Here is a 57,671-nt window from a genome sequence, read left to right on the forward strand (position 1 = left end):
GATCACCTCGATGCGCTGGATGTCGATGAAGTTCATCAGCGCGCCGCCGGTCTTGCCGGTGTAGACGCCGTCGACATAGATGCCGACCGGCGAATCGGTGGCGATGCCGAAATCGCCCGTCTGCACGCCGCGTATGCCGAAGCCGGGCTGCGTCGGTTCGACCGCGTCCACCACCAGGCCCGGTATGTAGCCGTTCAAGTCGCCCAGGTCCTTGGCGCCGATGGCGTCGATGTCCTTGGCCGTCAATACCTGTATGGTCATCGGCACGTCCTGCACGAACTGCTTGCGGGATTGCGCGGTGACGACCACCGACGGAATCTCGTCCGCCGCCCACGCGGTCGGTGCAAGGAAGGCAGCGGCCAGGCTGGCGGAAATGACGGTGCGGGCTGGGATGCTCATGTCGTACTCCAGTTAGGATACACATCGGGCAGGGATCGTTTAAGTCCGAACGATTATGCCTATATCCATGCCAGATACACAAGAATTAACGGCAATGTTGAGGCTTGTGAAACACAAACAAGTCGGATTTATATTGATAGTTAATCCAGTTGCAGCCGGGGTTTGCGCGCCGCGAACGCGATGGCGCCCGCGACCACGCCCAGCAGGTGCGCCTGCCAGGCGATCACCACGTCGGCCGGCAGCTGGCTCAAGCCGTGGACGGCGCCCGCAGCCTCGGCGCCGATCTTGGCCAGCAGCGTGGCGGCCATCAGCAGCAGGGCCGCGCGCACGGAGCGCGCCGCGCGCGGCCACAACGCGCCGCCCGCCATCACCACCAGCATGGCGGCGATGCCCGAGGCGCCGCGATAGCTCATGCAGCCGGGCGCGATCAGCAGCATCCCCACTGAAATGAACGGAGCGCCCAGGAACAGCGCCAGCGCCAGGCGGCGCATGCCGATGGCCGGCGTGGCGCTCAGCTGCACCACGATCACGGCGGCGGCCAGCACCACCGCGAAATCGATCAGCGCGTGCTGCGGCGTGTAGTGGACCAGGTGTCCCGTCCACAGCCGCCACCACTGGCCGGCCAGCAGCGCGTGGCGGTCGAATTCAAGCAGCTCATTCACGGCGCTTCTGCATCCACGCCAGGCCCGCCAGCAGCACGGCCAACGCCAGCATCAGCCAGCCCATCGCGCCGCCGCCCTTGTAGCCTTCCTTGTTCTCGACCTGGTAGTTGGCGTCGTGCTTGATGCGCTCGCGGAAGTTGTCCAGCTCCGCCTGCAGGTTGGGGACCAGCTGGTCGACGGCGGCGTTATAGCCTTCGGTCTGCGCGGCGCGGGATTTTTCGCTGAAGCCCGCCCAGCTGGCGCTGCCCTTGACCTGGCTGGTGCCCGGCGCGCGGAACAGCAGCTTGCGGCTCTGCACATCGAACACCGAGGCGTCCAGCATGGTCTGCACGTCGTACTGGTCGCCGTGCACCACGTAGGCGCCGATGATGGTCCAGTACAGCACCGACAGCGCGTTGGAGTCGTTGAACTGCACCTGGTCGTAGGAGAGCAGGGCCACCACTTCGACATCGAACATGCGCGCCACCTGTTCGAGATTGGTGAAGCCGCCCCTGGCGCGCATGTACTGCGTCGGGATGATTTCGATCTTGCCGATGTAGGGATGTTTGGAGAAGGAGTCGCGTACGCGCTCCAGTAGTTTCATGCGCGCCGTCTCCGGCAGGCCGTTGCCCCAGCCGGCGCCCGGCACGAAGGCGATGCCGACCCGCACCGGCGGCCGCAGGCGCGTGACGGTGGGCGTCATGGCTGGCGCGGATTTGGCGTCCGGGTAGAGGTAATCGACGATGCTGCCGGTCTGCTTGACGCTACGGCTGTAGCTCATGGAAGCGCAGCTCGACAGCAAAGCCGCCGCCAGCGCAATGATCAGGATATTCAGGACACGCATGTGGACTCTCCGGTAGTAGCGGATTATGCGTGCCTGAATCCCGCGTGTGAAAGTACGGTCGCCCGAGTACTAGCGGATGCTACAGGCGGTATCGTCGCAGTGCACCTCCGGCTGTTCGGCAGCTTCCGCGAGCAGGCGGCCGATCAGCGCGCCGGCCTGCATGTCGTCGGCGCGGCCGAAATGGTTTAGCCGTAGCCGTCCCTGGCGATCGATCAGCAGCAGCGTCGGCGTCCCGCGCAACTGGTACTGTTCCATCGTCAGCGGAATGGCGCCGCGCTGCGCCGGCTGGTCTATCGCCACCGGAAAATCGATGCGGTACTCGTGCAAAAAGGCTGCCAGCGCTTTCTCCGTCATCACGTCGTGATGCTCGAACACGGAATGCAGTCCGAGCACGGCGACGTCCTGTTCGTCGAAAGTGCTGCGTATCGTCCTGGCCTGCGGGATGCCGTGCGAAACGCAGCCGGGGCACAGCATCTGGAAGACGTAGATGGCGATGACTTTGCCGCGCAGCTGCCTTAACGACAGCGGCTGCGTGGCGTTCAGCCAGGCCGCAACCTGGAGTTCGGGGGCGATAGCGTGCATGGCTGCTCCTTATTTGGCGCGCAGTTTCACCGACGGGAAGTCGACCGGCACCTTGAAGGCGACGTTGACGTAGTTGGTGAAGAGGTTGAGCGCGACGTGGGCCATGATCTCGACGATGGCTTCGTCGTCGAAGCCGGCCGCGCGCAGCGCTTCCACTTCCTCGCCGGCGATCTGCGCGCGGTTGTTGACGACGGCGGTGGCGAAGCGCAGCGCGGCGGCGGTTTTTGGATCGGAGGACTGGCCGGCTTGCGCCTCGCTCATCTCCTCGGCGCTGGCGCCGGCCTTGCGGCCCAGCGCCGTGTGCGCGGCCAGGCAGTAGTCGCACTCATTGCGGTCGGCGATGGCGACGGCGATCTGTTCGCCCAGCTTGGCGTCGATGACGCCGCCGCCCAAGGCGCCGAACGCGCCCCACATGCTTTTCAGCGCGGCGGTCGAATTGGCGACGGCCTTGAACATGTTCGGCGTGGCGCCGAACGCGCCGTGGATTTGCGCCAGCAGTTGTTGGCGTTCGCCGGTGGTGTCGGCGGGGGAGACGAGAGCGATGCGGTTCATGGTATTTCCTTTCGTGGGTTAAAAAAGCACTACAAAAGCACTGCGGTAAAAGCAAATAGGAGTCCTAACTAATATGGTCAAAAAAAACTCAAGCAAACACCTTCCAGTTGCGCTGGCGCGTGGCCGGATCGGCCGGCACCTGTTCGGGACAATCGATGCGCAGCAGTGCCACCGACAGCGGCGCGTTCACCAGCCCGCAGTGATGCGGCGCGGGCTTACCGGGATGGCGGTTCGCTTCGAAGTACTGGCACGACAGGCAGGCCCGCATCTCGGGGAAGCGCTCGGTCTTTTGCAACTGGGCGATCAGCTTGAATAAACCGGTCAGCAACTCGGCCTGCTGGGCTGCGGGCAGGGCGGCAGCGGCATCTTCGGCAAAGCCCAACGCGCCGCCGATTCGGGCCGCCATGGCAGCGCCGTCGTCGGTCAGGAACAGCGCGGTGGCGCGGCCGTCGTCCTCCGCCTTGGCCTTGTACAGCAAGCCCTTGGCCGCCAGGGCCGACACCGAATCGCTGGCGCTGGCCGCGCTGATCGACAACTGCGACGCCAGCCAGGACAAGCGCACTCCCTGCTTGCGGCCTTGCAGCAGCTGCAGTATCTCGGCCTGCGCCGGATTGAGGTTTTCGGTGGTGGCGAACTCCCACATACCGGAGCGCATCACACTGGCGATGCGTCCGATAGAGGAGATGATGCGCGCTGAAACATCAGGCGTATCCTGCCACGGCTTGTTGGTTTTGCTGTCCATGCCGCCGATTATACACAGGAATTCCGGTTTATCAAGGACTCCTAACTAAAATCAGAATCCAACCGAAATTCCAGCGTAAAGCGTGCGGCGAGCACCGTACTGCGGAGCGCCCACGCCTACGCCGGAACCGTCGCGCAGCAGATAGGATTTATCGAAGGCGTTGACCAGCGCCACGCGGCCTTCGATATTGCCTACTGCCGTATTCTTCCAGTCGTGTGTCAGCGACAGGTTGACCGTCGTGTAGTGCGGCAGCGTGCCGGAGTTCGGCGCGGCGCCGTCCGGCGTCTTGCGCAAGCCGCTGCCGTACAGGAAATCGCCGCTCAACTTGGTGTCGCCCCAGTGGTAGTGGGCGCCGCCCGATACCGTGTAGGTCTGGTCGTGGTCGACGTAGATGTAGTGGTTGGCGATGTACGCCAGCTCGTCCGGCCCGAACAGCGACTGGCCGGAGATGATGTTCTGGCCCTTGGCCTTCTGCGTGGTCAGGTTCAGGAAGCCGCCCCAGTTGGCGCGGTTGTACACGGCCGACAGCTCCAGCCCCTTGGCGTAACCGCGCTCGTAATTGAACGGCGACAGTATCAGCGCCTGGCCGAACTGGCCTTCGTCCAGCATGTTGCGGATTTTTTTGTAGTAGGCGTCGGCCGTCACGGTCAGCTCTTCGCTGAACTGGTGGCTCAAGCCGATGTCGTAGTAGTTGGTGCGCTCGGCCTTGACGTTGTCCGACACCGGCACCTGCGGCGCGTTGGAGGTGCCGGCATACTTGTCGATGCTCGATTGCGCGGCCAGTTCTTGCGGCGGCGGGGTGAAGTAGCGCGAGTAGCCGGCGTGCAGCGCCGTGCCCTTGGCCAGCTGGTAGGCCAGGTTGACGCGCGGGCTCCATTGCTGCTCGTCGACGTAGGCCGATACCTTGTCGAAGCGCAGGCCGTAGTTCAGCGTTAGCGGCGCGGCGATGTGCCATTCGTCCTGCAGGTAGAAGCTGGACAGCTTGCCGGTCTTGCTGCTGTTGTCGATGATGGTGCGCGGATCGGTGCCGGACTGCGCGCCGCTGCCGTCGGTGTCGAACACGGCGACCGCGTTGTCGCTGTGGGTGGTCTGGTGCGAGTAGGCCAGGCCGGCGCGCACGGTGTGGCTGTCGGTCAGCTTGTAGCTGGCGTCGAACTGCGCGCCGCTGGCCGAGTTGGAGCGCAGCGTGTCGGAGGCCACGCCGTTGTAGATCAAATCGCCCAGCGCATCGGGCGTGTAGTGCAGCTCGGAGTATTGATGGAAGGCTGATACCTGGTAGTTCAAGTCGCCCACGCTCTTTTGCAGCGACAGCACCAGGAAGCGGTTGGTCTCGCGCTGGCGCTCGTCCAGCTGTGCCGACGGCCGCTTGCTGGTGCCGGCGGTGGCGTCGCTCTGGCCGGTCAGCGAGAAGGCCGGCGCCTGGTCCGGGTTGTTCGGAATCTGGAAGCGGCCGTTGTAGGTGCCGAACATCAGGCCCAGGCGGGTCTGGTCGTCCAGGAACCACGACAGCGCGCCGAAGGATTTGCTTTGCTTGGTGCGGTCGTGCAGCGCGCTGCGGGTAGGCAGCGGATTCTCGATGCCCAGCGCGTTCGACAGATAGCTGCCGGACAGGTAGTAGTTAAAGGCGCCCTGCGTGCCGAAGAACTCCGCGCTTGGCGCCACGTAGTCATGGCTGCCCACCAGCACGCCGATGCGGCCGCCGGATTTGACCGTGCCTTCCTTGGTCTGGATGTCGACGATGCCCGACGTGCGCAGGCCGAATTGCGCCGGCAGCGCGCCGGTGATGAAATCGGTCTGCTGGACGAAGCGGGTGTCGATCGACTGGCCGAAGCCGGTGATCGATTCCGGCAGCTGCACGCCGTTGACGCGGTACTGCACGTTGGCGTGGTCGTCGCGCACGTGGATAGAGCCCGATCCTTTCGAATCCTGGCTCACGCCCGGAAGGCGCAGCAGCACTTCGTTGAACGGCGTGTTGTCGCCCTGGCCCAACTGCTCGATCATGTGGCGGTCGATGGAGTAGACGGTGGTGCCGACATTCGGCGACAGGTCGATGCGCGCACTTTTCAAGTGGGCGGCGGTGACTTCCACCTGCTGCATCACTGGGCTGCCATCTTCGGCGGCGCTGGCGTGGTGGGCGTAGAAAGCTGCGGCCAGCAGCAGTGGCATGGTACGGAGTTGTGGCGTGCGTTGCATGGTAAATCCTTGAAATGTTCAGGCGCGCGAGTACGCGCACGGGACGCAAAAATGCGGCCGTGTTAAACGGTGCTAAAAGAAGCGGATCAGAAGGAGATAGCGGCAACGCCGGGCGGCGCGTGCGAGGGCGGGGTGAAGAAGTCGGTTCGGAGGGCCCGAACGGAACGCTGCGGAACGAGGACGAGGAGGGCGGCCAGCATCGCCACCGGAAGCACCGCAATGGCCGGCGGCGGAACACCCGCCGGCATATGCGCGATCACGCACGAGGCGCAATCGTTTTGCGTTTCGGTGTACGAGTGCTTGTGCGAACTCGCCCCGATCAGTTGCAGCGACAGGAACACCAGCACGAAAAACATCAGGACGCGCTGGGTGCGCGTCTTATGATGTGATGTGCCTACGGAGCGTGTATGTGCTTGCATGCGGCGATTCTACAGCGCTTGCGCGGGATACGCCAATGACAATCTCGTAATGATGTCAATGCTGGCTGATGGCGCCGTCGCCCACCAGGCCGCGCCGCGTAGCCAGCACCACGGCGTGGGTGCGTGCCGTTGCGCCAAGCTTGTCGAACAAGCCTTTGACGTGGGTCTTGACGGTGCCGACGCCGATGCCCAGTTCGCGGGCGATGGACTTGTTGCACTGGCCCTGCGCCAGCAGTTGCAGCACGTCCGTCTCGCGGCTGGTCAGGCCGATGCGGGTGAAACTGTCGGCCACGCAGCGGCTCAGGTCCGCGCTCAGGTAGCGTATGCCCCGGCTCAGCGAGCGCACCGCCGCCGGCACCTGGTCCGGCGAACAGTTTTGCAGCAGGTAGCCGTGCACGCCCGCCATCATCGCGGTGCGCACTTCCCATTCGCGCTCCATCTGCGTGACGATCAGCACGCGCGCCTGCGCGCCGCCGTGCTGCGGCGCGTTGGCGCAGCGGCGCATGTATTCCAGCGCGCCCTTGTGATCAAGGACGATCACGTCGGCCTGCACGGGCTGTGGTAGGGCCATGGCCTCGCCCTGCGCCACCAGCATGTCGCCCTCGGCGCCGAGCAGCGCGGCCAGTCCGGCGCTGACGATGGCGTCGCTGTGCGCGATGAACACGCGCACCTTGCTGTCGTAGTTGGCGATGGTGCCGGCAACCGCCGCGCCATTGCCGCCGATTGCGGAGTGTGGCCAGTTTTTGGTATCCAGTCGCATGTCAATTCTCCCAAGTCGTTACATTAAAATCTTGCGCCGCCCGAACAGGCGGGCATCCGCCGCGTAGGCGCCGGGCCCCATCAATACCAGGGCGACGGCGGTGGCTGCGGCGATCAGCGAACCCGCATGGCCGACGTACAGCAGGTGGTAGCAGGCGCACAGCGCGGCCGCCACCGGCGTCAGTAGTCCGGCGGCCAGCATCAGGGACAGCAGCACCGCCAGCGTGGTGTGCCACCAGGCCGCAGCCGCGCCGGCCAGGTGCCACAGCAGCTGCGCTGCGAGCGCGAAGCGCAACAGCAGTAGTCCCGCGCCCGCGCTCCCCCGTGGAAAACTGGATGTGTATCCACGCATATTTGTTCGCCCTTTACGATGTGTCGCTATCCTGGACCGAAGATTAAGCTTTCTGTAACGTTTTGCCACGCCCCGATACGGGGTACGGAGACTACCTAGATGGGGGTATGGCAGAGGTGGAGGATTTGTGTCATGCTGGCGCTTCCCCGCAAGATTTTGAGAACGCCAATGACTACGGCCCAGACAACGCCGATTACTGTACTGAGCGTGGACGACCATCCGATGTTCCGCGAAGGCATAGCCAGCGTCCTCGCCGCCGAGGACGACATGCGCCTGGTGGGCGAGGCCACCACGGGCGAGCAGGCCATCGAGTGCTATCGCCGGCTGCAGCCCGACGTCACGCTGATGGACATCCAGATGCCGGGCATGAGCGGCATCGACGCCACCATCGCCATCCGCAGCGAGTTCCCCAACGCCCGCATCGTGGTGCTGACCACCTACGAGGGCGACGTGCTGGCCCGGCGCGCGATCGCCGCCGGCGCTGCCGGCTATCTGCTCAAGAGCATGCTGCGCAAGGAGCTGCTGGCGACGGTGCGCAGCGTGCACGAAGGCCGGCGCAGCATCCAGGCGGCGGTGGCCAGCGGCATCGCCGAGCATTGGTATGAGAGTGCGCTGAGCAAGCGCGAGATCGAAGTGCTGCAGCTGGTGGCCGGAGGCCAGAGCAACAAGCGCATCGGCATGCACCTGGCGATTTCAGAAGAAACCGTCAAGGTACACATGAAGAACATCCTGGCCAAGCTGAACGCCAGCGACCGCACCCACGCGGTGACGCTGTCGATCGAACGCGGCATCATCGACCTGCATGCCTGCGGCACAGGCGGTTGAGCGCAGCCTATCCCCAAAGGGTGAGCAAACGGCGATCATTCCCGGTGATGGCAAAAAGGGTGGGACTCTCTAGACTGGAGGCATGCAGTTTTATCCCCTATCCGAGGAACCCCCATGTCGAAAATGTATGTCGTGTCGTTGGCCGTTGGCCTGCTGGTTGGATTAATCTATGGCTTCCTGAACGTGCGCTCGCCGGCGCCGCCGGTGGTGGCGCTGGTCGGCCTGCTGGGCATCCTGCTCGGCGAGCAGTTGCCGCCGCTGCTGCGCCAGTTGTGGCAGCCGGAAGCCAGGCAGGTTTCGTGGATCGAGCAGCATGTGAAGCCGCATTGCTTCGGCCAGCTGCCGTCCGCGCAAAAGAATGACGAAACCAAAGGGAACGCATGATGAGCCAAGACCAAACGCCTGACCTGATCCTGCACCGCGGCCTGTTCACCACGCTGGACCGCAGCAATCCGCACGCCGAAGCCGTGGCCATCAAGGACGGCCGCTTCACCCACGTGGGCCGCGCCAACGAGATCATGGCGCTGGCCGGTCCGCGCACCCGCGTCATCGACCTGCAAGGCAAGCGCGTGCTGCCAGGCCTGATCGACAACCACTGCCACATCATCCGCGGCGGCCTGAATTTCAACCTGGAGCTGCGCTGGGACGGTGTGCGCAGCCTGGCCGACGCGATGGGCATGCTGAAGGCGCAAGTGGCGATCACGCCCGCGCCGCAATGGGTGCGCGTGGTGGGCGGCTTCACCGAACATCAATTCGCCGAGAAGCGCCTGCCGACCATCGACGAACTGAACGCGGTGGCGCCTGATACGCCGGTGTTCATCCTGCACCTGTACGATCGCGCGCTGCTGAACGGCGCCGCGCTGCGTGCCGTCGGCTACACCAAGGACACGCCGGAACCGCACGGCGGCCAGATCCTGCGCGACGGCGCCGGCAATCCCACCGGCCTGCTGCTGGCCAAGCCGAATGCGGCCATCCTGTACCAGACGCTGTCGAAAGGCCCCAAGCTGCCGCTGGAATACCAGGTCAATTCGACCCGCCACTTCATGCGCGAACTGAATCGCCTCGGCGTCACCGGCGCCATCGACGCCGGCGGCGGCTTCCAGAATTATCCGGAAGACTACCAGGTGATCCAGCAGCTGTCGGACGCCAAACAGCTGACGATACGCCTGGCCTACAACCTGTTCACGCAAAAGCCCGCGCACGAAAAGGAAGACTTCCTGAACTGGACACAGAGCGTCAAGTACCAGCAGGGCGACGACTACTTCCGCCACAACGGCGCAGGCGAGATGCTGACCTTCTCGGCCGCCGACTTCGAAGACTTCCGCCAACCGCGCCCGGACATGCCGGACAATATGGAAGACGACCTGGAAGGCGTGGTGCGTGTGCTGGCGCAGAACCGCTGGCCGTGGCGCATGCACGCCACCTATGACGAAACCATCAGCCGCGCGCTGGACGTGTTCGAGCGCGTCAACCAGGAGATTCCGTTGACGGGCCTGAACTGGTTCTTCGACCATGCCGAGACCATCTCCGACCAGTCCATCGACCGCATCGCGGCGTTGGGCGGCGGCGTCGCCGTGCAGCACCGCATGGCCTACCAGGGCGAGTACTTCGTCGAACGATATGGACACGGTGCGGCCGAAGCCACGCCGCCGGTGAAGAAAATCCTGGAAGCGGGCGTGAAGGTTTCGGCCGGCACCGACGCCACCCGCGTGGCCTCGTACAACCCGTGGGTATCGCTGTCGTGGCTCATCACCGGCAAGACCGTGGGCGGCATGCAGATGTACCCGCGCGCCAATTGCCTGGACCGCGAAACGGCGCTGCGCATGTGGACCGAGAACACCACCTGGTTCTCCAACGAAGAGGGCAAGAAGGGCCGCATCGAGGCGGGCCAGCTGGCCGACCTGATCGTGCCGGACAAGGACTTCTACGCCTGCGCCGAAAGCGAGATCGCCGACATGAGCTCGCGCCTGACCATCGTCGGCGGCAAGATCGTCTACGCGGCCGGCGAGTTCGCCAGCTACGACGAGGCGCCGCCGCCGGCCATGCCGGATTGGTCGCCGGTGCGCCGTTTCGGCGGTTACGCCGGCTGGGGTGAGCAGATCGGTAACAACCGCGCCGCGCTGAAGGAGCTTGAACAGCGCAAGCGCGAACAGCAGCAACTGCGCCAGCAGCAGGCCGCCTGCGGCTGCGCCAACCAGTGCAACGTCCACGGCCACCAGCACGCGACGGCGTGGACCAGCAAGCTGCCGACGTCCGATCTGAAGAGTTTCTGGGGCGCGCTGGGTTGCGCCTGCTGGGCGGTGTGATGACGGCGCCGATCAAACCGATACTGACGCGGCTGGCCACGCCGTCGCTACGCTGGATTTGCCTGCTGCTGATCTGCGCCGCCTATCTGCAAGGCGGCATCAACAAGCTGATGGACTTCCAGTCCGCCATCGGCGAGATGCAGCATTTCGGCCTGTCGCCGGCCGGCCCGATGGCCGCGCTGGTGATCGCCGGCGAGCTGGGTGCGTCGCTGATGATACTGAGCGGCTTCTATCGCTGGCTGGGCGCGGGCTACCTGGCCGTGTTCACGCTGATGGCGACTTTGCTCGCCAACCGCTATTGGGAAATCGCGGGACCGGAGCGCTTCATGGCGGCCAACGGCTTCTATGAACACCTCGGCCTGGCGGGCGCCTTCCTGCTGGTGGCATGGCACGATCTGCGCAAGGAGGCCTGATGGAGCGCGGCGATACGAAACAAAGCGTGGCCCTCGGCTTCCTGGCCGGCTATGTCGATACCTTGGGCTTCATCGGCCTGTTCGGACTGTTCACGGCCCACGTCACCGGCAACTTCGTGCTGCTGGGCCGGGGCATGGCGCAGCCTGCGCCGGACATCTGGCTCAAGCTGCTGGTGTTCCCGGTGTTTGTGCTGGGAGTGGCGCTGGCGCGCTTGCTGATACTGCATTGGGAGCGCAGCGGCAGCCGCCAGCTGCGTAACAGCCTGCTGCTGCAAACGCTGTTGATGACGGCCAGCGTGGCCTGCGCCTGGCTGGCCACACCGGTCGACAGGCCCGATGCGCCGCTGATCATGTTGACCGGCATGCTGTGCGCGGGCGCGATGGCGGTGCAGAACGCCTACGGCAAGCTGCTGTTGGGGAAGGTGGCCGCCACCACCGTCATGACCGGCAATGTGACGCAGCTGGTGATCGATCTGGTGGACACGCTGCGCGGCGACGCCGACGCGCGGGCACGCCTGAAGAAGCTGGTGTGGCCGGTGCTGGCGTTTGCCGTCGGCTGCATCAGCGGCGCGCTGGCCTTCATGCTGGCCGGTTTCAATGGCCTGCTGCTGCCTTGCGCGCTGCTGCTTTGGCTGGCCTGCGCGGCCAGCGATTAAGAGTTCAGATCGAGATGATCCCGCGCCGCAGGGCGATCGTCACCGCGTGGGTGCGGTCGTTCGCGGCCAGCTTGGCCAGCACGTTCTTCATGTGCGCCTTCACCGTCTCTTCCGAAATCGCCAGCTGCTCGGCGATGCGGCGGTTGGAGTGGCCGGTGGCGGCGTGATTGAGCACTTCCGTTTCGCGCGCGCTCAACGGCCCCTGGCCCATGTGCTGGGCCAGTTCCATCGCGATCTCCGGCGGGATGCGGCGCTGCCCCTGGTGCACGCCGCGTATCGTATCCAGCAAATCCTTGCGCAAGGTACTCTTCAATAAAAAGCCCGCCGCGCCGCCCTGCACTGCGCGCAGAATCTGCACGTCGCCCTTGTAGGTGGTCAGCATGACGATGCGGGCGCTCGGATGCTCGCGGCGTATCTCCTGCAGCGCCGTCACGCCGCACATCTCCGGCATGGCGATGTCCATGATGGTGACGTCGGGGCGCAAGGTGCGGTAAAGCTCGACCGCATCGCGGCCGTTGCAGGCCTCGCCGGCCACGCGCATATCGGCCTGGCTGGCGATGGCTTCGCCCAACCCCGTGCGCAGCAAGGGGTGGTCGTCAACGACAAGGACGCTGATGGGGCGAGGGGTGTTACTTGTTTCCATACGATCCAGTTTAACGCAGTTGGGTGTAGTTTGCAGGCACCCACTGGTAAGCCTGGCCGGCGCTGCGCAGATGGCCCAGGCCGGGGAAGGGCAGGTGGGCCGCGCCGATCAGCGCACCTTCCTTGGCAACCGCCGTGAAGGCTTGCTTGCGCGCGTAGGCGGCGGTCTTCGGATCGGTGTCGAAGCCGATGGTCACTTCAGGGTGCTCGAACTGCACCGCGCCCGCGTGGATCAAGTCGCCCACCACCAGCAGCTTCTTGCCTTTGCTCTCCACCATGTAGCTGATGTGGCCCGGCGTGTGGCCGTAGCTGGCGACAGCGCGGATGCCCGGCGTGATCTCGACGGCGCCGTTAAACGGCTGCAGGTGCTGGTTGGCCACGTACGGCGACAGCGACGCCGTCGCGCCCTGGAAGAAGCCCTTGTTCTCGGCCGGCGCCTTGTCCATATTGGCCTGGCTGAGCCAGAAGTCGGCGTCGTGCTTGTCGGCGCGGACGATGGCGTTGGGGAAGGCCGCCTGGCCGTTGGCTGCGAGGCCGCCGACGTGGTCCGGGTGCATATGGGTGATCAGCACTTCATCGACCTGCTCCGGCTGGTAACCCGAAGCCTTCAGGTTGGCCAGCAGCTTGCCCAGCGTCGGTCCGAACAGATTGCCGGCGCCGGTGTCGATCAGCACCAGCTTGGCGCCGGTGTTGACCAGGTAACCCGTCACCGAAGTTTCCAGCGGGCTGGCCAGATAGGAGCGGGCCAGTTCCTGGTCGGTCTTGGCGGGCGCCTGTTGCAGCAGCTTGTTCATCGGCAGATCGACGGTGCCGTCGCTGATCGCGGTCACTTCAAAATCGCCCAGCATGATGCGGAAGAAGCCGGGCGCATTGGTGCCGGCCAGCGGCGCGGCGGCCATGGCGGGTGCGGCGATGGCAAAAGCGATGGCGGCGGCAAGCGGGGTGAATTTGCTGATGAGTTTCATGGGTTTTCCTTATCAATGAATTTACTAAACACAGTATGCATCTTTGCAAAAAATGGCACAATATCCATTAAGGCAAATGCAATTTGCGATATTTGCAAAATGGAGGGAAAAGATGATAGACAGCTTACAGTGCCTGCTGGCGGTCGTGGAGCACGGTAGCCTGTCCCGTGCGGCGGCGGAGATGAAGGTGGCGGTATCGTCGGTGTCGCGCAAGCTTGACGCGCTGGAGGCCGAACTGGGCGCGCGCCTGCTGCTGCGCAGCCCGCGCCAGGTGATCCTGACCGACGCCGGCGTGCGCTTCCTGCCGCGCGCCCGCAACATCCTGGCCGAACTGGCCGATGGCAAGGCCGCCGTGCAGGAGCTGGACAGCGAACCGCGCGGCCTGCTGACGGTGACGGCGCCGGCCGCGTTCGGGCGCCTGCACGTGGCGCCGGCCATCGCCGGGTTTCTGCAGCACTGGCCCTTGCTGGAAGTAGAGCTGCACGTCAGCGACGACATCGTCGACCTGGCCGCGCGCCGGGTCGACGTGGCAGTGCGCGCCGGCGTGCTGCCCGACAGTGGCCTGGTGGCGACGCGGCTGGCGATCCAGAACCGCGTGGTCAGCGCCAGCCCGGCCTACCTTGCCCGCCACGGCTGGCCGCAAACGCCGCTGGATCTGCTCAACCACAACTGCCTGACCGTTACCGGGCGCTCGGCGCCGCGCGGCTGGTGGCGTTTCGACGGCGTGAACCAGAACCAGCCGCTGGCCATCAAGGGCACGCTGCGCTGCGACGATACCGACTCGCTGCTGCACGCGGCCATCGGCGGCGCGGGCGTGGTGCACCTGGCGAACTGGCTGGTGAGCGACGCCATCGTCGCCGGCCAGCTGGTGCCGGTGTTCCCGATGGCGCCGGTGGTGCGGGCCGCAGTGCTGGGGCGGCGCGAACCGACGGAGTCGGCGATCCATGCCGTGCACATGCCCGGCCGTTCCAACCAGATCAAGGCGCAGCTGCTGATACGTCATTTGAGGGAGTATTTCGGCGATCCGCCGTACTGGGATCTTGCGATGGAAGCTGCCGGGGCGGGCGAGCGCCGCGCCCCGTGATGTGATGGTGATGCCGGAGCTGGATTAATCCCAGTCGCCGCCGCCACCGCCGCCGCTGTCTCCTCCACCGCCGCTGGAATCACCCCAGCCGCCGCTGACACCGAAGTCGTTGCCGCCCATGTCGTCGCGGCGCAGCAGTTCGTCGCGCGATGGATCATCGTAGACGATGTCGTTGCGTGGAGCAGCCTGGGCGCCCGAATCGTGGCTGCCGCCGGTGAACTGGCGCGCAATCGCTTCGCCGGCCACGATACCCGCGCCTACCGCAGCGCCGGTCGCCAGGCCGCCCATGATGCGCGAACCCATGCCGCTACCTTGCTGCGGCTGGCCGTAGCCCTGCTGCGGATAGCCCTGTTGAGGGTAGCCTGCGCCTGGCGCGTAGCCGGGTGCAGCACCGCCGCCGGGGTTGTAGCCGGCCGGATTGTAGGATGCGTCGTTCTGCGCGTTACGGCGCGACATGAAGCGTGTCGCCAGCCAGATAAAGCCCAGCAGGCCGCCACCCAGGATCAGGATGGTGCCCCAGGGGATGCCGCTGCTCTGCGGAGCGCCGTAGTTGCCGTTGTTGTAAGCGGCGTTGCTGCGTGCCGGCTGCTGCTGCGAGTAGTTGGCTTTCGGTTTCTGGCCGTCGGCCAGCAACGTGCGCAGCTTGGCCAAGGCGCTTGGATCCACCTTGGACAGGCCGGGCAGCCGTTCAGCCGTGGCCAGCTCGCCCTGTGCGGCGGCGAACTTGCCTTGCTTGGCCAATAGCTCAGCCTCGACGAAGTGCGCGGTGGCGCTGTTCGGGTGGGCTTTCAGGACTTGGTCCATCAGCTCCTGGGCTTCGGTGTATTTGCCTGCTTCGGCGGCGACATACACATCGTGTACAGTGGGTTCGGCCGCAAACGCCGGCACTGCAAGCGCCAAGGCGCTGGCCAGCAGGGTCATACGTGCGAAAGATTTTGCCGTCATGTCAGATCTCCTTGTAAGACAGGCTGGATATGATGGCAGTTTACGCCATTTTCAAGGCCTGTGCGGTACGCTGGCTAACCGAAGCCGTCGGCGCACCCAAAGCGGCCAGCACCGCGTCGGCGATGATGTCGGCCGTGGCGGCCGATAAAGTCCAGCCCAGGTGGCCGTGGCCCGTGTTGTAGAACACCGATGGCGCCTTGCCCCGGCCCACGCGGGGCATCAGGTCCGGCATCATCGGCCGCAGCCCGGCCCATGGCGTCACGCTGCGGGTGCTCACGCCGGGGAAGCATTGCTGCACCCAATTGACCAGCGGCGCGATGCGGTCGGCGCGGATATCGCGGTTGAATCCATTGAACTCCGCCGTGCCGGCCACGCGGAAGCGGCTCACGCCGAAGCGGCTGGCGACCAGCTTGGCGGCGTCGTCCACCAGGCTGACGTTGGGGGCGGCGGCCTGGCTGGCGGCATCGTCCAGGTTGACGGTGATCGAATAGCCCTTGACCGGATAGACGTTGACGCGGTCGCCCAGCATGGCCGCCATTTCGCGGCTGGCGGTGCCGGCGCAGACCACCACTGCGTCGTAGCGCAGGGTTTCGCTGGTGTCGCTGGCGCCGTCCTGTTCGACGGTGATGCTGACGCCATGGGCATCGGCGCTGGCCTTGGTCACGCGCTGGCCGAAGCGCAGGTCCACGCCCATGCGCTGCGCCGCCTGCGCCAGGCCGGTGGTGAATTTGTGGATGTCGCCGGTGCTGTCGCTTTCGGTGTAGTGGCCGCCATAGTACTGGCCGGCCAGCGTCGGTTCGAGGGCGCGCATCTCCTGCGGCGTGATGGCGCGGCGCGGCAGGCCGCCTTGCGCCAGCAGCTTGGACACCCCGGCCGCGTGCTCGAAGCCGGCGCGGTCGCGGTAGATGTGCAGGATGCCCTGGCGTTTGAGGTCGAAGTCTATGCCTTCCTCCTCGGCCCAGCTGAACAGATGCGCGCGCGCAGCCACGGCCAGCCTGGTGGTGGCGATAGTGTGGTCGCGATAGTGGGGAATGGCGGCGATGAACTCGGCGAACCACGACAGCTTGTGCCAGCTCGGTTTGGGGTTGACCAGCAGCGGTGCATCGTTCTTCAGCATCCACTTCAGGCCTTTGACGATGGTGCTGCTGTGGTTCCATGCCTCGGCGTTGGAGGCGGACAGCTGGCCGCCATTGGCGAACGAGGTCTCCATCGCGGCGTAGCGATGGCGCTCCAGCAGCGTGACGGCGAAGCCGCGCTTGGCGAGAGCGTAAGCGGTAGTGACGCCGGTGATGCCGCCGCCGATGATGGCTATGGTTTTCATGAAGCTAGTCGTCCAGCCCTTTGCCTTTGAGGATATGCGGGATGCATTTGTTCACGCGTGACTCGCGGGTCTTGGCCTGTTTGGCCGACGAGAAGTGTAGCAGGTAGCCACGCTGGCGTCCCGGCGTCAATGCGGCGAAGGCTTCCTGCAACTCGGGCGATTCCTCCAGCCGGTTCAGGAATTCCTCCGGCATCGCGAATTCGGCGGTCTTCTTGAATTCCACCTGTACGCCGGATTGTTCCACCTTGATGGCGTCGCGGATGTAGGCCTTCAGGGACGCTTCCATCTTGGCGATTTGTTCGGCGCTGGTGAAGCGGATCTGGCGTCCCGCTTGGACATTCTCGGTTTGCTGGATCAGGATGCCCTTGGGGTCTTGCATCAACGCGCCTTTGAAAAACAGCAGCGCGCAGTATTCCTTGAAGCCGTGGATCAGGACGACGTTCTGGCCGTCGAGCGTGTAGCAGGGATTGCCCCACTTGTATTCTTCGGTCAGGTCGCAGGCGAGTGCGATGGCGCGCAGCTTTTGGTAGGCGATCTGCCATTGCCCCGGCTTGCTGACGTATTCATCAACCTTGGCGTTCAAAGTCTTCTCTGTCATAGTGCACCTCTTGGTATCAACAGTGGCAAAAAAATAATTATACCCGGCCCGCCGCCGGGCGCATGGAGGATCGCATGGCACAGAATATTTACGACCAACCCGAATTCTTCGCCGGCTACAGCCAGCTGCCGCGTTCCGTGCATGGCCTGGACGGTGCACCCGAATGGCCGGCCATCCGCGCCATGCTGCCCGACCTCGAAGGCAAGCGCGTGGTCGACCTGGGCTGCGGCTTCGGCTGGTTTGCGCGCTGGGCCGGCGGGCAGGGCGCCGCGCAGGTGCTGGCGCTGGATCTGTCCGAACAGATGATCGCGCGCGCCAAGGCCACTACGCAGGCCGCCAATATCGACTACCGGATCGCCGATCTGGAACAGCTGTCGCTGCCCGCCGGCGCGTTCGACTTTGTGTACAGCTCACTGGCCTTCCACTACATCGAGGATTTCGGCAAGCTGGCCGCGACCATCCATCAGGCGCTGGCGCCTGGCGCGCAGTTTGTGTTCACGATCGAGCACCCGGTCTACATGGCGCCCGCGCAGCCGGGTTGGGCGACGGATGCCGATGGCCGCAGGATCTGGCCGCTGGACGGCTATTCCATCGAAGGGCCGCGCCGCACCGACTGGCTGGCCAAGGGCGTGCTGAAATACCACCGCACCATAGGCACCACGCTCAATGCCCTGATCCAGGCGGGCTTCAACGTGCGGCATGTGCAGGAATGGGCGCCGACAGCCGACCAGGTGGCTGCCAATCCCGGCCTGGCCGAAGAGCTGGACCGCCCGATGATGCTGTTGGTCGCCGCCCAGCGCTAAACTTCGGATTTGCCCGGCGCGAAGCGCAGGTGATAGCGCGCCACCATGCCGCGCAGGGAATCGAGCTCCTGGCGCGGCAGGGCCAGCGCCACGTGCATGTCGGGCCGGATCAGGTAGGCGGCGTCGCGCAGCAGGCCGGCGTCGGCGGCGGCATCGGTCCACGGGTAGGCATGCAGCGGCAGCGACAGCTCAAATGCTGCGACGCTCAGGGCGGGCGAGGGCTCGCCGTACACATGCAACTGCCAATCCAATGTTTGCAGCGCGTCGAAGTTGTCGCCGCCATCCGGTTGCGGCACCCACGGCAGCCGGTCGCCGCCGATCACTTCACCCGCCCGGCCGCCGCTCAGATGACTGTCCGGATAGTGGATCTGCACCTGCGACAAAGCCTTGAACAACGCGCGGCGCGCGGCCGTGAAGCCGGTCAGCACCGGGAACACATGGGGCACCAGCCAGCTGCGCAGCAACTGCCCGCCGGCGCCCTGTGAAACGATCATCTGGAAAGCGCGGTCGGTGGTGGCGACCAGCCTGCGCGCGAAAACGATGCGCTCGGCCTGGTAGGTGTCGAGCAGGGCGTGGTCGCCGCGCCCTTGCAGTACCAGGGCCAGTTTCCACGACAGGTTGACGGCGTCGCCGATGCCGGTGTTCATGCCCTGGCCGCCGGCCGGGCTGTGGATGTGGGCGGCGTCACCGGCGACGAAGCAGCGGCCCACGCGGAACTGCGAGGCCACGCGGTGATGCACGCGATAGGTCGAGAACCAGTTCACCTGTTCCACCTGGATGCCCAGCAGCGGTTCCAGCACCGGCCGGATGTCTTCGAAGCCCGGCTCGGGCAGGGCCTCCGCTTGCGGCGGCATGATGCCGATCAGCCGCTGCATGCCGCGCGAACGCACCGGCAGCATCAGCGCGAAGGTGTTGGGACCCAGGTGGCCGACCAGGTCGCGGTTCTCCGGCCCCGAGGTTTTGACGTCGGCCACGTAGTACAAGTGGTCGTAGGTGCCGCCGCTGAAGTCCAGCTTGAGCGATTCGCGCACGCGGCTGCGGGCGCCGTCGCAGCCGCACAGGTAGACGCTGCTGCAGGCGATGCGGTCGCCGCCCCGCACCAGCACTGCGCGCACGCCCCATTCGTCCTGCGTGAACGCTTCCAGCACGGTGTTCCATTCGACTGCGACGCCCAGGGCCTCCAACTGCTCGACCAGGAAGCGCTCGTGGTCGTCCTGCGGGAAGGCCAGCACGAAAGGGTAGGGACTGAGGCCTGCGCCCATGTCCTTGAGCCGCAATTCGGCGATGTCCTCGCCCGCTTCGCGCAGGTGGATGGCTTCGATCTTGATGCCGAGATCGACGACGGCGTCGGCAAAACCGAGCTGCCGGTAGAACTCCAGCGTGCGCGCATGCACCGCCATCGCGCGCGAAGCCTGGCCCGGGCCGCTGTTCTGGTCCACGATGCGGACGGCAATACCATGCCGCGCCAGCCGGATGGCGAGCACCAGGCCGGTGGGACCGGCGCCGACGATGAGGACTTGAGGAGCCATGCGATGAGTCTACGCCCGGCGCAAATTGGGGTGCGTTCAATTGAATACAGGCTTAAGGATCGGCTGGTATGATCCGAAATATTGTTTTAACTATACCTGTGCACCATGACCGCTTTCGCTACCCGCCGTGCCCTGTTGCTGGCGCTGGCCGCCGCCCCCTTCGCCAGCGCCGCCGATTTGCTGGACAATCCGCCAGCCGCCACGCCCCTGTCGGCAGCCGCGCTGCTGGCCAAGCTGGAGGCGGAATCGGGTGGCCGCCTGGGCGTGGCCGCGCTGAACACGGCCGACGGACGCCGCCTGCTGCACCGCGCCGACGAGCGCTTCCCGTTTTGCAGCACCTTCAAGATGATGCTGTCGGCCGCCGTGCTGGCGCGCGAGCCGGCGCTGCTGAAGAAACGCGTGGTGTATCGAAAAACCGACCTGGTCACGTATTCGCCGATCACCGAGAAGCATGTCGGCAAAGGCATGACGGTGGCGGCGCTGTGCGAAGCCACCATCCAGTACAGCGACAACGCAGCGGCCAACCTGCTGATGAAGCAGATCGGCGGTCCGGCCGCCGTGACGGCGTTTGCTCGCTCTATCGGCGATACCGAATTCCGCCTGGACCGCATCGAGACGGAGCTCAACACCGCGCTGCCCGGCGATCCGCGCGACACCACGACGCCTGAGGCGATGGCGGAATCGCTGCAAAAGCTGTTGCTGGGCGACGCCCTGGGCGCAGCGCAGCGCAAGCAGCTGAAGGACTGGATGCTGGGTAACACCACCGGCGACACCCGCATCCGCGCCGGCGTGCCGGCCGGTTCCCTGGTGGCCGACAAGACCGGCACCGGCGACTACGGCACGACCAACGATATCGGCGTGATCTGGCAGCCGAACAAGGCGCCGATTGTGCTGGTGGTCTACCTCACCCAGCCCGGCAAGGACGACAAAGCGCGCAGCGAGATCCTCGCCGAGGCGAGCAAGATTGTCGTGGAAGCGTTCCGGGTCGGTTAAACTACGGCCTTACACATTAAGGCCTGATCATGACGAACCAAAAACAAGCGCCTGCGGGCCGGGTAGCCAATCCATTCCTGAACGCCGATTTCTACTCGCGCATGCGCGACTACACCGAGCGCGATGCGGCGTTTTCCAAGGAAGCCAAGGCCATAGGCGACAGCGGCGCCGGCAAGCAGGGCACCGATGCGCGCTTCGCGCCGTCGCTGGCGGTGCTGCGCTCGGTGAAGAAGAAGGGCCTGACGCTGGAAGAGATGTTGAATCGCATCGTGCAAGGCGTGGAATCGGGCCTGTGGGAGCCTTGGCTGACGGCCTACGGCATCGAACTGCGCGGCGTGAACTACGCCAAGACCGGCGAGCGCAATGCCCGCCTGGCGATCGACATGAGCATGAGCTCCAAGGCGCACACGATCTTCTCCGCCGCCGGCGTGGGCAACTGGCGCAGCCTGGTGGCCGAAGACTGCGCCCAGGTGCAGATCGACAAGCCGACCGAAAAGACCCCGGCCAAACTCACCGCCATCTTCTTCCTCGACGCGCCGAACTAATTCGCGCCGGCCATCGCGAGATGGCCCACCAATCCTTCAGGCAGGCCACGCAAGGCGACGCCGATAGACGCTTCGTCGCCTGCTTGCCACTCGCTCAGCTGCCGGCCATGGCATTTCAGCCAGGCTTCGTGCCGCGTCCAGGCACGTGCGAACTCAGTGGCTTGCTTGCTGGCGGGCGCCGCGAGCAGCGCGGCGCAAACCTGCGGGCCGAGATAGTCGCGCGCCACGTTGTCCCAGTCCTGGATGTCCTGCACCTTCATCACATCGACGCCGACCGCTCCATGCAGGTAGATGGCGGCCAGCGCATAGCCCTCGTCGTGGGTGAATGAACAGCCGATGGCGCGCTTGCCGCCAGCCAGCTTGATGCGCGGCGCTTCGCCGGGCGTGCTGTCGATGTTTATCGCATCGGCGTCGACGCCCAGCACTGCGGCCAGCGCCGCCCGCGTTGCCGAGCGGAGTTGTTCGCGGGCTTGCGCCCGCTGCGTGCTGGTCGCGACGCCGATGACGAACAGGCCATCCCGCAGCACCGGCACAGGGCCGGGCCAGGCATGGACGGCCAGCTCCATCATCTCGCCGGTGCGGCCGGGCAGCCGGCCCAGTAGCCGTTGGCCGGAATCTGCTCGCCCTTCATCACCAGCGTCAGCGCGCCGAGGCGGGCGTTGTCGCCGACGACGGCGCTGTACAGCACTGCGCTGCGCGGTCCCATGTAGACGTTCTTGCCGATAGTGACGCGATCGATCTTCATCACGCGATCCTCGAACAGGTGGGTCTGCGGGCAGGTCAGCGCATTGAGTTCGCTGTGGTCGCCGATATGCACGCAGTCGAATTCCGTGATGTCGGTGGTGTCCAGATACACGCCCTTGCCGATGCGCGACCCCAGCATGTTGAATGCCAGCGGCAGCCACGGCGTGCCGCGCAGGTAGCGCATGAAGTTCGGCACGGCGATACCTTCATACAGATTGGTCACACCTTCGGACAGCCACACGAACGGCGTCCACATCGGCTCCGACTGTTTGCGATAGCGGCCGATCAGCAGCCACTTGAGCGCCACCACGAAGATGTAGTTGCCGATGCCGTAGCCCAGGCCCGCCAGCGTCAAATCCCAGGTCACTTCGGCCCAGCGGCCGGCGCCGGCGGCCGGCATCACCGCCAGCACCAGCGTGTAGCCGACCGCGATCACCAGCGCGTGCGGCGCGACGATGCGGAATGCTTCGATCAGCCCGCGGCCCAGGCGGCGCAAGGGCGACGGGTGGAAGGTCAGGTTCTCAGGATAGCCGCTGGTCTGCTCACGTGCGGGCAGGTTGATCGGCGGGGAACCAAGCCAGGTATCGCCGCTTTTCATTTGTTCGTTGTCCGGCGCGCGCGAATGCACGCCGATCAGCACATGCTCGGGCAGCACCGTGCCGTCCGGGATGTAGGCGCCGTTGCCGACGAAGCTGCGGTGCGAAATCACGGTCGGCTTCATGATCATCCAGCCGCCGTCGATCTCCTCGTCGCCCAGCATCACCGCGTCGGCGATGAAGGTTTCGTCGCCCAGGGTCAGCATGTCCGGCACCACGCCCAGCGCGGTGGAGATCTCAGCATCCTTGCCGACCTTGGCGCCCAGCAGGCGATACCAGTAGGGCGCGAACACCGTCGCGTAAATGCCGTGCAGGACGTTCAGGCTCGATTCCTGGATCTGGCTGACCAGCCACTTGGCGCAGTAGGTGTTGCTGTGGATGGCCGAGCGGCCCGGCTTTAGGCGCGGCAGCACGCTCCAGCGGATGCCGGCCGACAGTATCGCCGTCAGCACGATCAGCACCGTGCTGGCGGGGAAGGCCAGCAGGAAGTAGCGCAGCAGCTGGATGCGCACGTCGTCGCCCTGTATCCACGGCAGCCAGCCCTGTTCGTCGAACCAGTCGATCAGCACGAAGCTCGGGAACACCGGCATGAAGAACAGCGTGACGATCAGCAGGATGCCGAAGATGAAGAACAAGCCTTCGCCCAAACGGCGCGCGGCGCCGACTTGTGGGCGCGGCGGCAGGCGGGTGGTGTCGAAGGCGCCGGTGTCGCGCGCCGGCGAACCGGCCCAGACACGGCCGGCCGGTACGCGGGCGCCGTCGCCCAGTGCGGACTGGCCTTCCAGGTGGCCCAGCGCTTCGACCTGCGTATTGCCTTCCAAGACGGCGAAGGAGCTGATGCAGGCGTCATCGCCCAGCGTGATCTGGCCCAGCAGCAGGCGGCCGCGCTGCACGCGGGCGTTCTCGAAATTGACGGCATTGCCGATGCTGACGTTGTCGCCGATGCTGAGCAGGTCCGGCGAACGCAGCGTCATCGAGCCGATGATGACGTCCTTGCCCACCTTGGCCCCCAGCGCGCGCAGCCACCAGGCGTTGAGCGAGGAGCCGCTCAGCAGATAGGCCGGCGCGGCTTCGACCAGGCGGTCGGCCAGCCACCAGCGGTAGTAGGTGACGCCCCACAGCGGATAATCGCCCGCTTTCAGGCGGCCGGCGATCAGCCATTTGCCGGCGATGGCGATGCCGAATTCGCCGATGGTCGCCAGCAGGAACACGCCGACCGAGGCGGCGATGGCGCGCACCACGGAGTCGCCCGGATCGCCGGTGAAGAAGTGGTAAGTGAAGAACGGCGCCAGCCACTGCGCCATGCGCAGCGCCACCAGCGCCGGCATGGCGGCCGCTTGGGCCAGGCCGCAGGTCCAGCGTTTGAGCGTGGAGGGGGGCGTCCAGTCGGCTTCCACTTCGGCCGCTTTGGGCGCGTCGGCCAGCACTTGCGCGATCTTGCCGATCTGGCGCTGCTGGTAGATGTCGCGCACGGTGATGTGGGCGAAGCGCGGGTCGGCGCGCAGGGCCGAGGCCAGGCGTGCAGCAAAGAAGGAGTGGCCGCCAAGGTCGGTGAAGAAGTCGGCCTGGCGCAGCACCGGCTGGCCGGGGAACAGCGCGGCCAGCGCGGCGAACAGCGCTTCCTCGGCCGGGGTCTCGGGCAGGTCTGAATCTTCGCTGCCGCCGGCCGGCGGAGCGCTCAGCGGCATGGCCTTCAGCGCCTTGCGGTCGATTTTGCCGGAGGTCAGGCGCGGCATGGCTTCCTGCATTTCGTAGCGGCCCGGGACCATGTACGGCGGCAGCTTGGCGGCCAGGCTGGCGCGCAGCGCCTTGCTGTCCAATTCCACGCCCGCTTCCGGCACGATGTAGGCCACCAGCTGGTCGATGCCGTCGTCCTTGCGCAGCAGGACGGCCACGGTGCCCACGCCTTCCTGTTGCGCCAGCACGGCTTCGATCTCGCCCAGCTCCACGCGGAAGCCGCGTATCTTGACCTGGTCGTCGGCGCGGCCCAGGCACAGCACTTCGCCGTCGGCGTCGATGCGGGCCAGGTCGCCGGTGCGGTACAGGCGGCCGTCATGCGCGCCGCTGGACCAGGGATTGACCAGGAATTTTTCTTCCGTCAGGTCGGGGCGGCCAAGATAGCCCGCCGCCAAGCCCGGGCCGGTGATGCACAACTCGCCGATTTCGCCGCGCGGCAGCAGGCGCAAGGCGGGGAGGGCGTTGACGTCGATGACCAGCAGGCCGTAGTTGGGCAGCGGCGTGCCGATCGTGACCGGATGGCCGGGCTGCAAACGCGCCAGGCTGGCCGATACCGTCGCTTCGGTCGGACCGTAGGTGTTGAACATCTGGCGGCCGGCGCGCGACCAGCGCTCCACCAGCGATTCCGGGCACATCTCGCCGCCGAGGTTAATCAGGCGCAGGCTGGGTACTTCCTGATTGAACAGCGCCAGCAGCGTCGGCACGGCGTGCAGCACCGTGACCTGGTTTTCGTCGAGCATGCGCGGCAGCGTCTCCGGGTCGCCGCTGATTTCCTTGGGGCCGATCCACAGCGTGGCGCCGGCCAGGTAGGCGATCCAGATCTCTTCGAACGACATGTCGAAGGCGACCGAGAAGCCCTGGTAGACCTTATCCTGCGCGGTCACGCCCAGCACTTCGTTTTCGCTGCGCAGGAAGTGGCAGATGCTGCGCTGGGTGATCAGGATGCCTTTCGGCTTGCCGGTCGAGCCGGAGGTGTAGATGACGTAGGCCGGGACGTCGGGCGAAACCGCGCCGCGGCGCGACAGCTCGGCGCCGTCGGCCGGCGCGGCCAGCAGCGCTTCGGCGGTCCAGACGGGGCGGCCAATCCCGGCCAGGCGCGGCGCGAAGGCGGCGCAGGTCAGCACGCCGGCGCCGTCGGCGTCGTCCAGGCACACTTGCAGGCGGTCGACCGGCGTGTCTTCATCGACCGGCAGCCAGGCCGCGCCGGCCTTGGCGATGCCGGCTTGCAGCACCAGCAGCTCGATCCCGCGCGGCAGCCACAGGCCGACGATCTGGCCCGGCTGCACGCCCGCATCGATCAGACGCGCGGCCACCAGGTCGGCCTGGGCGTTGAGTTCACCGTAGCTGAGGCGGCGCTCGCCGAAGATCAGCGCGGTCTGGCCGGGGTTGCGGGCGGCGCTCGCTTCGAGCAGATCGGCCAGTATCTCCTCGCGCAGCAGGTCGCCTTGCGGCGCCCCGTACAGAATGTCTGGATGCGATTGCGGAATGTGCGGCGATACTGGGTCGTTCATGCTGTTACTTTATTTTGTGTTGGCGGGTGTCATTGTACGGTACGCCTGTGCGTTCCCCTAGAGGGAGCATGCAAGTTCCGCTTACAGCCTTTACAATAGGAAATATCAGGAACTACCTGCGCCACCAAGGAGCCAAATGTCCATGACCCGTCCGTTTATCGCACCGCTGCAATTTGACGATCCGATTGCCGCTTATGAACAGGTGTTGGCCATTTACGAGGCCAACGTCGCCCACCTGCGCGACGCCATGAAACGCTTTGTCGCCGGCGAGGATGTCGGCGAGCATGTACGCGGCTGCTACCCGTTTGTGCGCGTGCATACCGACACCGTGGCCCGCGCCGATTCGACGCTGGCCTTCGGCTTCGTCGCCGGCCCCGGCACCTACGAAACCACGCTGACGCGGCCCGACCTGTTCGCGCGCTACTACCAGCAGCAGTTCAAGCTGCTGTTGAAGAACCACGGCAGCCACCATCTGCGCATCGAAGTGGGCACCAGTTCGCAGCCCATCCCGATCCACTTTTCGTTCGCCGAGCACGAGCACATTGAAGGCAATATGAGCGCCGAACGGCGCCTGCTGATGCGCGACGTATTTGATCTGCCCAACCTTGCCGCCATGGACGACGGCATCGCCAACGGCACCCACGAGCCGCCGCCGGGCGAGGCGCAGCCGCTGTCGCTGTTCACGGCGCCGCGCGTGGACTACTCGCTGCAACGCCTGCGCCACTACACCGGCACCTCCTGCGAGCACTTCCAAAAGTTTGTGCTGTTCACCAACTACCAGTTCTACATCGACGAATTCGTCAAGCTGGGGCATGAGCTGATGAGCCAGGCGTCCAGCGCGCCGGGCGACGATTACATCGCCTTCATCGAGCCGGGCAATATGGTCACGCGCCGCGTCGGCCAGGCGGTGCAGGCCAGCGACGCGCACGGCTCGCTGCCGCCGCGCCTGCCGCAGATGCCGGGCTACCACCTGATCCGCGCCGACGGCACCGGCATTTCCATGGTCAACATCGGCGTCGGCCCGGCCAACGCCAAGACCATCACCGACCACATCGCCGTGCTGCGGCCGCACGCCTGGCTGATGCTGGGCCACTGCGCCGGCCTGCGCAACACCCAGCAGCTGGGCGACTACGTGCTGGCGCACGGTTATGTGCGCGAGGATCATGTGCTCGACGAAGACTTGCCGCTGTGGGTGCCGATCCCGCCGCTGGCCGAGGTACAGGTGGCGATCGAGGCCGCCGTGGCCGAGGTCACGCAGCTGACCGGCCACGACCTCAAGCGAGTGATGCGCACCGGCACCGTCGCCAGCACCGACAACCGCAACTGGGAACTGCTGCCGCAGCGCACGCCGGAACGCCGTTTCAGCCAGAGCAGGGCGATCGCGCTGGACATGGAAAGCGCCACCATCGCCGCCAACGGCTTCCGTTTCCGCGTGCCGTACGGGACTTTGTTGTGCGTGAGCGACAAGCCCATGCACGGTGAAATCAAGCTGCCCGGCATGGCTAACCAGTTTTATCGCGACCGTGTTGACCAGCATTTACGGATCGGCATCCGCGCGCTGGAGCTGCTGCGCGCTTTGGGCGTGGACAAGCTTCACAGCCGCAAGTTACGCAGCTTTACGGAGGTCGCCTTCCAGTAAAGTCATGCAAAAAATGCATGAGGCCCGCCGCGCGCGGGCTTTTTTATTATTTTTCCTGCCTGTGCTGATACTTTTTTTGGTATCAAAAACCCGAAAAAATTGATTGGTTTGTTTTTTGCTCAGACCCTAAGATGATTTCGAGGTCGCTGCACAAAACTATAAAACAGATAACACAGGAGACGTATGAACCAACTATCAACCGGGACTTTCGAGTCCCAGGCGAAGCATCGCCTCGTCCTGAAAACCGGCGTCGCCGTGCTCGCCGCAGCCGGCCTGCTCAGCAGCGCCTCGGTGTGGGCGCAAGCGGTCGCCGAAAAGAAGGAACCGAATGACACCACGAACGACGCCGCGACCGTGGTCGTCACCGGCGTCAAGGCATCGCTGATCAAGAGCCTGGCGATCAAGCGCACCAACGACCAGGTTGTGGAATCGATCGTTGCCGAAGACATCGGCAAGCTGCCCGACAACAATGTCGTCGAAGCGCTGCAGCGCGTGACGGGGGTACAAGTCACCAACCGCGCCGGCGGCGAAGTCGGCACTTTGTCCATTCGTGGTCTGCCCGACGTGCAAACCACCTGGAACGGCCGCAATATTTTCACAGCATCCGGCACGCAGGTCGCGCTGCAGGATATTCCCTCGACCCTGGTTCGCCAGATCGACGTCTACAAGACGCGCGACGCCAGCCAGTTAGACACGGGAATTGCCGGCCAGGTTGACGTCAAGTCGCTGCGCCCATTCGATTTCAAGGGGCCGAAAGTGTCGCTGTCGGCGCGCGAAACCTATCTCGATCCCGCGAAAAAGGCGAACCCGCAGCTCAGCGCCCTGTTAAGCAATCGCTGGGAAACCGGCATCGGCGAAGTCGGCGCCCTGGTCAACCTGTCGGCCAGCGAGACGAAGTACCGCAATGAAAGCGTGACGCCTGGCGCCATGGTGCCGTTTACCAGCCCGAATGCCGCCGAAGTTCCGCCGGGTTACACGCCCTTGCAGCGCATCTTCGACAACAATATCTGGACGCCTGGTACCCATACCGGCTTGCCGATGGCAGCGGGTTCTACGCTGGATTTCAATGGCAAAGCCTATCCTTATTACCTGGCGCGCGACGCCGTCTTCCAGAGCGACGTCCAGGGCAAGCGGGAGCGTCCCGCCGCCAATCTCGCCTTGCAGTGGAAGCCGAACAGCGATTCGGTCTACACCTTCGAATCGATGTACAACGGTTATCGTGACAAGTCCTTCAACCAGTTGCTGTTCAGCTTTGTTGACTGGTGGGGCGATCTCGGCAGCAACCCTGCGGGGACGATCACGACGTACCCGGGAACCAACGTCATCAAGACCCGTAAAGTCAATAACGTCTATGGCTTCAACAGCGGCGACTACACCACGTCGGCAACCGATTCCTACGTTTATGCCCTGAACGGCAAGTGGAACCTCGGCGACCGCCTGAGGCTCGAAGGCGATGTGTCGTACCAGACCAGCACCTATCACTCGGAATTCACAGCCACCCGGATTGATCGCGTTGCACCTTCCATCAACGTCGACTTCAATGCCGGCGGCGGCAACACAGCCTTCCATTTCAATAACGATGCCGACCTGACCGACGCGAGCAAGTGGAATGTCGCGCAGTTCTACGATAACGCCAACCGCAACACGGGCAGCGCCGCGACAGCCAACCTGGCGGGCGTCTTCGATGCCAACTGGGGTCCGCTGGAGACGCTCCACTTCGGCCTGCGCTTCGACGACCGCAAGGCGTCGGAGGCCAACCGCACCCAATCGGGCACCTTGAACCGCAACCTCGCCTCGCTGGGCTCGGACTATGCCTCCACCAACTCGAACTTCGGCACGGCCATTTCGGACGTTCCGCGCTCGTGGGTGGAGCCCAACGCCTACTACATCCGCGACCATATCGACGACTGGCGCAAGCTGTTTAACGCGGGTGATCCGAACTTCCTGACTACGGACAAGCTGAGCCTGCAGAAGACCTTCGGGGTCGAAGAAAAGACGAGCAACCTGTTCCTGATGGGGAATACCCAGAACGAGCTGTTCGGCCATCGCCTGCGCGGCAATTTCGGCGTGCGCTACGTTAAGGTCGATACCGACATGACCTTCTACAAGGTGGATGCCAGCACCAAGGCGGTCACGCCGTCCGGCGCCAGCAAGTCGACCAGCAAGGTCTTGCCCAGCATGACGCTGATTTACGACCCATCCAAGGACGTAGTGCTGCGCTTTAATTATGGTGAAACCCTGCGCCGCCCGAACTTCGGTGATCTGAATCCTGTCTTGCAGCTCGGTGACGACGTTTCGAAGGTGGGTTATGGCTCGGGCAGCGGCGGCAATCCGGACCTGAAACCGACGCGCTCCAAGAACCTGGATCTGACGGCTGAGTGGTATTTCCAGAAGGACAGCGCACTCTACGGCACTGCGTTCAAGCGCAAGATCGACGGCCTGGTCGTGGGCTTGCGTCACAGGGTACACGTCGATCCGGCGAACGACCCGTTCCGCAACTCGACCTCGGGCGGCGACCATACGAACGGCTATGACTACGTCATTAACTCGCCGGTCAACGCCTCCAACGGCACGATCAGTGGCGCCGAGCTGGGCTTGATCTACTTCCCGAAAGGGCTGCCGAGCCTGCTGGACGGCCTGGGATTCCAGGGCAGCTATACGCGACTCACGTCGTCGCAGAACGTGCCCGACGCCAATGATGCCGGCGTCATCGTCTCCCAGCTCGAGACACCGTTCTTCGGCGTGTCCAACAGCTCGTACAACGCCACCCTGGCTTACGAAAAGGGCCCGATCAGCACGCGCTTGTCCTATGTCTGGCGCTCCGGCTTCCTGGCCAACAACGAAGCCGCCTTGTTTGCAAACCCGATCGGTATCTGGCGTCATCCGGAAAAGAGTGTTGACATGCAGATCTCCTATAAAATCAACGACAACATGTCGGTCGATATTAGCGGTGTCAACTTGACCAATGAAATGCAGCAGCAGTACTACCACTTCGGCAGTGCTGGCAACGCGCAGTTGACCAACTTCGGTACGCTCCAGATCGGACGTTCGGTATCGGTTGGCTTGCGCTGGAAGATGTAAGCCCCGGCGGTAAAGAGCGTTCCCGTCTTGTTGTGTAGACGTCATTCCCGTTCGCGGGAATGACAACTGGTGGAGTATCCGATGTCGAATCAAAAAATGTCTTTGCTGGAAAAAGTAGGCTTTGGCGCCGGTGACATGGCGCTGAACGTGGTGATCTCGTCGATGATGTTGATCATCACCTTCTTCTACACGGACATCTACGGCCTGAAGACGGTCGACCTGGCGATGATGTTTGGCGTGGTGAAGTTCGTCGGCGCGATGGCCGACCTGACGATGGGCCAGATCACCGACCGCTTCACCAGCCGCTGGGGGCGTTACCGTCCGTGGCTGTTGCTGTTGGCCGTGCCGTATGGGCTCAGCGTGTTCTTCGTCTTCACCACGCCGGATTGGGGCTACAGCGCCAAGCTGGTTTGGGCCTATTCGACCTACATCATCATGACCATCATGACGGCGGGCGTGGGCATTCCCTACATCTCGCTGCCCAGCGCCTTGTCCAAGGATCCGCAGGAAACCTTGTCGGCCAACGGCTACCGCCTGTTCTTCGCCAAGATCGGCGCCTTCATGGTGACGGTCATCGTGCCGCTGCTGTCGGAGCGCTGGGGTAATGGCAACGCCGCCGCAGGCTACCAGTTCGCCATGGCCGTCATGGCCGGCATGGGCGTGCTGCTGTTCCTGTTCTGCTTCTTCACCACTCGCGAGCGCGTGCAGCACGTGGTGCAGCGGCAGTCGTTGTGGGAGCAGGTCAAGGTGCTGGTGAAGAACGACCAGTGGCTGATCCTGTGCGGCGTCTGCGTGACCGGCACCATCGGCTACGTGGTGCGCGGCTCGGTGGCCATCTACTACGCCAAGTACTATCTTGGCGCCGACGGCCCGACCATTTCGGCCTTCCTGTCGACCGGCGTGGTGGCCGCCATTCTGTCGATGATCGCTTCGACCTGGATCACCAAGTTCTACTGCAAGGTCAATCTGTTCCGCTGGACGCAGATCGGCGTGGGCGCTCTCAGTGGCGCGATCTACTTCTTCGTCGGGCCGGGCGACACCGTGCTCGCCTTCGTGCTGTACTTCCTGCTGTCGTTCGTGGTGGACCTGCATGCGCCGGTGTTCTGGTCGGCCATCGCCGAGACCATCGACTACGGCGTGGTCAAGACGGGCAAGCGCGTATCGGGCTTTGCGTTCGGCGGTATCTCGGTCTGCCAGAAGGCGGGCATGGGCATCGCCGGCGTTTTGGTCGGCAAGCTGTTGACGCACTTCGCCTATGTGCCCAACGTCGAGCAGACCGCCTACGCGCTGCACGGCATTGTGCTGATGATGACGCTGATCCCCGGTTTCTTCCATACCGTGATGGGACTTCTGATGTTCAAGTACCGTATCAACGACAAGTACTACACCGAGGTCAAGGCGGAAATGGGAGTCAAGGGCTATGTGGCAGTCTAATTTTTTGGAAGTCGAAGCAATGGAAGATGTACTGAATCCGCTGATCGAGCAGCGCGCCGATCCTTTTATCATTCGTCACAGCGACGGCTACTACTACTTCACCGCATCGGTGCCGCTGTACGACCGCATCGAACTGCGCCGCGCGAAGACCATCGCCGGTCTGGTGGATGCGGCCAAGGTCAATGTCTGGCACAAGCCAGATAGCGGCCCGTATAGCGAACTGGTTTGGGCGCCGGAGCTGCACTTCAACGACGGCGCCTGGTATGTCTACTTCGCCGCCGCGCCTAGCCGCGAGATCAAACACAAGCTGTTCCAGCACCGCATGTACGCGATCCGCAACGCCAATCCGAATCCACTGGAAGGCGAGTGGGAGTTCATGGGCCAGATCGACACCGGCATCGACACCTTTTGCCTGGACGCCACCACCTTCAACCACAAGGGACAGCTGTACTACCTGTGGGCGCAGAAGGACGTGGCCATCGAAGGCAACTCCAACCTGTACATCGCGCCGATGAAAACGCCGTGGCAGCTGGGCGGCCCGCCGGTCATGCTGAGCAAGCCGGAGTTCGACTGGGAGATACGCGGTTTCTGGGTCAACGAGGGGCCGTCGGTGCTGAAGAAGAACGGCAAGATCTTCATCAGCTACTCGGCCAGCGCCACCGACGAGAACTACGCCATGGGTTTGTTGTGGGCGGACGAAAATGCCGATCCGCTGGACCCGGCCGCGTGGACCAAGGCGCCGCAGCCGGTGCTGCAAACCTGCTACGAGCATGGCGTGTATGGGCCTGGACATAACAGCTTCACCGTCGGTGACGATGGCGAAACCGTCATGTTGGTTTATCATGCGCGCACCTATACCGAGATTATCGGCGATCCGCTGTGGAACCCGGACCGGCACACCTACGTCAAACCATTGAAATGGGACGGGCAGGGCATGCCGGTTTTCGGAAAGCCCTCGTTGGCCTAAATACCGTCGTCCCCGCGAAAGCGGGGAACCATAGAACATTCGCGGCGGCCACGGGAGCGATTCCCGTCGGCCGCCGTTGCCATAGAAAGCACCCATGCAGCCAACCATCACCAGTTCGCCCTTCGGCCCAGACGCCACGCTGTACACCCTGACCAACGCCAACGGCATGATCGTCAAGATCAGCACCCTCGGCGGCGTCATCACCGAAATCCACACCCCCGACCGCAACGGCCAACTGGCCGACGTCTGCCTGGGCTTCGACGACCCGGCAGCCTATCTGGGCGAATCCCACTACTTCGGCGCATTGATCGGCCGCTACGGCAACCGCATCGCCAACGGCCGCTTCACGCTGGACGGCGAAACCCACCAGCTGGACGTCAACAACGGTATAAACCATTTACACGGCGGCCAGGACGGCTTCCACCGCCGCCTGTGGGAAGCCGAATCCTTCGCCACTCCCAAATCCGCAGGCCTGATCCTGAGCTACCTGAGCCCCGACGGCGAACAAGGCTACCCCGGCAACCTGGAAGTCACCGTGATCTACGAACTGCGCAACGATAACGAATTGCGTATCGCTTTCCACGCAATCAGCGACAAAGCCACGCCGGTCAACCTGACCAACCACGCCTATTTCAACCTGGCCGGCAAGGGCGACATCCTGGCCCACGAACTGACCATCGCGGCCGACGCTTACACCCCGGTGGACAGCGGCCTGATACCGACCGGCGAACTGCCACCGGTGGCCGGCACGCCGTTCGATTTCCGCGCGCCGCACGCCATCGGCGCCCGCATCGACGCGGACGACCAGCAACTGCGCCACGGTACCGGCTACGACCACAACTTCGTGCTGAACAAATCGCAGCCCGATGCATTGGAGCTGGCGGCCCGCGTGCGCGATCCGTCGTCCGGCCGCGTGCTGGAGGTGGTGACGCAGGAGCCGGGCATCCAGTTCTACAGCGGGAACTTCCTGCACGACGGCATGCAGGGCAAAGGCCGCATCTACGGCCACCGCAGCGGCTTCTGCCTCGAACCGCAACACTATCCCGATTCGCCCAACCAAGCCGAATTCCCATCGACGATACTGCGCCCCGGCGCGGAGTACACCACCGTCATGGGCTACCGCTTCTCCGTCGAAGACTGATACTCATTCTGGTATCAAAGTCGAATAATAATTTATTGGAAAGATATCTCACTACAACTTAGTATGGCTTATCGATACGGGGGCATGACAACCACGTCCCCGTACAGGAACATACTGAGGAGATATGCATGTCTGATAGCGACAAAAAGGTGAAACTGCGTTCCGCCGAGTGGTTTGGTACCCAGGACAAGAACGGTTTCATGTATCGCAGCTGGATGAAGAATCAGGGCATTCCTGATCACGAGTTCCAGGGCAAGCCGATCATCGGCATCTGCAACACCTGGTCCGAGCTGACCCCTTGTAACGCCCACTTCCGCAAGCTGGCGGAACACGTCAAGCGCGGCATCCTGGAGGCGGGCGGCTTCCCGGTCGAATTCCCGGTGTTCTCCAACGGCGAATCGAACCTGCGCCCAACCGCCATGTTGACCCGCAACCTGGCCAGCATGGACGTCGAAGAATCGATACGCGGCAATCCGATGGACGGCGTGGTGCTGCTGGTCGGCTGCGACAAGACCACGCCTGCGCTGCTGATGGGCGCCGCCTCGGTCGACATCCCGACCATCGTCGTCAGCGGCGGCCCTATGCTGAACGGTAAGCTCAATGGCAAGAACATCGGCTCCGGAACCGCCGTGTGGCAGCTGCACGAGCAGGTCAAAGCCGGCGAAATCACCATGCACGAATTCATGTCGGCGGAGTCGGGCCACTCCCGCTCCGCAGGCACCTGCAACACCATGGGCACGGCATCGACGATGGCCTGCATGGCCGAAGCGCTGGGCACCACGCTGCCGCACAACGCCGCCATCCCAGCCGTCGATTCGCGCCGCTACATCCTGGCGCACATGTCGGGCATCCGCGCCGTTGAAATGGTGAAGGAAGGCCTGACGCTGTCGAAGATCCTCAAGCGCGAAAACTTCGAGAACGCGATCCGCGTCAACGCCGCCATCGGCGGCTCGACCAACGCCGTGATCCACCTGAAAGCCATCGCCGGCCGCATCGGCGTCGATCTGGAGCTGGAAGACTGGACCCGTGTGGGCCGTGGCACGCCGACCATCGTCGACCTGCTGCCGTCGGGCCGCTTCCTGATGGAGGAGTTCTACTACGCCGGCGGCCTGCCGGGCGCGATTCGCCGCATGGGCGACGGCGGCCTGGTGCCGCATCCTGACGCGCTGACCGTCAACGGCAAATCGCTGTGGGAAAACTGCAAGGAAGCGCCGATCTACGACGATGAGGTGATACGTCCGCTGGAGAAGCCGCTGCTGAAGGATGGCGGCATCTGCATCCTGCGCGGCAACCTGGCGCCGCGCGGTGCGGTGTTGAAACCGTCCGCCGCCACGCCGGAGCTGATGCAGCATCGCGGCCGCGCCGTGGTGTTCGAGGACTTCGAGCATTACAAGAGCCGCATCGTCGATCCTGAGCTGGAAGTCGATGCCAGCTCGGTGCTGGTGATGAAGAACTGCGGCCCGAAAGGTTATCCCGGCATGGCCGAAGTAGGGAATATGGGCCTGCCTCCGAAACTGCTGGCGGCCGGTGTCAAGGACATGGTCCGCATCTCGGATGCGCGCATGAGCGGCACCGCCTACGGCACCGTGGTGCTGCACGTGGCGCCGGAAGCGATGGCCGGCGGCCCGCTGGGCATCGTCAAGGACGGCGACTGGATCACGCTCGATTGCGCAGGCGGTCTGCTGAACCTGGAGATTTCGGATGCGGAGATGGCGGAACGCCAGGCCGTACGCGTCGCCGGCTCCGCGCCGGGACCGAAGACCGGCTACCAGAAACTGTATATCGAACACGTGCTGCAAGCCGACGAAGGCTGCGACTTCGACTTCCTGGTCGGGAACCGCGGCTCGGCCGTGCCGCGCCACTCGCACTGATAAAAATCCGGAGACTTTATGCTGCTCGTACAATTCAAGAACGAACAAGGCGCCCGCAAGATCGGCGTGCTGGAACAGAACACCATCCGCGTCATCGAAGGCTATGACACGACCTACGCGCTGGCGCAGGACGCGATCCGCAAGTCGGTCGGGTTGGCCGACCTGGCTACCAAGGCCACCGGTCATGCAGTGCTGTCCTTCGACGCCGTGGCCGCAGCCGGCCGCCTGCTGCCACCGCTGGACCACAGCGACGACGCCCACTGCTACGTCACCGGCACCGGCCTGACCCACTTGGGCAGCGCCGACACCCGCGACGCCATGCACAAGAAAATCGGCGGCGATGTCGAATCCCTGAGCGACTCCATGAAGATGTTCCGCATGGGCGTGGAAGGCGGCAAGCCTGCTGCGGGTGTAGCGGGCGTGCAGCCGGAATGGTTCTACAAGGGCGACGGCTCCATCGTCGCCGCCACCGGCCAGGCCCTGAACATGCCGGATTTCGCGCTCGACGGCGGCGAGGAGCCGGAAGTGGCGGGCCTCTACGTGATCGGCGACGACGGCCAGCCATACCGCGTCGGCTACGCCATCGGCAACGAGTTCTCGGACCACGTGACCGAACGCCAGAACTACCTGTACCTCGCACACTCCAAGCTGCGCGCCTGCGGCCTCGGCCCGGCGCTGCTGGTCGGCGAAGCGCCTGCGCATATCGAAGGCACGTCGCGCATCTACGACGTGGAAGGCAAGGTACGCTGGGAGAAGGCTTTCTTCAGCGGCGAACAGAATATGTCGCACACCATCGCCAACCTGGAACACCACCACTTCAAATACCCGCTGTTCAAGCGTCCCGGCGATGTGCATATCCACTTCTTCGGCACGGCGACGCTGAGCGTGGCCGACAACATCGTCGTCAAACCAGGCGAGACGTTTGAAATCGAAGCGCCGCAGTTCGGCCCGGCCCTGCGCAACAAGCTGGCCGTGTACAAAACCGAAGTCGCGAAAGTGAAAGCATTATGATCATCAACGGTGAAGCACTGATCGGCGGCGTGGCCGTCAAAGGTACGGGCGCTGCGATCCGCGCCTACAACCCATCGCTGCAACAGCAGATGGACCCTGAATTCTTCGGCGTCGATTTCGCGCAGATCGACCAGGCCTGCCGCCTGGCCGACGCCGCGTTCGACACCTTCCGCGCGCTGAGCGACGAGAAGCGCGCCGTCTTCCTTGAAACCATCGGCGACCAGATCATGGCGCTGGGCGATGTGCTGGTTGAGCGCGTGATGGCCGAAAGCGGCCTGCCGCGTGCGCGCGTCGAGGGCGAGCGTGGCCGCACCGTCGGCCAGCTGAAACTGTTTGCCAACCTGCTGCGCGAAGGTTCGTGGAACGATGTCCGCATCGACAAGGCGCTGCCGGAACGGGCGCCGCCGCGTCCCGACCTGCGGATGCGCATGATCGGCCTCGGTCCGGTAGCCGTCTTCGCGGCCAGTAACTTCCCGTTGGCTTTTTCTGTAGCTGGCGGCGACACCGCGTCGGCGCTGGCTGCCGGTTGCCCGGTCGTGCTGAAGGCGCACTCCGCGCATCCCGGCACGTCGGAACTGGTGGGCCGCGCCGTGGTCAAGGCGGTTGAGCTGTGCGGACTGCCGGCCGGCGTGTTCTCGCTGCTGACCGGCAGCGGCAATGGCATCGGCCAGGAGCTGGTGCGTCATCCGGCCATCAAGGCGGTCGGCTTTACGGGTTCGCGTAGCGGCGGTGTGGCGCTGATGGGCGTTGCGGCTGCGCGGCCGGTGCCGATTCCCGTGTATGCGGAAATGAGTTCGATCAATCCGGTGTTCCTGCTGCCGCGCGCCCTGGCTGCGCGCGCCGAGGACATCGCCGCCGGCTTCGCCGCTTCGCTGGTGCTGGGTGTGGGGCAGATGTGCACCAATCCGGGCCTGGTGATCGGCATCGCCGGCCCGGACCTGGACCGCTTTGCCCATGCTGCGGCACAGGCGCTGGTGGGTGGCGCGGCCTGCGCGATGCTGTCGCCGGGGATCGCCGGCAGCTTCCAGCGCAGCGTCGCGCAACTGGCGGAGCATGCGGACGTGAAGACGCTGGCACTGGCGCCGCAGTCGGAAGGCAAGGGCGCTCCGGCGCTGTTCGTCGCCAGCGGCGAGGCCTTCCTGGAGCAGCATGCGTTGTCGGAAGAGGTATTCGGCCCGGCTTCGCTGGTGGTCGCGTGCAAGGATATCGCGGAGCTGCACAAGGTCGTGGAGAGCCTGGAAGGCCAGCTGACAGCCACGCTGCAACTGGATGACGGCGATCTGGATCTGGCGCATGCGCTGCTGCCTGTGTTGGAGCGCAAGGCGGGCCGTATCCTGGCCAACGGCTTCCCGACCGGGGTTGAGGTGTGCAGCGCGATGGTGCATGGCGGGCCGTTCCCGTCGACGTCCGATGGACGCAGCACGTCCGTAGGGACGGGCGCTATTGTGCGCTTCCTGCGTCCGGTGTCGTATCAGAACCTGCCGGAGGCATTGCTGCCGGAGGTATTGCGCGACAACGGCGCAGCAGCCTGGCGCCGCCGCGACGGCGAACTGACGTGCAGCTGATAAAAGCAAGACGGAGACCGTATGACCCAATTGGCCAAATTTGGCAGCTTGCGCGGCAAGCGTGTATTCATCACCGGTGGCGGCACCGGCATCGGCGAGGCGATGGTGATTTCCTTCGCCGAGCAGGGCGCGCAGGTGGCATTCGTGGACATCGCCCGCGACGCCAGCCTGGCGCTGGTCCGCCGCGTGAAAGAGGCAGGTTATCCCGAGCCGCTGTTCCGCCAATGCGACATCACCGACATCGCTGAGCTGCAGAACACCATGTCCGAGATGGTCGCCGCTGTCGGCGACTTCGACATCCTGGTCAACAACGCCGCCAACGACCAGCGCCACGAAACCGCGGAAGTAACGGTGGACTACTGGAACGAGCGCATCGCCATCAACCAGCGGCCGATGTTCTTCACCTGCCAGGCGGTATTGGCGGGCATGAAGAAGAAGGGCTCCGGCTCGATCATCAACGTCGGTTCGATCTCGTGGCATGTGAAGAATGCCGGCTACGCGGTGTACGCCACGTCCAAGGCGGCGGTGCACGGCCTTACGCGCGGGTTGGCGCGCGAGTTCGGCGCGCACGGTATCCGCGTCAACACGGTGACGCCTGGCTGGGTGATGACGCAGCGCCAGATCGACCTGTGGCTGGACGACGCGGGTGAGCAGGACATCAAACGCAACCAATGCCTGCCGACCAAACTGATGCCGCAGCACGTGGCATCGATGGTGCTGTTCCTGGCGGCCGAAGATGGCGCCATGTGCACCGCGCAGGAGTTTATCGTGGATGCAGGCTGGGTATAAAACAGCAGGGCCCCGGAGACAACCGCCCGATGAGGCGGTGGGGATACATAACCATAAAAAAAGGTAAGAACATGGTAAAGACATGTTTCTCCGCGCTGGCGCTAGCTGCCAGCGCTATGACGGCTGCCGTCGCGGCACCGGTGCTGACCAGCCCCGATCGTCACGTCGCCGTCACGCTGCACTCCACCGCCGGCGGCGCGTTGAGCTACTCGATCTCGCGCGATGGCAAGCCGGTGCTGCTGGCTTCCACCCTGGGCCTGCAATTGCAAGGGGCCGACCTGGCCAGCGCCTTGACGCTGGCCGCTACCTCCAAAACCCGCATCGTCAGCGACCAATACCAGATGGCGGTCGGTAAAAAGAGCAGTATCAGCTACCGCGCCAACGAGCAGACCTACACCGTGCGCAATCCGCAGCAGCAGGCGATGGACATCGTGTTCCGCGTATCGAACGACGGCGTCGCTTTCCGCTACATCGTCGCTGAACCTGCGTTGCCGCACAAGAAGCTGATCCAGGAACGCACCACCTTCGCCTTGCCTCCTGCAGCCAAGGCGTGGCTGCAACCGATCGCCGTCGCGCAGACCGGGTGGAGCCGCACCAATCCATCCTATGAAGAGCACTACCAGATGGACATCCCGGTCGGCATGCCATCGCCGTCGCCTGCGGGTTGGGTGTTCCCTGCGCTGTTCAAGAGCGGCGACAACTGGGTGGCGATCTCCGAAGCCGGCATGGATGGCAGCTTCCAGGCCTCACGCCTGGCGCCCGAGTCCCTGGGCGGCACCTACAGCATCGGCAATCCGATGGCCGCTGAAGTCTATCCCGGCGGCGGCTTGCTGGCAGAAGTCGACGGCACGCTCACATCGCCATGGCGCTTGCTGGCATTGGGGGCGTTGAAGACCGTCGTGAACTCTACGCTCGGCACCGACTTGGCCGCACCGGCCATCGCCTTCGACAAGCAACTGGTCAAACCCGGCCACGCATCGTGGAGTTGGGCGCTGATGAAGGACGACGCCACTGTCTACGACGTACAGAAGAAGTTCATCGACTACGCCGCCGACATGCACTGGGATTACACCCTGATCGATGCAGACTGGGACCGCAAGATCGGCTACGACAAAATCAAGGAGCTGGTCGGCTACGCCGCAGCGAAGAACGTCGGCATCCTGCTCTGGTATAACTCGTCAGGTCCCTGGAACGAGACCGAGTACTCGCCCAAGAGCCAGCTGCTGACACACGAGCAGCGAGTGGCCGAGTTCAAGCGCCTGCGCGATATTGGCGTCAAAGGCGTGAAGATCGACTTCTTCAACGGCGATGCGCAATCGATGATCGCCTACTACATCGCCATCCTGCGCGACGCTGCGGATGCGGGCCTGCTGGTCAACTTCCACGGTGCCACGCTGCCGCGCGGCTGGACCCGCACCTGGCCCAACCTGATGACGATGGAAGCCGTGCGCGGCATGGAGTTCACCACCTTCGAGCAGGCCGACGAGGACAAGATGCCGACCCACGCAGCCATGCTGCCGTTTGCCCGTAATCTGTTCGACCCGATGGACTTCACGCCGATGGTATTCGGAGATATCCCCAAGATCAAGCGCAGCTCCAGCAACGGCTTCGAACTGGCCACGTCAGTGCTGTACATCTCCGGCATCCAGCACTTCGCCGAGATCCCGGAGGGCATGGCGACCGTGCCTGCCTACGTCAAAGCCTTCCTGCAGGAGCTGCCGCGCAGCTGGGACGACAGCCGTCTGCTGGATGGCTACCCGGGCCAGTACGCTGTCATCGCTCGCCGCTCCGGCGACACCTGGTACATCGCCGGCATCAACGCTACCGGTGCCGACAAGACGCTGATGCTGGACCTGTCCTTTGCCAACGCCAGGCAGGGCGTGGTCATCGGCGACGGCGACACCGAACGCAGTTTCACCCAGCGCAGCATAGCGACGGGTAAGAAAGTGGCAGTCACGATCAAGCCGCACGGCGGCTTCGTCATAAAACTATAAACAGGAGATCACAATGAACCAAATCAAACATGGCGTACTCGCCCTGTGCCTGCTCGCCTCGGGCGGTGCCGCATCTGCAGCTTCTACGGCCGACACCATCGGCCTGACCATCGACGCCCGCAAGCCGGGCGCCGTTATCAACAAGGATATCTACGGCCAGTTCGCCGAGCATCTCGGTACCGGCATCTACGAAGGCATGTGGGTCGGCCCTAAATCGAAGATCCCGAACACCAAGGGCTGGCGTAACGACGTTGTCGGCGCCTTGAAGGCCATGCACGTGCCGCTGGTGCGCTGGCCGGGTGGCTGCTTCGCCGACGAATATCACTGGAAGGACGGCATCGGCCCGCGCGAGAAGCGGCCGGTCAAGGTCAACACCAACTGGGGCGGTGTGGAGGAATCCAATGCCGTCGGCACGCACGAGTTCTTCGACCTGGTCGATCTGCTGGGCGCCGATGCCTACGTCAACGGCAACCTGGGTACCGGCAGCGCACAGGAGATGTCGGAGTGGGTTGAGTACTTGACCTCGGACAGCAAGTCCACGCTGGCCAACCTGCGCCGCAAGAATGGCCGCGACAAGCCGTTCAAGGTGGCCTATTTCGCGATCGGGAACGAGGCCTGGGGCTGCGGCGGCAATATGACGCCGGAACACTACGCTGACCTGTACAAGAACGTCGAGACCTTCCTGCGCGCGCCGCAGCAATACCGTCCGAAGATGATCGCCAGCGGTGGCAACGACAACGATGTGAGCTGGTCCGAGGTGCTGAGCAAGCAGCTGAAGCGTCAGACCGACGGCATTAGCTTCCACTACTACACCATCCCGACCGGCAAATGGGAAGTGAAGGGCGCGGCCACCGGCTTCCCGGAGAAGGAGTGGATGTCCACGATGTCCAACACGCTGCGCATGGAAGACCACATCCGCAAGAACTCCGCCGCGATGGACAAGAACGACCCGGAGAAAAAACTTGGCCTGTTCGTCGACGAATGGGGGACCTGGTACGACGTGGAGAAGGGCACCAACGCAGGCTTCCTTTTTCAGCAGAACACCTTGCGCGATGCGGTTGTTGCAGCGCTTAACTTCAACATCTTCCATGCCCATGCAGACCGGGTGCGTATGACCAATATCGCGCAGATGGTCAACGTGCTGCAATCGATGATCATCACCGACAAGGACAAGATGGTGCTGACGCCGACCTATCACGCCTTCGAGATGTACGTGCCGTTCCAGGGCGCGGCTTCGCTGCCGCTGACGCTGTCGAACAACCCGCAGTACGCGCTCGATGGCGCCAGCGTGCCGGAGATCAGTGCATCGGCTGCGCGCGGTACGGATGGCAAGCTGTATCTGGCGCTGGTCAACACCAACCCTGCGCAGGCTGCGGATGTGGCGATCAACGTGCCGGGGCAGGCGATCAAGGCGGTCAAGGGCCGCGTGCTGACCGCCGCCGCGATGGATGCGCATAACACCTTCCAGGCGCCGCAGGCCATCAAGCCTGCGCCGTTCAGCGCCACTGCCGTCGAGGGCAAGCTGACGGTGAAGATTCCGGCCAAGGCCGTGATCGTGGTCGCGGTGGAGTGAGGCCATGAGCGAACACGATATCTCGATCTCGCGCCGTAAGGCCATCGCCGGCGGCGTTGCGCTGCTGCTGGCGGGCTGCGGTGGTGGAGGCGGCACTGCCGCCCCGACGCCGACGCCAACACCGGCGCCGGCTCCTACGCCGACTCCAACGCCAACACCGACGCCGACGCCGCCCCCGTCGCCGACCAGCATCACGTTCGGCGAGGCGTCCGTGCACGATCCCGCCGTCATCAAGGTGGACGGCACGTACTACGTCTTCGGCTCGCACCTGGCCGCCGCCAAATCGACGGACCTGATGAACTGGACGAAGATCGCCGACGGCGTCAATGCTGCCAACCCGCTGTTCAACAACGTCGTTACCGCGCTGGCGGACACCTTCACCTGGGCGCAGGTGACGGACCTGTGGGCGCCGGATGTGGTCAAGCTCGGCGACGGCAAGTTCTACTTCTACTACAACGCCTGCAAGGGCGACTCCCCGCGTTCGGCGCTGGGCGTGGCCGTCGCGGACAAGGTCGAAGGCCCGTACGTCAACAAACAGATCCTGCTCAAGTCCGGTATGTGGGGCCAGGTGAGCGAGGACGGCGTCAACGTCTACGATGCGCTGACGATGCCGAACGTGGTGGACCCGACCACCTTCTTCGACAAGGACGGCAAGCTGTGGATGGTCTACGGCTCCTATTCGGGCGGCATCTTCATCCTGGCCATGGACCCCGCCACCGGCTTGCAGAAACCGGGCCAGGGCTATGGCAAGCACCTGATGGGCGGGAACCACAGCCGCATCGAAGGCGCGTACGTGATGTACAGCCCGCAGTCGAAGTACTACTACCTGTTCACCTCCTTTGGCGGACTGGATGCGAACGGCGCCTACAACATGCGCGTGGCGCGCTCGCTGAACCCGGACGGCCCTTACGTGGACGCCAAGGGCAACGACATGGCGAACGTCAAGTCCAACCCCGCGCTGCCGCTGTTCGACGACGCCAGTATCGCGCCGTTCGGCCAGAAGATCATGGGGAACTACCAGTTCGCGCTGGCCGACGGCGAAAGCGGCACGCCGCTGGGCTATGTATCGCCCGGCCACAACTCGGCCTACTACGAAGCCGCGACCGGCCAGTACTTCCTGGTGTTCCACACGCGCTTCCCTGGCACCGGCGAGCTGCACCAGATCCGCGTGCACGAGATGTTCATCAACGAGGATGGCTGGATCGTTGTGTCGCCGTTCCGCTACGCGCCGCTCAGCAAGAGCGCGACGGTGCTGTCGGCCGAGGTGACGGCCGCCGATGCCGCCGGCGCCTACAAGATGATCAACCACGGCAAGGACATCACGGCAGCGATCAAGGCCTCTCAGAATATCCGGCTGGCCGCCGACGGCACGGTTTCCGGTGCTGCTACCGGCACTTGGAAGCATAATGGAGCCAACAAGATCACGATATCGCTGGACGCAGCGGGAACATTCAACGGCGTGCTGTCGCGCCAATGGAATACCAACGCCAGCGCTTTCGTGGTGACGTGGACGGCGCAGTCGGTGGATGGCGTGTCGATCTGGGGTGCGCGTACAGGGAGTTGAAATGAAGTCTGCGATATTTGCATTGGGTCTGGCGGCGCTGTCGGCTTGCTCCGCCAAGGAAGTGAGCGTCCACGATCCGGTGATGGCGAAGGAAGGGGATACCTGGTACGTCTTCAGCACGGGGCCAGGCATCACCTTCTACAGTTCGAAGAACATGAAGGACTGGACGCCGGAAGGTCCGGTCTTCAAGGAGCAGCCGGTGTGGGCCAAGCGCGCCGCGCCGACGTTCGATGGTCATATCTGGGCGCCGGATGTGCACTTCCATAACGGTAAATACTATTTGTACTATTCCGTGTCCGGCTTCGGCAAGAACACGTCGGGCATCGGCGTCACCGTCAACAAGACGCTCAATCCACGCTCGCCGGACTATCGCTGGGAAGACAAGGGCATGGTGTTGCAATCGGTGCCGCTGCGCGACGACTGGAACGCCATCGACCCGAACATCGTCGAAGACGGCAAGGGGGGCGCGTGGATGGCTTTTGGTTCCTTCTGGAGCGGGCTGAAACTGGTCAAGCTGAACGCGGATTGGACCGGCCTGGCGGAGCCGCAGGAGTGGCACGCGATCGCCAGCCGCTCGCGCGGGCCGTCGGTGGCGGACAAATCGGCCGGGCCGGACGAAATCGAAGCGCCGTTTATCTTCAGGAAAGGCGAGTACTACTATTTGTTCGCATCGTTCGGGCTGTGCTGCCGCAAGGGCGACAGCACTTACCATGTCGTGGTCGGACGGTCGCGGGATGTCACCGGGCCTTACGTCGACAAGAACGGCGTGGACATGATGAAGGGCGGCGGCTCCACCGTCATCGCCGGCGACAAGGACTGGAAAGGCCTCGGCCACAACAGCGCATACACGATAGACGGCAAGGACTACATGGTGCTGCACGCCTACGAGACGGCGGACAACTACCTGCAAAAGCTGAAGATCATGGAAATGAAATGGGATGCCAGCGGCTGGCCGGTGGTGGACCAGGCTGACCTGAACCGGTACCGCAGCACGCAGCTGCCAACGCCATGACGCTGGCGGCCGCGCTGCGCAGGGCCGCTGCGTTCATTTTCGCGGCGGTGCTGGGCGCATCTGCCGCTGCCGCGCCGTTACAGCTCTTCCCTCTGGCCGATGTCCGTCTTGGCGACAGCCCGTTTCTGGAAGCTCAGCGGACGGACCTCCACTACCTGCTTGAGATGGAGCCCGACCGCCTGCTGGCCCCATTCCTGCGCGAGGCCGGCCTGCCGCCAAAGCAGCCCAGCTACGGCAACTGGGAGTCCACGGGCCTGGACGGCCATCTCGGCGGTCATTACCTGTCCGCGCTGGCGCTGATGTACGCGTCCACCGGCGACGAGGAAGTGCTGCGGCGGCTTAACTACTTCGTCTCGGAACTCAAGCGCTGCCAGGCGCGCAACGGCAACGGCTACATCGGCGGCATCCCGGACGGCAGCGCCGCGTGGCAGGCCATCGCCAGGGGCGAGCTTCATGCCGATAACTTCTCCGTCAACGGCAAATGGGTCCCGTGGTACAACCTGCACAAGGTGTACGCCGGCCTGCGCGACGCCTACACCTATGCGGGCAACGCGGATGCACGCGCCATGCTGATAGCGATGTCCGACTGGGCGCTGGAGCTTACGTCGCACCTGAGCGAAGAGCAGATGCAGGCCATGCTGCGCAGCGAGCATGGTGGCATGAACGAAGTGCTGGCCGATGTCGCGCAGATGACGGGGCAAAAAAAATACATGGACCTGGCGATCCGCTTCTCGCACCAGGCCATTCTGCGGCCGCTGGAAGAAGGCAAGGACCAGCTCACCGGCCTGCACGCCAACACGCAGATTCCCAAGGTGATAGGCTTCAAACGCATCGGCGACATGACAGGCCGCCGCGATTGGCAGCAGGCCGCGCAGTTTTTCTGGCAGACCGTACGCGATCACCGTACCGTCGCCATCGGTGGCAACAGCGTCAAGGAGCACTTCCACGACGACAGGGACTTCTCGTCCATGGTCGACGAGGTGGAGGGGCCCGAGACCTGCAATACCTACAATATGCTCAAGCTCACCGAGCTGCTGTTCCTCGGCGACGCCAAAGGCAGCTACAGCGACTACTACGAGCGTGCGCTGTACAACCACATCCTGTCCTCGCAGCGGCCGGACAGCGGCGGCTTCGTCTACTTCACGCCGATGCGGCCCAACCACTACCGCGTCTACTCGCAGGTGGACAAGGCCATGTGGTGCTGCGTGGGCTCCGGCATCGAAAGCCATGCCAAGTACGGCGAATTCATTTACGCGCATCGCGGCGACCAGTTGTATGTGAATCTGTTCATCCCTTCGACGCTGAACTGGCGCGCGCAGGGCGTGATGATCACCCAGGCCAATCGCTTCCCGGACGAAGACCGCAGCACGATCACGGTCCATCGCAGCAGGGCCTTCACAATGAAGATCCGCTATCCCGAGTGGGTAGCGCGGGGCGCTTTGCGTATCGCCGTCAACGGCAAGCCTGTACCGGCCGATGCTGGCGCGGACCGCTACGTCAGCCTGCGCCGGCTATGGCGCGACGGCGACAAGGTCGATATCCAGCTGTCGATGAAAACCCATCTGGAGCAGATGCCGGACAAATCCAACTATTACGCTGTGCTGCACGGCCCCATCGTTCTGGCGGCGAAGACCAATCCCTTCGCGGGTGAAAAGCTGAACTTCTTCGCCGACGATTCGCGCATGGGCCACGTGGTGCAAGGGCAGGTCTGCCCGCTGGAGTCCGCGCCGACGCTGGTCAGCGATACGAAGGCCTTCATGGACCGCTTCAAACCGGTGCCGGGCAGGCCGCTGACGTTCACGGCGCCCGGTCTGGTGCAGGGCAAGAACGTCGGCAGCGTCACCTTCATCCCGTTCTTCCGGCTACACGATTCGCGCTATGTGGTGTATTGGCCGTATTCGACGCCTGCCAACCTGGCCTTCATGCAGACCAAGGCCGCGAAGGACGAGGCGGCGCGGCTGGCACTGAATGCGCAGACCATAGACCAGGTGGCGCCTGGCGAGCAGCAGCCGGAGTCCGACCACTTCTTCAAAGGCGAGGGTGCCGACGCGGGCATCAACAAAGGCCTGCATTGGCGGCATGCGAGCGGCTGGTTCAGCTACGACCTGAATGACCGCAAGGGCGAGGCGCGCACGCTGCGGCTGACTTATTCGACGCTGGATGCCGGCCGCCGCTTCGATATCTTCATCAACGGTCAGCCGCTGGCCGAGGTGACGCTGGACGCCGCATCGCCGCAGGAGATCTACACCAGGGACTACGCCATCCCGCCTGCGATGGCGGCCGGCGGCAAATTGGTGGTGAGGTTCGTCGCGCGCGCAGGCTCGATGGCGGGTGGCCTGTACGGTTTGCGGCTGCTACGCTGATGTCGAAATGAGTATCAAACTGCCAGAAAATGTCATTGGATAGATATTCGTGTTTCTCATAGTATGTGATCCAGAAAATACATAAAAATCCATCTGGAGACTGTGCTATGACATGCAATCGCAGAACCGTACTGGCCGCCGCATTCCTGGCCGCCTTTGCCTTCAACACCCCGGTCTTCGCGGCCAAGCCGCTGGTGATCGGGTTCTCGCAGGTCGGCGCCGAAAGCGAGTGGCGCACAGCGAACACTGTCTCGATCAAGGACGCCGCCAAAAAGGACGGCATCACCCTCAAGTTCGCGGACGCCCAGCAGAAGCAGGAGAACCAGGTCAAGGCAATCCGTTCCTTCATCGCCCAGCGCGTGGACGTGATCGCGTTTTCGCCGGTGGTGGAATCGGGCTGGGACACGGTGCTGCGCGAAGCCAAGGCCGCGAAGATCCCCGTCATCCTGACCGACCGCGCCGTCAACGTCAGCGATCCTTCGCTGTTCGCGACCTTCATCGGCTCGGACTTCGTGGAAGAAGGCCGCCGCGCCGGCCGCTGGCTGCTGGAGCGCGCGAAGAAGACGCCCGATACCGTTATCAATATCGTTGAGCTGCAAGGCACAGTCGGTTCGGCGCCCGCGCTGGATCGCAAGAAGGGCTTCGAGGAAGTCATCGCCGGCAATCCGAAGCTGAAGGTGATCCGCTCGCAGACCGGCGACTTCACCCGCGCCAAGGGCAAGGAGGTGATGGAAGCCTTCCTGAATGCCGAGGGCAAGAAGATCAACGTGCTGTATGCGCACAATGACGACATGGCGATCGGCGCGATCCAGGCGATCGAGGAAGCCGGTATGAAGCCGGGCAAGGACATCGTGGTGATCTCCATCGACGGCGTCAAGGGGGCTTTCGAGGCGATGATCGCCGGGAAGCTGAACGTGACGGTGGAGTGCAGCCCGCTGCTGGGCCCTCAGCTGATGCAGCTGGCGCGCGATGTGGTGGCGAACAAGCCGGTGCCCAAGCGCGTTGTCACGCAAGAGGGCGTGTTCCCGGCCGAAGTCGCGGCCAAGGAATTCCCGAACCGTAAATACTGATCCGATGGCTATCTTATCTTCCGCGCCGGTGCTGGAGCTGCGCGGTATCAGCAAGGCTTTCCCGGGTGTGCAGGCTTTGAGCGGCGTTGCGCTGAACCTGTATCCGGGCGAGGTGCACACGCTGATGGGGCAGAACGGCGCCGGCAAGTCGACGCTGATCAAGGTGCTGACGGGTGTGTACGCGCCGGACCAGGGACAGATTCTGCTGGACGGGCGGGCGATACAGTCTTCGTCCACGCTGGATGCGCAGAACCTGGGCATCAGCACCGTTTATCAGGAAGTGAATCTTTGTCCGAATCTGTCGGTGGCGGAGAATATCTTCATCGGCCGTTATCCGCGCAAGCGCGGCGGCATCGACTGGGCTGGCATGCAGCGGCAGGCGACAGAGCTGCTGGAGCGGATGCAGATACGGATCGATGTGTCGCTGCCGCTGGCGCGCTATCCGCTGGCGATACAGCAAATGGTGGCGATATCGCGGTCGTTGCTGGTGTCGGCCAAGGTGCTGATACTCGATGAGCCGACTTCCAGTCTCGATGAGAAGGAGGTTGAGCTGCTGTTCAGCGTCCTGCGCGGGCTGCGCGAGCAGGGCATGGCGATATTGTTTGTGACGCACTTCCTGGACCAGACCTACGCGATTTCGGATCGCATCACCGTCATGCGCAATGGTGAGCGCGAGGGCGAGTATGCGTGCAGCGAGCTGTCGCGGCTTGAGTTGGTGAACAAGATGGTGGGGGCGGCAGCGCAGACGCAGGCTGCGACGCCGTCACCAGCTGCTGCCGTTGCGCCGTCCGCACCGTCGAAACTCACGACCTTCCTGCGCGCTGTTGGCCTTGGCCGCAAGGGCGCGCTGTCTCCGATGGATATCGAGCTGCGGCAAGGCGAGTTGCTAGGCCTGGCCGGCCTGCTGGGCTCCGGCCGCACCGAGGCTGCGCGCCTGCTGTTCGGCGCCGACCGCGCGGACAGCGGCAGCATGGTCATCGACGGCAAGGAGTGCAACTTCGCTTCGCCGCGCGACGCCATCGCCGCCGGCATCGGCTTCTGCTCCGAAGACCGCAAGCATGAGGGCGCGGTGCTGGAGCTGTCGGTGCGCGAGAACCTGATCCTTGCGCTGCAAGCACGCACCGGCATCCTGCGCGCGATTCCGCTCAAACGCCAGCAGCAGTTGGCTGAGGAATACGTCAAAGCGCTGGGCATCAAGACGGCCAGCATCGAGACGCCTATCGGCACGCTCTCCGGCGGCAATCAGCAGAAGGTGCTGCTGGCGCGCTGGATGGCCACCGAGCCGAAAATGCTGATCCTGGACGAACCGACGCGCGGCATCGACGTGCGCGCCAAGCAGGAGATCATGGATTATGTAACAGCCCTGTGCCGCAAGGGGATGGCGATCCTGTTCATCTCGTCCGAGCTGCCGGAGGTGCTGCGCGTGAGCGACCGTATCGTCGTCATGCGCGATCGCAAGGCCGGCGGCGAGTATCCGCGCGGCGCGCTGGACGAAACCTCGGTGCTGCAAGTGATCGCCGCAGGAGACGGCCATGAATAGCCCGATGAACGACATTGCCGCATCCCGTGGCTCCGGCAACCGCACGGCCACAGCCAGCGTCGCCGCCACTGCCACCGCCACTACTTCGACTTTATCCATGCTTGTGCGCCATCCCTTATTCCGTCCGCTGGCGGCGCTGGTCCTGCTGCTGTTGGTGGACCTGCTGCTTGTCCCCGGCTTCTTCCACCTTGAGATCAAGGACGGCCACCTGTACGGCAGCCTGATCGACATCGCCAACCGCGCCGCGCCGCTGGTGTTGGCGGCCCTCGGCATGACGCTGGTGATCGCCACGCGCGGCATCGACATCTCGGTCGGCGCGGTGGTCGCCATCAGCGGCACCGTCGCTGCGATGCTCATCGGCGGCGCCTCCGCCGCCGACACGCCGCTGGCATTGGCCTTGTGCGCAGCGATGGGCGCGGCGCTGCTGTGCGGGGCCTGGAACGGCGTGCTGGTCGCGGGCCTCGGGCTGCAACCCATCGTCGCCACGCTGATCCTGATGGTGGCGGGGCGCGGCCTGGCCCAACTGTTCACCGACGGCCAGATCCTCACCGTCTATTACAAGCCGTTCTTCTTCCTCGGTAGCGGCTATCTTTTCGGCCTGCCGTTCTCGCTCTACATCGTCGGCGCCGTGTTCCTGGCTACCGCGCTGTTGATGCGCAAGACGGCGCTGGGCCTGTTCATCCAGGCGGTCGGCATCAATCCGGTCGCGGCGCGGCTGGCCGGCCTGAAGACGGCGGTGCTGATCTTCTTCGTCTACGTATTCTGCAGCGCCTGCGCCGGCCTGGCGGGGCTGATGATCAGCGCGAACATCAAGAGCGCGGACGCCAACAACGCCGGCCTGCTGCTGGAACTGGACGCCATCCTCGCCGTCACGCTGGGCGGCACCTCGCTGGCCGGCGGAAAATTCAGCCTGGCGGGCAGCGTCATCGGCGCGTTGATTATCCAGACGCTGACCTACACCATCTACTCCCTCGGCCTGCCGCCGGAAGTCAACATGGTCGTCAAGTCCGTGGTGGTCTTCCTGGTCTGCCTGTCGCAGTCGGCGGAATTCAAGAACATGTGGCGTGCCTTGCGCGCCAAAAAACAAGGTGGCGCGGCATGAGCGGCATGATACTTCGCGGGCGGGCTTGGATGGCGTCGCCGTACTTCACATCGCTGGTGACGGTGCTGCTGCTGGCCGTTTTGCTGGCTGCTGGCGGCGTTGCCTATCCTGGCTTCCTGTCCTTGCAGGTGCTGTTCAATCTGCTGATCGATAACGCCTTCCTGCTGGTGATCGCGGTCGGCATGAGTTTCGTGATCCTGTCCGGCGGCATCGACCTGTCGGTAGGCTCGGTGCTGGCGCTGACGACGATGGTCTCCGCGTGGCTGCTGCAAAGCTGGCACTTGCCGCCGCTGCTGGTGATAGTCATCGCGCTGGCGCTGGGTGCGGGCTTCGGCGCGGCCATGGGCGCGATGATCCATTACTTCAAGCTGCAACCGTTCATCGTCACGCTGGCCGGCATGTTCCTGGCGCGCGGTCTGTGCTACCTGATCAGCATTAACTCGATCACCATCGACGATCCGCTGTACGTCGCCATGTCGCAGACGCAGTTGCCGATACTGGGCGGCTTCATCTCGCCCGGCGCGCTGATCGCCTTGCTGACGCTGGCCGCCGCCATCTACGTCGCCCACTGCACGCCGTTCGGCCGCGCCATCTACGCGGTCGGCGGCAGCGAACAGTCGGCGCTGATGATGGGCCTGAGGGTAGGGCGCACCAAGGTGCTGATCTACGCCTTCAGCGGCTTCTGCGCCGCGCTGGCCGGCGTGCTGTTCTCGTTCTACATGTTGTCCGGCTACGGCCTGCATGCGCAAGGGACGGAGCTGGATGCGATAGCGGCGGTGGTCATTGGCGGCACGCTGCTCAGCGGCGGCTACGGCTATGTGGCCGGCTCGCTGTCCGGCGTGCTGGTGCTGGGCACCATACAGACATTGATCGCCTTCGACGGCACCCTCAGTTCGTGGTGGACCAAGATCGTGATCGGCGGCCTGCTGTTCGTCTTCTGCGTGGTGCAGCGGCTCATGGCGTTGGGCGCTGGGCGCAAAACATAAAAAATAACCGGAGAGAGCTTTGAAAAACAAACTGACTACATTCGCCGCCGTCGCGCTGGCAGGCCTGGCGATGGGTGCCGCGCAGGCGGCCAATCCGCTGTTCACCAAACTGTTCACGGCCGATCCATCGGCCTACGTGGAAAACGGCACCATCTATCTCTACGTCGGCCATGACGAAGCCACGCCCAAGAGCCCGGACTATGTGCTCAACGAATGGCGCGTCTACACCAGCTGCGACATGAAGAACTGGACCGACCGCGGCTCGCCGGTGCAGGCCTCCACCTTCAAGTGGGCGCGAGGCCACGCCTGGGCCGCCGACATCACCAAGCGCGATGGCAAGTACTACTTCTATTCGACGGTCGATCACGCGACCATTCCCGGCCACGCCATCGGCGTCGCCGTCTCCGACAGCCCGACCGGCCCCTTCGTCGATGCGCGCGGTTCGGCGCTGGTGACGAACGACATGACCCTGCAATCGCCGATAGCGTGGGACGACATCGACCCCGCCGTGTTCCAGGACGACGACGGCCAGGCCTATCTCTACTGGGGCAACACGGTGCTGAAGTACGCGAAGCTGAAACCGAACATGATCGAATTCGACGGCCCGATCCAGACCGTCGGCATGGACATGTTCACCGAGGCATCCTACCTGCACAAGCATAACGGTACATACTATTTATCCTATTCCCGCAATTTCCCGGAAGAGACGGCGTACATGACCGGCCCAAGCGCGACCGGCCCATGGCGCTATCGCGGCGTGATCATGTCGAAGAACGCCAAGGTCAAGACCATCCACCAGGCCATCATCGACTTCAACGGCAAGTCCTACATCTTCTACCACAACGCCAAACTGCCGGGCGGCAGCGAGTACCGCCGTTCGGTCGCGGTGGAGGAGTTCCAGTACAACGCCGACGGCACCATCCCGTTCATCAAGCAAACCAAGGAAGGCCCTGCCGCCAATCCTTCCGCCACATGCAAGTGATATCGCAACAGTCGGTATGCCACCAAGATTAATACCGATTGTGATATCATTTTTCTATGGAAACTAACCCGAACTGGTTCTTGCGTGCGCGTCTGAAGACGCGCCAGCTGCTGCTGCTGATCGCGCTCGACGAACAACGCAACATCCACCGTGCCTCGGAAGAGCTGCACATGACGCAGCCGGCCGCCTCCAAGCAGCTGAAGGATCTGGAGGAGATGCTGGGCGTGCAGCTGTTCGACCGTCTGCCGCGCGGCATGGAGCCGACCATCTACGGCGAGACGATGATACGCCACGCCCGCATGGCGCTGACCAGCCTCTCGCTGGCGCACGAGGATATCGTCGCCATCAAGGCCGGCCTGTCCGGGCAGGTGGACATCGGCACCATCATGACGCCGGGGATAGCGCTGCTGCCGCAGGCGATCACGCGCACCAAGCTGCAGGCGCCCAAGCTGCGCATCGGTGTGGAGATGGAGCAGTCCAACATCCTGCTGGAGCAGTTGCAGCGCGGGCGTCTGGACTTCATGATCGGCCGCATCCCCGAGCGCCAGAGCGCGGAGGGCTTGAGCTACGAGGAGCTGGGCGACGAGCCGGCGTGCGCGGTGGTGCGGCCCGGCCATCCGCTGCTGAAGGTGCGCAACCTGTCGCTGCGCGACATCGCCAGCCAGCCGTGGATCTTGCCGTCGCAAGGCAGCATCCTGCGCGCCCGCTGCGAGTTGATGTTCCGCCGCGCCGGCCTTGAAGTGCCGTCCAACGTGGTGGACACCACCGCCGTGCTGCTGATTAAACCGCTGTTGCAGCAGACGGACGCGCTCAACGTGATGCCGGTCGCCGTCGCCAAATATTACGAGTCGCAGAATGTGCTCAACATCCTGCCGATAGAACTGCCGTGCCGCATGGACGGCTACGGCATTATCACGGTGGATGGCCACATCATGTCGCCTGGCGCCAGCCTGCTGCTGAAGATCGTGCGCGAAGTGGCGAAGGAGATGTACTAGGCCTTCGGCGCCTGCTCGAAGCTGGCGAAGGCGTCCAGCAGCACCTTGGCGCGGAAGGGCTTGAGGATCACGCGGTTGACGTTGCGTTCGCGCAGATCCTGCAGCAGTTCCGCCGTGGCGTGTTCCGCCATCACCGCGATGGGGATGGTGCTGTCGCTGGCGTACATGCCGTGGCGTACGCGGTCGAGCAGGGTCAGGTTGTATTCGCAGCCGGGTATCGTGCCGCAGTCGATGGAAATCACCGCGCCGTGAAAACTGCGTTCCCGCAGCAGGCGCTCGGCCGTCTCCATGCTGGCCGCTTCATGAATGGTGCCCATGCCCAGCGAACGCGCGGTCAGCGAGACTGTACGGCGCAACAGCGTTTGCTCTTCCACCAGCAGCATGTTCAGGCTTTTGATCGCTTTGTCAGGCATGCGCGGCCTCCGAAGATCCGTTGAGTTCTTCCAGCAGCAGGTCGCGCAGCGTGCCCAGGATCGCCAGTTCGGTGGCGTCCAGCGTGCGCGGCTTGTGGTCGATGATGCACAGCGTGCCGATGGTGAAACCGGACGGCATGCGCAGCGGCGCTCCGGCGTAAAAAATCACGTAAGGCTCGCCGGTGACGATGGGGTTGTCGGCAAAGCGCGCGTCGGCGCGGGCGTCGGGGATGACGAAGATATCGGATTGCAGGATCGCGTGGCCGCAGAAGGAGATGTCGCGCGCGGTCTCGCAGACGTCCAGGCCCACGTTGGCCTTGAACCACTGGCGGTTCTCGTCGATCAGCGACAGCAGCGCGATCGGCATATCGAATTCCTCGGCGGCGAACTGCACCACCTTGTCGTAACGCTGCTCCGGCGGCGTGTCCAGTATCAGCAATTCGCGCAGCGCCGCCAGGCGTTCGGCATCGTTGTCGGGGATCGGGGCAGCTAGCATAGGCGTCACGGTCGCGAAGTCGGTGTGTGACGACTGTAGCACCGTTGCGGCGGCGACGGCGGAATTTATTGTTGACTCAGTCAACAATGTGTCGCAAAATCGGCGAATGGATTTTTTGCCGGAGTGCGTATGCCTGTTCCCGTTGCCGATGACCGCGTTGCGGCGGTCCGTTCCTTCAACCGCTTCTTCACGCGCCAGATCGGCGTGCTGCGCGAAGGCCTGCTGCACAGCGAATACACGCTGACCGAGATGCGCGTGCTGTACGAACTGGCGCACCACGGCGACCAGCCGGCCGCAGTACTGGGCCGCGACCTGGGGCTGGACCGGGGTTATCTGAGCCGCATCCTGGCCAAGTTCGAGAGCGCCGGGCTGGTCTCCCGCGTGCCGTCCGCCACCGATGGCCGCACCAAACTGCTGCACATGACGGCGCGCGGCCGCGCCGTCTACGAGCCGCTGGACCGCCGCTCGCGCGAGGAGGTCGGCGATCTGCTGGCCCGCTTTGGCGAGTCCGACCAGCTGCGCATGCTCGATGCGATGCAGACCATCCAGCAGCTGCTGGACGAAAGCAGTGGTCTCAAATACGCCCAGCCTTTCGTGCTGCGCCCGCACCGCGCCGGCGACATGGCGTGGATCACGCGCCGCCACGGCGCGCTGTACACGTCGGAGCAGGGCTGGGACGACAGCTTCGAAACGCTGGTCGGCGAGATCTGCGCCGACTTCGAACGCCATTTCGATCCGGCGCTGGAGCAGTGCTGGATCGCCGAGATGGCGGGCCAGCCGGTCGGCTCGATCGCGCTGGCGCGCAGCGGCGAGGAGGGCGTGGGCAAGCTGCGGTTGCTGCTGGTGGACGCGCCGGCGCGCGGCTACGGCCTCGGTTCGCGGCTGGTGGACGAGTGCCACCGATTCGCCCGCGCCGCCGGCTACCGCAAGATGCGCCTGTGGACCACCGACCAGCAGAAGGAAGCCCGCCAGATCTACCTCGGCAAGGGCTATGTGCTGGTGGCGGAAGAACCGGTGTTCGCATTCGGCCAACAGATGGTCAACGAAACCTGGGAGCTGGATCTCTGACCGCCTCCATATCATCAAGCACTTGATTGCCTGCGCGGCCGGTTCTCTGGCACTATTCCCAACATGGCAAGTTAATCAAACATGGGGAAGCTATGCAAAAGAACAGGCTGGCGGTGTGGTCCAAGCGTGTCGTAATCGGATTGGTGGTGTTGATTTTGCTGGCTATCGCGGCGGCCTGGCTGTATTTGCGCGGCAGTCTGGCGCAGCTGGACGGCACGCTGAAGACGGCGGGGCTGGAGAGCGGCGCCACGGTGGCGCGCGACGAACACGGCGTGCCGCTGATCAGCGGCGGCAGCCGGCTCGATGTGGCCTATGCCACCGGCTTCGTGCACGCGCAGGAGCGCTACTTCCAGATGGACCTGCTGCGCCGCGTGTCGGCCGGCGAACTGTCGGAGCTGTTCGGCGCACGCGCGCTGCCGCTCGATAAATCCCACCGCCTGCACCGCTTCCGCGCCCGCGCCGAGCTGGCGCTGAAAGCCATGCCAGCTGCCGACCGCGCGCTGCTGGGCCGCTATGTGGAAGGCGTCAACGCGGGCCTGGACAAGCTAAGCGCCAAGCCCTTCGAATACACCTTGATCGGCATGCCGCCGCGCGCCTGGGCGCCGGCCGATTCGCTGCTGGTGATCTGGGCCATGTACTTCGATCTGCAGGGCAGCCAGGAGCCGCGCGAGCTGGCGCGCGGCTGGTTCCGCGACCACGCAAGCGAAGAGCAGCGTGCTTTCCTGGCGCCGGAGTCCACGCCGTGGGATGCGCCGCTCGATGCGCAATCGGTGGCGGCGGCGGACATCGCGATTCCTGCCGCGCCGCCCGCATGGTGGGGCAAGCCGAAAGCGGATGGCGGCGCAGCGCACACCGATCCCAAAGTGGCGGCGGCCGAATTCCTCAACACCGTGGGCAGCAACAACTGGGCCGTGGCGGGTGCGCGCAGCGACACCGGCGCCGCCATTGTATCGGACGATATGCACCTCGGCATCCAGCTGCCGGCGATCTGGTACCGCGCCGCCTTGCAGTTCCCCGACGGGAAAGGCGGGCAGCGCCGCGTGGTTGGCGTCACGCTGCCGGGCGCGCCGGTGGTGGTGGTCGGCAGTAACGGCCACGTGGCCTGGGGCTTCACCAACAGCTACGGCGACTACATGGACCTGATCGCGCTCGACACCGACGCGGCCAAGCCTGGCCAGGTGCGCACGCAAGCCGGTTGGGAGACCCCGGTGCTGCACGAGGAAACGATATTAATCAAAGGCGAACCGGCCGCGAAACTGGCGGTGCGCGAGACCAGCCTGGGTCCCATACGCGAAGCGATGGGCCGCAGCTACGCCATC

Annotated in this window: 51 protein-coding genes (2 of these 51 running past the window's edge); 31 read left to right on the forward strand and 20 right to left on the reverse strand. The window is 64.3% G+C overall.

Annotated elements, in window-relative coordinates; all coding sequences use genetic code 11:
* The 10 genes from GEV01_RS09560 to GEV01_RS09605 all read right to left on the reverse strand — a co-directional run.
* Positions 1–399 carry the 5' end (the start) of a TonB-dependent receptor gene (locus GEV01_RS09560; protein ID WP_152803686.1) on the reverse strand. It extends 1,998 nt beyond the left edge of the window, so only the first 399 of its 2,397 coding nucleotides appear in the window; it begins with the start codon at positions 397–399; its stop codon lies off the left edge, out of view.
* A 140-nt stretch (positions 400–539) separates the two neighbouring features.
* The gene (gene rrtA, locus GEV01_RS09565) at positions 540–1,061 is read right to left on the reverse strand and encodes a rhombosortase (RefSeq protein ID WP_328595470.1); all 522 of its coding nucleotides are present in this window, start codon (positions 1,059–1,061) and stop codon (positions 540–542) included.
* Positions 1,054–1,884, reverse strand: a complete 831-nt coding sequence (rhlP, locus tag GEV01_RS09570) for a rhombotarget lipoprotein (protein ID WP_152803688.1) — start codon at positions 1,882–1,884, stop codon at positions 1,054–1,056. The genes rrtA and rhlP overlap by 8 nt, the downstream gene beginning before the upstream one ends.
* Before the next feature lie 69 nt (positions 1,885–1,953).
* Positions 1,954–2,466: a peroxiredoxin family protein gene (locus GEV01_RS09575; protein WP_152803690.1), complete on the reverse strand. Its 513-nt coding sequence runs from the start codon at positions 2,464–2,466 to the stop codon at positions 1,954–1,956.
* Positions 2,467–2,475: 9 nt separating this feature from the next.
* Entirely contained in the window at positions 2,476–3,018 is a 543-nt protein-coding gene (locus tag GEV01_RS09580) for a carboxymuconolactone decarboxylase family protein (protein ID WP_152803692.1), read from the reverse strand.
* Positions 3,019–3,106: 88 nt separating this feature from the next.
* The gene (locus GEV01_RS09585) at positions 3,107–3,760 is read right to left on the reverse strand and encodes a MarR family transcriptional regulator (RefSeq protein ID WP_152803694.1); all 654 of its coding nucleotides are present in this window, start codon (positions 3,758–3,760) and stop codon (positions 3,107–3,109) included.
* A 51-nt stretch (positions 3,761–3,811) separates the two neighbouring features.
* Positions 3,812–5,953 (reverse strand): TonB-dependent receptor, encoded by a 2,142-nt coding sequence (locus GEV01_RS09590; RefSeq protein WP_152803696.1) that lies wholly within the window; start codon positions 5,951–5,953, stop codon positions 3,812–3,814.
* A gap of 86 nt (positions 5,954–6,039) precedes the next feature.
* Positions 6,040–6,309 (reverse strand): hypothetical protein, encoded by a 270-nt coding sequence (locus GEV01_RS09595; RefSeq protein ID WP_152803698.1) that lies wholly within the window; start codon positions 6,307–6,309, stop codon positions 6,040–6,042.
* 118 nt (positions 6,310–6,427) lie between these two features.
* Positions 6,428–7,132 (reverse strand): LuxR C-terminal-related transcriptional regulator, encoded by a 705-nt coding sequence (locus tag GEV01_RS09600; protein ID WP_152803700.1) that lies wholly within the window; start codon positions 7,130–7,132, stop codon positions 6,428–6,430.
* A gap of 18 nt (positions 7,133–7,150) precedes the next feature.
* On the reverse strand, positions 7,151–7,426 hold the full coding sequence (locus GEV01_RS09605) for a hypothetical protein (RefSeq protein ID WP_152803702.1): 276 nt from the start codon (positions 7,424–7,426) through the stop codon (positions 7,151–7,153).
* A gap of 225 nt (positions 7,427–7,651) precedes the next feature.
* Here GEV01_RS09605 and GEV01_RS09610 point away from each other — a divergent pair, with 225 nt between their 5' ends.
* From GEV01_RS09610 to GEV01_RS09630, 5 genes are all read left to right on the forward strand, one after another.
* Entirely contained in the window at positions 7,652–8,308 is a 657-nt protein-coding gene (locus GEV01_RS09610) for a response regulator (RefSeq protein WP_152803704.1), read from the forward strand.
* A gap of 114 nt (positions 8,309–8,422) precedes the next feature.
* A complete protein-coding gene (locus GEV01_RS09615) occupies positions 8,423–8,692 on the forward strand; it encodes a DUF1427 family protein (RefSeq protein WP_152803706.1) in 270 nt (89 codons plus the stop codon).
* On the forward strand, positions 8,692–10,614 hold the full coding sequence (locus tag GEV01_RS09620; RefSeq protein WP_152804053.1) for an amidohydrolase: 1,923 nt from the start codon (positions 8,692–8,694) through the stop codon (positions 10,612–10,614). Before GEV01_RS09615 ends, GEV01_RS09620 begins: the two co-directional genes overlap by 1 nt.
* Positions 10,614–11,027, forward strand: coding sequence for a DoxX family protein (locus GEV01_RS09625; protein ID WP_152803708.1), 414 nt, complete (start codon positions 10,614–10,616; stop codon positions 11,025–11,027). Before GEV01_RS09620 ends, GEV01_RS09625 begins: the two co-directional genes overlap by 1 nt.
* Positions 11,027–11,683 carry a YoaK family protein gene (locus tag GEV01_RS09630; RefSeq protein ID WP_152804054.1) on the forward strand — a complete coding sequence of 219 codons (657 nt, stop codon included), beginning with the start codon at positions 11,027–11,029 and terminating at the stop codon, positions 11,681–11,683. The genes GEV01_RS09625 and GEV01_RS09630 overlap by 1 nt, the downstream gene beginning before the upstream one ends.
* Positions 11,684–11,687: 4 nt before the next feature.
* Here GEV01_RS09630 and GEV01_RS09635 read toward each other — a convergent pair whose 3' ends face one another.
* Positions 11,688–12,326, reverse strand: coding sequence for a response regulator (locus GEV01_RS09635; protein WP_152803710.1), 639 nt, complete (start codon positions 12,324–12,326; stop codon positions 11,688–11,690).
* 10 nt (positions 12,327–12,336) lie between these two features.
* Positions 12,337–13,290 carry an MBL fold metallo-hydrolase gene (locus GEV01_RS09640; protein ID WP_152803712.1) on the reverse strand — a complete coding sequence of 318 codons (954 nt, stop codon included), beginning with the start codon at positions 13,288–13,290 and terminating at the stop codon, positions 12,337–12,339.
* A gap of 112 nt (positions 13,291–13,402) precedes the next feature.
* Here GEV01_RS09640 and GEV01_RS09645 point away from each other — a divergent pair, with 112 nt between their 5' ends.
* Positions 13,403–14,374 carry a LysR family transcriptional regulator gene (locus tag GEV01_RS09645; protein ID WP_152803714.1) on the forward strand — a complete coding sequence of 324 codons (972 nt, stop codon included), beginning with the start codon at positions 13,403–13,405 and terminating at the stop codon, positions 14,372–14,374.
* Between the two features lie 24 nt (positions 14,375–14,398).
* On the opposite strand, the gene GEV01_RS09650 is transcribed toward GEV01_RS09645, so the two are convergent.
* The 3 genes from GEV01_RS09650 to GEV01_RS09660 are packed head-to-tail and all read right to left on the reverse strand — an operon-like array spanning position 14,399 to position 17,238.
* Positions 14,399–15,319 (reverse strand): tetratricopeptide repeat protein, encoded by a 921-nt coding sequence (locus GEV01_RS09650; protein WP_152803716.1) that lies wholly within the window; start codon positions 15,317–15,319, stop codon positions 14,399–14,401.
* A 40-nt stretch (positions 15,320–15,359) separates the two neighbouring features.
* Positions 15,360–16,640 (reverse strand): D-amino acid dehydrogenase, encoded by a 1,281-nt coding sequence (locus GEV01_RS09655; RefSeq protein WP_152803718.1) that lies wholly within the window; start codon positions 16,638–16,640, stop codon positions 15,360–15,362.
* 4 nt (positions 16,641–16,644) lie between these two features.
* Complete coding sequence (locus GEV01_RS09660) at positions 16,645–17,238, reverse strand: YdeI/OmpD-associated family protein (RefSeq protein WP_175022999.1); 594 nt, start codon at positions 17,236–17,238, stop codon at positions 16,645–16,647.
* Positions 17,239–17,312: 74 nt separating this feature from the next.
* Between GEV01_RS09660 and GEV01_RS09665 the strand changes: the two genes are divergently transcribed.
* Positions 17,313–18,041, forward strand: a complete 729-nt coding sequence (locus tag GEV01_RS09665) for a class I SAM-dependent methyltransferase (protein WP_152803720.1) — start codon at positions 17,313–17,315, stop codon at positions 18,039–18,041.
* Here GEV01_RS09665 and GEV01_RS09670 read toward each other — a convergent pair.
* Positions 18,038–19,570 carry an FAD-dependent monooxygenase gene (locus GEV01_RS09670; RefSeq protein WP_152803722.1) on the reverse strand — a complete coding sequence of 511 codons (1,533 nt, stop codon included), beginning with the start codon at positions 19,568–19,570 and terminating at the stop codon, positions 18,038–18,040. The genes GEV01_RS09665 and GEV01_RS09670 overlap by 4 nt on opposite strands.
* A 105-nt stretch (positions 19,571–19,675) precedes the next feature.
* Between GEV01_RS09670 and bla the strand changes: the two genes are divergently transcribed.
* Both bla and GEV01_RS09680 read left to right on the forward strand, forming a co-directional pair.
* Entirely contained in the window at positions 19,676–20,563 is an 888-nt protein-coding gene (gene bla, locus GEV01_RS09675) for a class A beta-lactamase (RefSeq protein WP_152803724.1), read from the forward strand.
* A 29-nt stretch (positions 20,564–20,592) separates the two neighbouring features.
* Positions 20,593–21,108 carry a hypothetical protein gene (locus GEV01_RS09680; RefSeq protein ID WP_008449734.1) on the forward strand — a complete coding sequence of 172 codons (516 nt, stop codon included), beginning with the start codon at positions 20,593–20,595 and terminating at the stop codon, positions 21,106–21,108.
* Here GEV01_RS09680 and GEV01_RS09685 read toward each other — a convergent pair.
* Together GEV01_RS09685 and GEV01_RS09690 are read right to left on the reverse strand one after the other, a co-directional pair.
* Positions 21,105–21,641 carry a 4'-phosphopantetheinyl transferase family protein gene (locus GEV01_RS09685; RefSeq protein ID WP_328595471.1) on the reverse strand — a complete coding sequence of 179 codons (537 nt, stop codon included), beginning with the start codon at positions 21,639–21,641 and terminating at the stop codon, positions 21,105–21,107. The genes GEV01_RS09680 and GEV01_RS09685 overlap by 4 nt on opposite strands.
* A 32-nt stretch (positions 21,642–21,673) precedes the next feature.
* Positions 21,674–25,696: a Pls/PosA family non-ribosomal peptide synthetase gene (locus GEV01_RS09690; protein ID WP_152803728.1), complete on the reverse strand. Its 4,023-nt coding sequence runs from the start codon at positions 25,694–25,696 to the stop codon at positions 21,674–21,676.
* 142 nt (positions 25,697–25,838) lie between these two features.
* Here GEV01_RS09690 and GEV01_RS09695 point away from each other — a divergent pair, with 142 nt between their 5' ends.
* The 20 genes from GEV01_RS09695 (at position 25,839) to GEV01_RS09790 (ending at position 54,375) form a co-directional block, all read left to right on the forward strand.
* Entirely contained in the window at positions 25,839–27,335 is a 1,497-nt protein-coding gene (locus GEV01_RS09695) for an AMP nucleosidase (protein WP_456239005.1), read from the forward strand.
* 183 nt (positions 27,336–27,518) lie between these two features.
* Complete coding sequence (locus GEV01_RS09700; RefSeq protein WP_152803732.1) at positions 27,519–30,416, forward strand: TonB-dependent receptor; 2,898 nt, start codon at positions 27,519–27,521, stop codon at positions 30,414–30,416.
* An 81-nt stretch (positions 30,417–30,497) separates the two neighbouring features.
* Entirely contained in the window at positions 30,498–31,850 is a 1,353-nt protein-coding gene (locus tag GEV01_RS09705) for an MFS transporter (protein ID WP_152803734.1), read from the forward strand.
* Between the two features lie 19 nt (positions 31,851–31,869).
* Complete coding sequence (locus GEV01_RS09710) at positions 31,870–32,817, forward strand: glycoside hydrolase family 43 protein (protein WP_152803736.1); 948 nt, start codon at positions 31,870–31,872, stop codon at positions 32,815–32,817.
* Between the two features lie 94 nt (positions 32,818–32,911).
* The gene (locus GEV01_RS09715) at positions 32,912–33,958 is read left to right on the forward strand and encodes an aldose epimerase family protein (RefSeq protein WP_152803738.1); all 1,047 of its coding nucleotides are present in this window, start codon (positions 32,912–32,914) and stop codon (positions 33,956–33,958) included.
* Positions 33,959–34,086: 128 nt separating this feature from the next.
* Positions 34,087–35,829 carry an IlvD/Edd family dehydratase gene (locus GEV01_RS09720; RefSeq protein ID WP_152803740.1) on the forward strand — a complete coding sequence of 581 codons (1,743 nt, stop codon included), beginning with the start codon at positions 34,087–34,089 and terminating at the stop codon, positions 35,827–35,829.
* Positions 35,830–35,847: 18 nt separating this feature from the next.
* Positions 35,848–36,840: an AraD1 family protein gene (gene araD1, locus GEV01_RS09725; protein ID WP_152803742.1), complete on the forward strand. Its 993-nt coding sequence runs from the start codon at positions 35,848–35,850 to the stop codon at positions 36,838–36,840.
* Positions 36,837–38,405, forward strand: coding sequence for an aldehyde dehydrogenase (NADP(+)) (locus tag GEV01_RS09730; protein ID WP_152803744.1), 1,569 nt, complete (start codon positions 36,837–36,839; stop codon positions 38,403–38,405). The genes araD1 and GEV01_RS09730 overlap by 4 nt, the downstream gene beginning before the upstream one ends.
* Positions 38,406–38,426: 21 nt before the next feature.
* Positions 38,427–39,194, forward strand: a complete 768-nt coding sequence (locus GEV01_RS09735) for an SDR family NAD(P)-dependent oxidoreductase (RefSeq protein ID WP_152803746.1) — start codon at positions 38,427–38,429, stop codon at positions 39,192–39,194.
* Positions 39,195–39,265: 71 nt separating this feature from the next.
* A complete protein-coding gene (locus GEV01_RS09740; RefSeq protein WP_152803748.1) occupies positions 39,266–41,188 on the forward strand; it encodes a glycoside hydrolase family 97 protein in 1,923 nt (640 codons plus the stop codon).
* A gap of 13 nt (positions 41,189–41,201) precedes the next feature.
* Complete coding sequence (locus GEV01_RS09745) at positions 41,202–42,761, forward strand: alpha-N-arabinofuranosidase (RefSeq protein ID WP_152803750.1); 1,560 nt, start codon at positions 41,202–41,204, stop codon at positions 42,759–42,761.
* A 4-nt stretch (positions 42,762–42,765) separates the two neighbouring features.
* The gene (locus tag GEV01_RS09750; protein WP_152803752.1) at positions 42,766–44,325 is read left to right on the forward strand and encodes a glycoside hydrolase family 43 protein; all 1,560 of its coding nucleotides are present in this window, start codon (positions 42,766–42,768) and stop codon (positions 44,323–44,325) included.
* 1 nt (position 44,326) lies between these two features.
* The gene (locus GEV01_RS09755; protein ID WP_152803753.1) at positions 44,327–45,337 is read left to right on the forward strand and encodes an arabinan endo-1,5-alpha-L-arabinosidase; all 1,011 of its coding nucleotides are present in this window, start codon (positions 44,327–44,329) and stop codon (positions 45,335–45,337) included.
* Positions 45,334–47,700, forward strand: coding sequence for a glycoside hydrolase family 127 protein (locus tag GEV01_RS09760; RefSeq protein ID WP_152803755.1), 2,367 nt, complete (start codon positions 45,334–45,336; stop codon positions 47,698–47,700). The genes GEV01_RS09755 and GEV01_RS09760 overlap by 4 nt, the downstream gene beginning before the upstream one ends.
* A 107-nt stretch (positions 47,701–47,807) precedes the next feature.
* Positions 47,808–48,770, forward strand: coding sequence for an ABC transporter substrate-binding protein (locus tag GEV01_RS09765; RefSeq protein ID WP_152803757.1), 963 nt, complete (start codon positions 47,808–47,810; stop codon positions 48,768–48,770).
* 4 nt (positions 48,771–48,774) lie between these two features.
* Positions 48,775–50,310 carry a sugar ABC transporter ATP-binding protein gene (locus GEV01_RS09770; RefSeq protein WP_152803759.1) on the forward strand — a complete coding sequence of 512 codons (1,536 nt, stop codon included), beginning with the start codon at positions 48,775–48,777 and terminating at the stop codon, positions 50,308–50,310.
* Between the two features lie 97 nt (positions 50,311–50,407).
* Positions 50,408–51,412: an ABC transporter permease gene (locus tag GEV01_RS09775; protein ID WP_152804056.1), complete on the forward strand. Its 1,005-nt coding sequence runs from the start codon at positions 50,408–50,410 to the stop codon at positions 51,410–51,412.
* On the forward strand, positions 51,409–52,398 hold the full coding sequence (gene yjfF, locus GEV01_RS09780) for a galactofuranose ABC transporter, permease protein YjfF (protein ID WP_008449697.1): 990 nt from the start codon (positions 51,409–51,411) through the stop codon (positions 52,396–52,398). The genes GEV01_RS09775 and yjfF overlap by 4 nt, the downstream gene beginning before the upstream one ends.
* A gap of 19 nt (positions 52,399–52,417) precedes the next feature.
* A complete protein-coding gene (locus tag GEV01_RS09785; protein ID WP_152803761.1) occupies positions 52,418–53,380 on the forward strand; it encodes a glycoside hydrolase family 43 protein in 963 nt (320 codons plus the stop codon).
* Positions 53,381–53,436: 56 nt separating this feature from the next.
* Entirely contained in the window at positions 53,437–54,375 is a 939-nt protein-coding gene (locus tag GEV01_RS09790; RefSeq protein WP_152803763.1) for a LysR family transcriptional regulator, read from the forward strand.
* Here GEV01_RS09790 and GEV01_RS09795 read toward each other — a convergent pair.
* Both GEV01_RS09795 and GEV01_RS09800 read right to left on the reverse strand, forming a co-directional pair.
* Positions 54,372–54,788 (reverse strand): response regulator, encoded by a 417-nt coding sequence (locus GEV01_RS09795; protein ID WP_152803765.1) that lies wholly within the window; start codon positions 54,786–54,788, stop codon positions 54,372–54,374. The two genes, GEV01_RS09790 and GEV01_RS09795, sit on opposite strands and share 4 nt — an antisense overlap.
* A complete protein-coding gene (locus GEV01_RS09800) occupies positions 54,781–55,284 on the reverse strand; it encodes a GAF domain-containing protein (RefSeq protein ID WP_152803767.1) in 504 nt (167 codons plus the stop codon). Before GEV01_RS09800 ends, GEV01_RS09795 begins: the two co-directional genes overlap by 8 nt.
* Positions 55,285–55,413: 129 nt before the next feature.
* Here GEV01_RS09800 and GEV01_RS09805 point away from each other — a divergent pair, with 129 nt between their 5' ends.
* Both GEV01_RS09805 and GEV01_RS09810 read left to right on the forward strand, forming a co-directional pair.
* Entirely contained in the window at positions 55,414–56,352 is a 939-nt protein-coding gene (locus GEV01_RS09805) for a bifunctional helix-turn-helix transcriptional regulator/GNAT family N-acetyltransferase (RefSeq protein WP_152803769.1), read from the forward strand.
* A gap of 92 nt (positions 56,353–56,444) precedes the next feature.
* Positions 56,445–57,671: the 5' portion of a penicillin acylase family protein gene (locus tag GEV01_RS09810; RefSeq protein ID WP_152803771.1), read on the forward strand. Its footprint extends 1,188 nt past the window's final position; only the first 1,227 of its 2,415 coding nucleotides appear in the window; it begins with the start codon at positions 56,445–56,447; the stop codon falls past the right edge of the window.

It is taken from the genome of Rugamonas rivuli (genome assembly GCF_009380165.1).
Classification (GTDB): Bacteria; Pseudomonadota; Gammaproteobacteria; order Burkholderiales; family Burkholderiaceae_D; genus Rugamonas; species Rugamonas rivuli.

Coding starts and splice junctions, on each gene's coding strand:
- GEV01_RS09665 (WP_152803720.1), top strand. CDS start 17,313: ATGGCACAGAATATTTACGACCAACCCGAATTCTTCGCCGGCTACAGC.
- GEV01_RS09630 (WP_152804054.1), top strand. CDS start 11,027: ATGGAGCGCGGCGATACGAAACAAAGCGTGGCCCTCGGCTTCCTGGCC.
- GEV01_RS09655 (WP_152803718.1), bottom strand. CDS start 16,640: ATGAAAACCATAGCCATCATCGGCGGCGGCATCACCGGCGTCACTACC.
- GEV01_RS09625 (WP_152803708.1), top strand. CDS start 10,614: ATGACGGCGCCGATCAAACCGATACTGACGCGGCTGGCCACGCCGTCG.
- GEV01_RS09720 (WP_152803740.1), top strand. CDS start 34,087: ATGTCTGATAGCGACAAAAAGGTGAAACTGCGTTCCGCCGAGTGGTTT.
- GEV01_RS09645 (WP_152803714.1), top strand. CDS start 13,403: ATGATAGACAGCTTACAGTGCCTGCTGGCGGTCGTGGAGCACGGTAGC.
- GEV01_RS09750 (WP_152803752.1), top strand. CDS start 42,766: ATGAGCGAACACGATATCTCGATCTCGCGCCGTAAGGCCATCGCCGGC.
- GEV01_RS09760 (WP_152803755.1), top strand. CDS start 45,334: ATGACGCTGGCGGCCGCGCTGCGCAGGGCCGCTGCGTTCATTTTCGCG.
- GEV01_RS09695 (WP_456239005.1), top strand. CDS start 25,839: ATGACCCGTCCGTTTATCGCACCGCTGCAATTTGACGATCCGATTGCC.
- GEV01_RS09735 (WP_152803746.1), top strand. CDS start 38,427: ATGACCCAATTGGCCAAATTTGGCAGCTTGCGCGGCAAGCGTGTATTC.
- GEV01_RS09805 (WP_152803769.1), top strand. CDS start 55,414: ATGCCTGTTCCCGTTGCCGATGACCGCGTTGCGGCGGTCCGTTCCTTC.
- GEV01_RS09600 (WP_152803700.1), bottom strand. CDS start 7,132: ATGCGACTGGATACCAAAAACTGGCCACACTCCGCAATCGGCGGCAAT.
- GEV01_RS09705 (WP_152803734.1), top strand. CDS start 30,498: ATGTCGAATCAAAAAATGTCTTTGCTGGAAAAAGTAGGCTTTGGCGCC.
- GEV01_RS09795 (WP_152803765.1), bottom strand. CDS start 54,788: ATGCCTGACAAAGCGATCAAAAGCCTGAACATGCTGCTGGTGGAAGAG.
- GEV01_RS09620 (WP_152804053.1), top strand. CDS start 8,692: ATGAGCCAAGACCAAACGCCTGACCTGATCCTGCACCGCGGCCTGTTC.
- rhlP (WP_152803688.1), bottom strand. CDS start 1,884: ATGCGTGTCCTGAATATCCTGATCATTGCGCTGGCGGCGGCTTTGCTG.
- GEV01_RS09635 (WP_152803710.1), bottom strand. CDS start 12,326: ATGGAAACAAGTAACACCCCTCGCCCCATCAGCGTCCTTGTCGTTGAC.
- GEV01_RS09585 (WP_152803694.1), bottom strand. CDS start 3,760: ATGGACAGCAAAACCAACAAGCCGTGGCAGGATACGCCTGATGTTTCA.
- GEV01_RS09790 (WP_152803763.1), top strand. CDS start 53,437: ATGGAAACTAACCCGAACTGGTTCTTGCGTGCGCGTCTGAAGACGCGC.
- GEV01_RS09580 (WP_152803692.1), bottom strand. CDS start 3,018: ATGAACCGCATCGCTCTCGTCTCCCCCGCCGACACCACCGGCGAACGC.
- GEV01_RS09715 (WP_152803738.1), top strand. CDS start 32,912: ATGCAGCCAACCATCACCAGTTCGCCCTTCGGCCCAGACGCCACGCTG.
- GEV01_RS09765 (WP_152803757.1), top strand. CDS start 47,808: ATGACATGCAATCGCAGAACCGTACTGGCCGCCGCATTCCTGGCCGCC.
- GEV01_RS09590 (WP_152803696.1), bottom strand. CDS start 5,953: ATGCAACGCACGCCACAACTCCGTACCATGCCACTGCTGCTGGCCGCA.
- GEV01_RS09700 (WP_152803732.1), top strand. CDS start 27,519: ATGAACCAACTATCAACCGGGACTTTCGAGTCCCAGGCGAAGCATCGC.
- GEV01_RS09745 (WP_152803750.1), top strand. CDS start 41,202: ATGAACCAAATCAAACATGGCGTACTCGCCCTGTGCCTGCTCGCCTCG.
- GEV01_RS09740 (WP_152803748.1), top strand. CDS start 39,266: ATGGTAAAGACATGTTTCTCCGCGCTGGCGCTAGCTGCCAGCGCTATG.
- GEV01_RS09710 (WP_152803736.1), top strand. CDS start 31,870: ATGGAAGATGTACTGAATCCGCTGATCGAGCAGCGCGCCGATCCTTTT.
- GEV01_RS09800 (WP_152803767.1), bottom strand. CDS start 55,284: ATGCTAGCTGCCCCGATCCCCGACAACGATGCCGAACGCCTGGCGGCG.
- GEV01_RS09770 (WP_152803759.1), top strand. CDS start 48,775: ATGGCTATCTTATCTTCCGCGCCGGTGCTGGAGCTGCGCGGTATCAGC.
- GEV01_RS09690 (WP_152803728.1), bottom strand. CDS start 25,696: ATGAACGACCCAGTATCGCCGCACATTCCGCAATCGCATCCAGACATT.
- GEV01_RS09730 (WP_152803744.1), top strand. CDS start 36,837: ATGATCATCAACGGTGAAGCACTGATCGGCGGCGTGGCCGTCAAAGGT.
- GEV01_RS09610 (WP_152803704.1), top strand. CDS start 7,652: ATGACTACGGCCCAGACAACGCCGATTACTGTACTGAGCGTGGACGAC.
- GEV01_RS09775 (WP_152804056.1), top strand. CDS start 50,408: ATGCTTGTGCGCCATCCCTTATTCCGTCCGCTGGCGGCGCTGGTCCTG.
- GEV01_RS09670 (WP_152803722.1), bottom strand. CDS start 19,570: ATGGCTCCTCAAGTCCTCATCGTCGGCGCCGGTCCCACCGGCCTGGTG.
- GEV01_RS09755 (WP_152803753.1), top strand. CDS start 44,327: ATGAAGTCTGCGATATTTGCATTGGGTCTGGCGGCGCTGTCGGCTTGC.
- GEV01_RS09575 (WP_152803690.1), bottom strand. CDS start 2,466: ATGCACGCTATCGCCCCCGAACTCCAGGTTGCGGCCTGGCTGAACGCC.
- GEV01_RS09660 (WP_175022999.1), bottom strand. CDS start 17,238: ATGACAGAGAAGACTTTGAACGCCAAGGTTGATGAATACGTCAGCAAG.
- GEV01_RS09680 (WP_008449734.1), top strand. CDS start 20,593: ATGACGAACCAAAAACAAGCGCCTGCGGGCCGGGTAGCCAATCCATTC.
- GEV01_RS09650 (WP_152803716.1), bottom strand. CDS start 15,319: ATGACGGCAAAATCTTTCGCACGTATGACCCTGCTGGCCAGCGCCTTG.
- bla (WP_152803724.1), top strand. CDS start 19,676: ATGACCGCTTTCGCTACCCGCCGTGCCCTGTTGCTGGCGCTGGCCGCC.
- GEV01_RS09595 (WP_152803698.1), bottom strand. CDS start 6,309: ATGTTTTTCGTGCTGGTGTTCCTGTCGCTGCAACTGATCGGGGCGAGT.
- GEV01_RS09640 (WP_152803712.1), bottom strand. CDS start 13,290: ATGAAACTCATCAGCAAATTCACCCCGCTTGCCGCCGCCATCGCTTTT.
- yjfF (WP_008449697.1), top strand. CDS start 51,409: ATGAGCGGCATGATACTTCGCGGGCGGGCTTGGATGGCGTCGCCGTAC.
- araD1 (WP_152803742.1), top strand. CDS start 35,848: ATGCTGCTCGTACAATTCAAGAACGAACAAGGCGCCCGCAAGATCGGC.
- GEV01_RS09615 (WP_152803706.1), top strand. CDS start 8,423: ATGTCGAAAATGTATGTCGTGTCGTTGGCCGTTGGCCTGCTGGTTGGA.